This window comes from Lapidilactobacillus salsurivasis (genome assembly GCF_054785215.1).
On record NZ_BAAABI010000002.1, the window covers coordinates 1 to 57,018 of the forward strand.

The 57,018-nt window shown below is 50.2% G+C and carries 61 protein-coding genes and 1 tRNA gene (1 of these 62 only partly in view); 50 read left to right on the forward strand and 12 right to left on the reverse strand.

What is annotated here, in order from left to right; genetic code table 11:
• Positions 1–90: 90 nt before the first annotated feature.
• Positions 91–228 carry a hypothetical protein gene (locus tag ACYVSB_RS01950; RefSeq protein WP_461218220.1) on the reverse strand — a complete coding sequence of 46 codons (138 nt, stop codon included), beginning with the start codon at positions 226–228 and terminating at the stop codon, positions 91–93.
• Between the two features lie 281 nt (positions 229–509).
• Between ACYVSB_RS01950 and rimP the strand changes: the two genes are divergently transcribed.
• From rimP to hemW, 9 genes are all read left to right on the forward strand, one after another.
• Positions 510–983, forward strand: a complete 474-nt coding sequence (rimP, locus tag ACYVSB_RS01955; protein WP_125596209.1) for a ribosome maturation factor RimP — start codon at positions 510–512, stop codon at positions 981–983.
• 19 nt (positions 984–1,002) lie between these two features.
• Positions 1,003–2,133, forward strand: coding sequence for a transcription termination factor NusA (gene nusA / locus ACYVSB_RS01960; RefSeq protein ID WP_461218221.1), 1,131 nt, complete (start codon positions 1,003–1,005; stop codon positions 2,131–2,133).
• 11 nt (positions 2,134–2,144) lie between these two features.
• Positions 2,145–2,444, forward strand: coding sequence for an RNase P modulator RnpM (gene rnpM / locus ACYVSB_RS01965; RefSeq protein WP_461218222.1), 300 nt, complete (start codon positions 2,145–2,147; stop codon positions 2,442–2,444).
• Entirely contained in the window at positions 2,441–2,755 is a 315-nt protein-coding gene (locus tag ACYVSB_RS01970; RefSeq protein ID WP_461218223.1) for a YlxQ-related RNA-binding protein, read from the forward strand. The genes rnpM and ACYVSB_RS01970 overlap by 4 nt, the downstream gene beginning before the upstream one ends.
• A 16-nt stretch (positions 2,756–2,771) precedes the next feature.
• Positions 2,772–5,723 (forward strand): translation initiation factor IF-2, encoded by a 2,952-nt coding sequence (infB, locus tag ACYVSB_RS01975; protein ID WP_461218224.1) that lies wholly within the window; start codon positions 2,772–2,774, stop codon positions 5,721–5,723.
• Positions 5,724–5,888: 165 nt separating this feature from the next.
• Positions 5,889–6,248 (forward strand): 30S ribosome-binding factor RbfA, encoded by a 360-nt coding sequence (gene rbfA / locus ACYVSB_RS01980; protein ID WP_125596195.1) that lies wholly within the window; start codon positions 5,889–5,891, stop codon positions 6,246–6,248.
• A 225-nt stretch (positions 6,249–6,473) separates the two neighbouring features.
• Complete coding sequence (gene truB, locus ACYVSB_RS01985) at positions 6,474–7,379, forward strand: tRNA pseudouridine(55) synthase TruB (RefSeq protein ID WP_461218225.1); 906 nt, start codon at positions 6,474–6,476, stop codon at positions 7,377–7,379.
• Between the two features lie 167 nt (positions 7,380–7,546).
• Entirely contained in the window at positions 7,547–8,494 is a 948-nt protein-coding gene (ribF, locus tag ACYVSB_RS01990) for a riboflavin biosynthesis protein RibF (RefSeq protein ID WP_461218226.1), read from the forward strand.
• A 60-nt stretch (positions 8,495–8,554) separates the two neighbouring features.
• Positions 8,555–9,712 carry a radical SAM family heme chaperone HemW gene (gene hemW, locus ACYVSB_RS01995; RefSeq protein ID WP_461218227.1) on the forward strand — a complete coding sequence of 386 codons (1,158 nt, stop codon included), beginning with the start codon at positions 8,555–8,557 and terminating at the stop codon, positions 9,710–9,712.
• Positions 9,713–9,747: 35 nt separating this feature from the next.
• Here the strand turns inward: hemW and ACYVSB_RS02000 are convergent, their stop codons facing one another.
• Positions 9,748–9,930, reverse strand: a complete 183-nt coding sequence (locus tag ACYVSB_RS02000; RefSeq protein WP_461218228.1) for a hypothetical protein — start codon at positions 9,928–9,930, stop codon at positions 9,748–9,750.
• Positions 9,931–10,136: 206 nt separating this feature from the next.
• Here ACYVSB_RS02000 and ACYVSB_RS02005 point away from each other — a divergent pair, with 206 nt between their 5' ends.
• From ACYVSB_RS02005 to ACYVSB_RS02075, 15 genes are all read left to right on the forward strand, one after another.
• Entirely contained in the window at positions 10,137–10,274 is a 138-nt protein-coding gene (locus ACYVSB_RS02005; RefSeq protein ID WP_461218229.1) for a hypothetical protein, read from the forward strand.
• A complete protein-coding gene (locus ACYVSB_RS02010) occupies positions 10,255–10,443 on the forward strand; it encodes a hypothetical protein (protein ID WP_461218230.1) in 189 nt (62 codons plus the stop codon). Before ACYVSB_RS02005 ends, ACYVSB_RS02010 begins: the two co-directional genes overlap by 20 nt.
• Positions 10,418–10,540: a hypothetical protein gene (locus ACYVSB_RS02015; RefSeq protein WP_461218231.1), complete on the forward strand. Its 123-nt coding sequence runs from the start codon at positions 10,418–10,420 to the stop codon at positions 10,538–10,540. The genes ACYVSB_RS02010 and ACYVSB_RS02015 overlap by 26 nt, the downstream gene beginning before the upstream one ends.
• A gap of 144 nt (positions 10,541–10,684) precedes the next feature.
• Positions 10,685–10,891, forward strand: coding sequence for a hypothetical protein (locus ACYVSB_RS02020; protein WP_461218232.1), 207 nt, complete (start codon positions 10,685–10,687; stop codon positions 10,889–10,891).
• Between the two features lie 333 nt (positions 10,892–11,224).
• Positions 11,225–12,310, forward strand: a complete 1,086-nt coding sequence (gene hrcA, locus ACYVSB_RS02025) for a heat-inducible transcriptional repressor HrcA (RefSeq protein WP_461218233.1) — start codon at positions 11,225–11,227, stop codon at positions 12,308–12,310.
• Between the two features lie 23 nt (positions 12,311–12,333).
• Entirely contained in the window at positions 12,334–12,993 is a 660-nt protein-coding gene (gene grpE / locus ACYVSB_RS02030) for a nucleotide exchange factor GrpE (protein WP_461218234.1), read from the forward strand.
• Between the two features lie 67 nt (positions 12,994–13,060).
• Positions 13,061–14,923 (forward strand): molecular chaperone DnaK, encoded by a 1,863-nt coding sequence (dnaK, locus tag ACYVSB_RS02035; protein ID WP_461218235.1) that lies wholly within the window; start codon positions 13,061–13,063, stop codon positions 14,921–14,923.
• Positions 14,924–15,205: 282 nt separating this feature from the next.
• On the forward strand, positions 15,206–16,354 hold the full coding sequence (gene dnaJ / locus ACYVSB_RS02040; RefSeq protein ID WP_461218236.1) for a molecular chaperone DnaJ: 1,149 nt from the start codon (positions 15,206–15,208) through the stop codon (positions 16,352–16,354).
• A 114-nt stretch (positions 16,355–16,468) separates the two neighbouring features.
• Positions 16,469–16,969 carry an NUDIX hydrolase gene (locus ACYVSB_RS02045; protein ID WP_461218237.1) on the forward strand — a complete coding sequence of 167 codons (501 nt, stop codon included), beginning with the start codon at positions 16,469–16,471 and terminating at the stop codon, positions 16,967–16,969.
• 210 nt (positions 16,970–17,179) lie between these two features.
• Complete coding sequence (locus ACYVSB_RS02050) at positions 17,180–17,434, forward strand: hypothetical protein (RefSeq protein ID WP_461218238.1); 255 nt, start codon at positions 17,180–17,182, stop codon at positions 17,432–17,434.
• Between the two features lie 147 nt (positions 17,435–17,581).
• Complete coding sequence (locus ACYVSB_RS02055; RefSeq protein WP_461218239.1) at positions 17,582–17,845, forward strand: hypothetical protein; 264 nt, start codon at positions 17,582–17,584, stop codon at positions 17,843–17,845.
• 103 nt (positions 17,846–17,948) lie between these two features.
• Positions 17,949–19,787 (forward strand): translation elongation factor 4, encoded by a 1,839-nt coding sequence (gene lepA, locus ACYVSB_RS02060; protein WP_461218240.1) that lies wholly within the window; start codon positions 17,949–17,951, stop codon positions 19,785–19,787.
• Between the two features lie 35 nt (positions 19,788–19,822).
• Entirely contained in the window at positions 19,823–20,488 is a 666-nt protein-coding gene (locus ACYVSB_RS02065) for a class A sortase (RefSeq protein WP_461218241.1), read from the forward strand.
• Positions 20,489–20,679: 191 nt separating this feature from the next.
• Positions 20,680–23,211 (forward strand): single-stranded-DNA-specific exonuclease RecJ, encoded by a 2,532-nt coding sequence (gene recJ / locus ACYVSB_RS02070; protein WP_461218496.1) that lies wholly within the window; start codon positions 20,680–20,682, stop codon positions 23,209–23,211.
• Between the two features lie 49 nt (positions 23,212–23,260).
• A complete protein-coding gene (locus tag ACYVSB_RS02075; protein ID WP_125596152.1) occupies positions 23,261–23,797 on the forward strand; it encodes an adenine phosphoribosyltransferase in 537 nt (178 codons plus the stop codon).
• A 181-nt stretch (positions 23,798–23,978) separates the two neighbouring features.
• Here ACYVSB_RS02075 and ACYVSB_RS02080 read toward each other — a convergent pair whose 3' ends face one another.
• Positions 23,979–24,392, reverse strand: coding sequence for a hypothetical protein (locus ACYVSB_RS02080; RefSeq protein WP_461218242.1), 414 nt, complete (start codon positions 24,390–24,392; stop codon positions 23,979–23,981).
• A 230-nt stretch (positions 24,393–24,622) separates the two neighbouring features.
• On the opposite strand from ACYVSB_RS02080, the gene ACYVSB_RS02085 reads away from it, so the two are divergent.
• The 3 genes from ACYVSB_RS02085 (at position 24,623) to ACYVSB_RS02095 (ending at position 27,065) form a co-directional block, all read left to right on the forward strand.
• Complete coding sequence (locus tag ACYVSB_RS02085) at positions 24,623–25,528, forward strand: M15 family metallopeptidase (protein ID WP_461218243.1); 906 nt, start codon at positions 24,623–24,625, stop codon at positions 25,526–25,528.
• A gap of 148 nt (positions 25,529–25,676) precedes the next feature.
• Positions 25,677–26,369 (forward strand): Bax inhibitor-1/YccA family protein, encoded by a 693-nt coding sequence (locus tag ACYVSB_RS02090; RefSeq protein ID WP_461218244.1) that lies wholly within the window; start codon positions 25,677–25,679, stop codon positions 26,367–26,369.
• Between the two features lie 141 nt (positions 26,370–26,510).
• Positions 26,511–27,065, forward strand: coding sequence for a P-loop NTPase family protein (locus ACYVSB_RS02095; RefSeq protein WP_461218245.1), 555 nt, complete (start codon positions 26,511–26,513; stop codon positions 27,063–27,065).
• 26 nt (positions 27,066–27,091) lie between these two features.
• Here ACYVSB_RS02095 and ACYVSB_RS02100 read toward each other — a convergent pair whose 3' ends face one another.
• Positions 27,092–27,646: a chromate transporter gene (locus tag ACYVSB_RS02100; protein ID WP_461218246.1), complete on the reverse strand. Its 555-nt coding sequence runs from the start codon at positions 27,644–27,646 to the stop codon at positions 27,092–27,094.
• Complete coding sequence (locus ACYVSB_RS02105) at positions 27,647–28,192, reverse strand: chromate transporter (RefSeq protein ID WP_461218247.1); 546 nt, start codon at positions 28,190–28,192, stop codon at positions 27,647–27,649.
• Between the two features lie 97 nt (positions 28,193–28,289).
• Between ACYVSB_RS02105 and ACYVSB_RS02110 the strand changes: the two genes are divergently transcribed.
• The 8 genes from ACYVSB_RS02110 to ACYVSB_RS02145 all read left to right on the forward strand — a co-directional run bounded on the left by ACYVSB_RS02110 (position 28,290) and on the right by ACYVSB_RS02145 (position 38,360).
• Positions 28,290–29,171: a LysR family transcriptional regulator gene (locus ACYVSB_RS02110; protein WP_125596130.1), complete on the forward strand. Its 882-nt coding sequence runs from the start codon at positions 28,290–28,292 to the stop codon at positions 29,169–29,171.
• 208 nt (positions 29,172–29,379) lie between these two features.
• Positions 29,380–30,033: an MIP/aquaporin family protein gene (locus ACYVSB_RS02115; protein WP_461218248.1), complete on the forward strand. Its 654-nt coding sequence runs from the start codon at positions 29,380–29,382 to the stop codon at positions 30,031–30,033.
• Between the two features lie 483 nt (positions 30,034–30,516).
• On the forward strand, positions 30,517–31,482 hold the full coding sequence (locus ACYVSB_RS02120) for a DUF4373 domain-containing protein (RefSeq protein WP_461218249.1): 966 nt from the start codon (positions 30,517–30,519) through the stop codon (positions 31,480–31,482).
• Between the two features lie 166 nt (positions 31,483–31,648).
• A tRNA-Ser gene (locus tag ACYVSB_RS02125) sits at positions 31,649–31,734 on the forward strand.
• Positions 31,735–32,027: 293 nt separating this feature from the next.
• Positions 32,028–32,786: an SAM-dependent methyltransferase gene (locus ACYVSB_RS02130; RefSeq protein WP_461218250.1), complete on the forward strand. Its 759-nt coding sequence runs from the start codon at positions 32,028–32,030 to the stop codon at positions 32,784–32,786.
• Between the two features lie 734 nt (positions 32,787–33,520).
• Complete coding sequence (locus ACYVSB_RS02135; RefSeq protein WP_461218251.1) at positions 33,521–36,469, forward strand: DUF3800 domain-containing protein; 2,949 nt, start codon at positions 33,521–33,523, stop codon at positions 36,467–36,469.
• A gap of 818 nt (positions 36,470–37,287) precedes the next feature.
• Positions 37,288–37,644, forward strand: coding sequence for a hypothetical protein (locus ACYVSB_RS02140; protein WP_461218252.1), 357 nt, complete (start codon positions 37,288–37,290; stop codon positions 37,642–37,644).
• A 125-nt stretch (positions 37,645–37,769) separates the two neighbouring features.
• The gene (locus tag ACYVSB_RS02145; protein ID WP_461218253.1) at positions 37,770–38,360 is read left to right on the forward strand and encodes a DEAD/DEAH box helicase family protein; all 591 of its coding nucleotides are present in this window, start codon (positions 37,770–37,772) and stop codon (positions 38,358–38,360) included.
• 416 nt (positions 38,361–38,776) lie between these two features.
• Here ACYVSB_RS02145 and ACYVSB_RS02150 read toward each other — a convergent pair whose 3' ends face one another.
• Positions 38,777–39,094, reverse strand: coding sequence for a DUF960 domain-containing protein (locus ACYVSB_RS02150; protein WP_461218254.1), 318 nt, complete (start codon positions 39,092–39,094; stop codon positions 38,777–38,779).
• Positions 39,095–39,241: 147 nt separating this feature from the next.
• On the reverse strand, positions 39,242–39,721 hold the full coding sequence (locus tag ACYVSB_RS02155; RefSeq protein ID WP_125596104.1) for an aminoacyl-tRNA deacylase: 480 nt from the start codon (positions 39,719–39,721) through the stop codon (positions 39,242–39,244).
• 66 nt (positions 39,722–39,787) lie between these two features.
• On the opposite strand from ACYVSB_RS02155, the gene ACYVSB_RS02160 reads away from it, so the two are divergent.
• The gene (locus ACYVSB_RS02160; protein ID WP_125596102.1) at positions 39,788–39,979 is read left to right on the forward strand and encodes a hypothetical protein; all 192 of its coding nucleotides are present in this window, start codon (positions 39,788–39,790) and stop codon (positions 39,977–39,979) included.
• Positions 39,980–40,279: 300 nt separating this feature from the next.
• Here ACYVSB_RS02160 and ACYVSB_RS02165 read toward each other — a convergent pair whose 3' ends face one another.
• Together ACYVSB_RS02165 and ACYVSB_RS02170 are read right to left on the reverse strand one after the other, a co-directional pair.
• On the reverse strand, positions 40,280–40,936 hold the full coding sequence (locus ACYVSB_RS02165; RefSeq protein ID WP_461218255.1) for an SDR family oxidoreductase: 657 nt from the start codon (positions 40,934–40,936) through the stop codon (positions 40,280–40,282).
• Positions 40,937–40,993: 57 nt separating this feature from the next.
• Positions 40,994–41,251 carry a hypothetical protein gene (locus tag ACYVSB_RS02170; RefSeq protein ID WP_461218256.1) on the reverse strand — a complete coding sequence of 86 codons (258 nt, stop codon included), beginning with the start codon at positions 41,249–41,251 and terminating at the stop codon, positions 40,994–40,996.
• 341 nt (positions 41,252–41,592) lie between these two features.
• Between ACYVSB_RS02170 and ACYVSB_RS02175 the strand changes: the two genes are divergently transcribed.
• The 9 genes from ACYVSB_RS02175 to ACYVSB_RS02215 all read left to right on the forward strand — a co-directional run bounded on the left by ACYVSB_RS02175 (position 41,593) and on the right by ACYVSB_RS02215 (position 49,248).
• Positions 41,593–41,739 (forward strand): hypothetical protein, encoded by a 147-nt coding sequence (locus ACYVSB_RS02175; protein WP_461218257.1) that lies wholly within the window; start codon positions 41,593–41,595, stop codon positions 41,737–41,739.
• Between the two features lie 290 nt (positions 41,740–42,029).
• On the forward strand, positions 42,030–42,563 hold the full coding sequence (locus tag ACYVSB_RS02180; RefSeq protein WP_461218258.1) for a DUF3013 family protein: 534 nt from the start codon (positions 42,030–42,032) through the stop codon (positions 42,561–42,563).
• 11 nt (positions 42,564–42,574) lie between these two features.
• Positions 42,575–43,465: a 50S ribosomal protein L11 methyltransferase gene (locus ACYVSB_RS02185; protein WP_461218259.1), complete on the forward strand. Its 891-nt coding sequence runs from the start codon at positions 42,575–42,577 to the stop codon at positions 43,463–43,465.
• A complete protein-coding gene (locus tag ACYVSB_RS02190; protein ID WP_461218260.1) occupies positions 43,465–44,268 on the forward strand; it encodes an RsmE family RNA methyltransferase in 804 nt (267 codons plus the stop codon). The genes ACYVSB_RS02185 and ACYVSB_RS02190 overlap by 1 nt, the downstream gene beginning before the upstream one ends.
• A gap of 132 nt (positions 44,269–44,400) precedes the next feature.
• Positions 44,401–44,745 (forward strand): hypothetical protein, encoded by a 345-nt coding sequence (locus tag ACYVSB_RS02195; RefSeq protein ID WP_461218261.1) that lies wholly within the window; start codon positions 44,401–44,403, stop codon positions 44,743–44,745.
• A gap of 76 nt (positions 44,746–44,821) precedes the next feature.
• Positions 44,822–47,044 (forward strand): RelA/SpoT family protein, encoded by a 2,223-nt coding sequence (locus tag ACYVSB_RS02200; protein WP_461218262.1) that lies wholly within the window; start codon positions 44,822–44,824, stop codon positions 47,042–47,044.
• Between the two features lie 379 nt (positions 47,045–47,423).
• On the forward strand, positions 47,424–47,873 hold the full coding sequence (gene dtd, locus ACYVSB_RS02205; protein ID WP_461218263.1) for a D-aminoacyl-tRNA deacylase: 450 nt from the start codon (positions 47,424–47,426) through the stop codon (positions 47,871–47,873).
• Positions 47,866–48,516, forward strand: a complete 651-nt coding sequence (locus ACYVSB_RS02210) for an HAD hydrolase-like protein (RefSeq protein WP_461218264.1) — start codon at positions 47,866–47,868, stop codon at positions 48,514–48,516. The genes dtd and ACYVSB_RS02210 overlap by 8 nt, the downstream gene beginning before the upstream one ends.
• 129 nt (positions 48,517–48,645) lie before the next feature.
• The gene (locus tag ACYVSB_RS02215) at positions 48,646–49,248 is read left to right on the forward strand and encodes a hypothetical protein (RefSeq protein WP_461218265.1); all 603 of its coding nucleotides are present in this window, start codon (positions 48,646–48,648) and stop codon (positions 49,246–49,248) included.
• Between the two features lie 254 nt (positions 49,249–49,502).
• Here the strand turns inward: ACYVSB_RS02215 and ACYVSB_RS02220 are convergent, their stop codons facing one another.
• Positions 49,503–50,834 (reverse strand): N-acetylmuramoyl-L-alanine amidase, encoded by a 1,332-nt coding sequence (locus ACYVSB_RS02220; protein ID WP_461218266.1) that lies wholly within the window; start codon positions 50,832–50,834, stop codon positions 49,503–49,505.
• Positions 50,835–51,391: 557 nt separating this feature from the next.
• Between ACYVSB_RS02220 and ACYVSB_RS02225 the strand changes: the two genes are divergently transcribed.
• The 3 genes from ACYVSB_RS02225 to aspS all read left to right on the forward strand — a co-directional run bounded on the left by ACYVSB_RS02225 (position 51,392) and on the right by aspS (position 55,120).
• A complete protein-coding gene (locus ACYVSB_RS02225; RefSeq protein WP_461218267.1) occupies positions 51,392–51,685 on the forward strand; it encodes a hypothetical protein in 294 nt (97 codons plus the stop codon).
• 364 nt (positions 51,686–52,049) lie between these two features.
• A complete protein-coding gene (gene hisS, locus ACYVSB_RS02230) occupies positions 52,050–53,354 on the forward strand; it encodes a histidine--tRNA ligase (protein ID WP_461218268.1) in 1,305 nt (434 codons plus the stop codon).
• The gene (gene aspS, locus ACYVSB_RS02235; RefSeq protein WP_461218269.1) at positions 53,354–55,120 is read left to right on the forward strand and encodes an aspartate--tRNA ligase; all 1,767 of its coding nucleotides are present in this window, start codon (positions 53,354–53,356) and stop codon (positions 55,118–55,120) included. The genes hisS and aspS overlap by 1 nt, the downstream gene beginning before the upstream one ends.
• 38 nt (positions 55,121–55,158) lie before the next feature.
• Here the strand turns inward: aspS and ACYVSB_RS02240 are convergent, their stop codons facing one another.
• Both ACYVSB_RS02240 and ACYVSB_RS02245 read right to left on the reverse strand, forming a co-directional pair.
• Positions 55,159–55,305 carry a hypothetical protein gene (locus ACYVSB_RS02240; RefSeq protein ID WP_461218270.1) on the reverse strand — a complete coding sequence of 49 codons (147 nt, stop codon included), beginning with the start codon at positions 55,303–55,305 and terminating at the stop codon, positions 55,159–55,161.
• On the reverse strand, positions 55,268–55,573 hold the full coding sequence (locus tag ACYVSB_RS02245; RefSeq protein WP_461218271.1) for a hypothetical protein: 306 nt from the start codon (positions 55,571–55,573) through the stop codon (positions 55,268–55,270). The genes ACYVSB_RS02240 and ACYVSB_RS02245 overlap by 38 nt, the downstream gene beginning before the upstream one ends.
• Before the next feature lie 480 nt (positions 55,574–56,053).
• On the opposite strand from ACYVSB_RS02245, the gene msrA reads away from it, so the two are divergent.
• Together msrA and ACYVSB_RS02255 are read left to right on the forward strand one after the other, a co-directional pair.
• On the forward strand, positions 56,054–56,575 hold the full coding sequence (gene msrA, locus ACYVSB_RS02250; RefSeq protein ID WP_461218272.1) for a peptide-methionine (S)-S-oxide reductase MsrA: 522 nt from the start codon (positions 56,054–56,056) through the stop codon (positions 56,573–56,575).
• 220 nt (positions 56,576–56,795) lie between these two features.
• Positions 56,796–57,018, forward strand: partial view of a YitT family protein gene (locus ACYVSB_RS02255; RefSeq protein ID WP_461218273.1) — the 5' portion only. Its footprint extends 656 nt past the window's final position; the window shows 223 of its 879 coding nt (coding positions 1–223); its start codon is at positions 56,796–56,798; its stop codon lies off the right edge, out of view.

Sequence of the window (57,018 nt, forward strand, 5' to 3'; positions counted from 1 at the left end):
CAGTTATCAATGACTACGTTTGGTAAACCGTCAATTGTTTCGATGTTCAAAATATCACCTCAAATATTCACCACCATTATAATCCTGTGGTCAAATATTGCCATTCGCCAAACCATAGAAAGAACCGATTATTCTTAGCGATTTATCGCTTAGAATAAGGCTCGATTTGAAGACAAGCCGCTGGGCTTGCGGATTGGCTTCAAACGATGCCCACCGCGTTCCAGCCACGACAAACGTCCTGAGGCGGTTGCGTCACCACCTACACCCACTATTTCTGCAATCAAGTGTAAGTTCAAGATAGGATTCAAGCCTTCTAATGTTTTCAAACAACACCCAGCGCAACTAATGCGCTGAGTCATTTACACGAAGCGATGATCCATCACGTGAATTCACCCAACAGAATGCTTGTTGTTGCAAGCATTCTGTGTTATACTATGGTCATGAATTGGTTCGAGTGAGCAGAAATGCTCACTCTTTTTATTGACCGATTTCCGAAAGGAGGTTAAGTTTTGAGTTCAGTCATCGAAACCGTTCGCACGCTCGTTATGCCGATCCTCAACGCTAACCATTTTCAATTAGTCGATCTAGAATACCAAAAGGAAGGTAAAAGCTGGTATCTCCGGCTTTATATCGACAAACCTGGTGGTATTGATATTGAAGAATGCGCGCTCGTCAGTGAGTTAGTCAGTGAAAAATTAGATGGAATGGATCCTGATCCGATTCCCCAAGCTTATTTCTTAGAGGTGTCTTCGCCGGGTGCGGAGCGGCCATTGAAGAATGAGCGTGATTATCAGAACGCCGTTGATCAATATATTCATGTTTCTTTGTATCAAGCTATCAATAAAGCCAAAGTTTACGAAGGCTATTTGCGTGAGCTAAGTGACACGGAATTAACGCTTGAGTACAAGGACCGTGGCCGGCAAAAGTCTGTGGTCATTTCACGGGAAAACATTGCGCAAGCACGTTTGGCAATCGAATTTTAGACGGAGAAGGGAAGACATCATGAACGATGAGATGTTAGGTGCTTTAGACGCACTGGAAAAAGAAAAGGGCATCAAAAAAGAAGTCGTTGTTGAAGCGATTCAGGCGGCCTTGGTTTCTGCTTACAAACGGAATTATGGCCAAGCGCAAAATGTCGAAGTTGATTTTGATAACAACAGTGGTAATATCCATGTTTATGCCGTGAAAAAAGTGGTTGAAGAAGTCGCGGATGATCGGCTGGAAATCAGTTTGGACGATGCGCTGAAGATCAACCGGGCTTATGAAGTCGGGGATGAGATCAAGCGCGAAGTCACACCGAAGAATTTCGGGCGGATCTCAGCGCAAACAGCCAAGCAGGTCATTATGCAACGGTTGCGTGAAGCGGAACGGTCCCAGATCTATAATGAATATACGCAATATGAGCACGAAATTATTCAAGGGACTGTGTTGCGCCGGGACAATAAGTTCATTTACGTGGATCTTGGCGACATCGAAGCCGTGATGGGCAAACAAGATCAGATTCCCAATGAAGACTATCAAGTTCACGATCGGATCAAAGTTTTTGTCAGCAAGGTTGAGAATACGACCAAGGGCCCGCAAGTTTTCGTTTCGCGGACGAACCCAGAATTGGTCAAGCGGTTATTCGAACAGGAAATTCCTGAAGTTTATGATGGCACGGTAGAAATCGTTTCGATCGCCCGGGAAGCCGGCGATCGTTCGAAGGTCGCCGTTCGTTCGACCAACCCCAATGTGGATCCGGTCGGCACTTGTGTCGGTCCTAAAGGTCAGCGGGTGCAAACAATCGTCAATGAGCTGCACGGCGAAAACATGGACATTGTTAAATGGGAAGAAGATCCTTCCGATTACATTGCCAATGCCTTGAATCCAGCCGAAGTAATCGCCGTTCAATTCGACGAAGCCAAGCGGGAATGTATGGTGATCGTTCCGGATTATCAACTTTCCTTGGCCATTGGTAAACGGGGTCAAAACGCCCGTTTAGCGGCGAAGTTGACCGGGTACAAAATCGATATCAAGCCAGAGTCCGAAGTTGAATTCGTTGACGATGATGGTGATGATGTGGACGCGCCAACAGATGCGCCAGCGTCAACCGAACCGGCCACTGATTCTGATCAAACGGACTCAGAAGCATAATTGGTGAAGTGATGAAGAAAAGAAAGATTCCCATGCGGAAAGATGTTCTAACGAATGAAATGCAGCCTAAGAAAAGTTTAGTGCGGATTGTTCGCAGTAGTGAAGGCGAGATCAGCCTTGACCCCACTGGCAAGAAACCGGGACGGGGAGCGTATGTTTCCTTGGACCCAGCCGCGGTTCAACAAGCCAAGGCTAAGAAAACCTTGGATAAAGTTTTTGGCCAGCCGATTTCAGCGGCTTTCTATGATGATTTGTTTGCCTATGTGGATCATCAAAAAGCCCGTCAAGAATTATTCGGAGCCCAAGAATGAGTGCACAAAGCGAACAGCAAACGAAGACCTTGAATTTATTAGGTTTAGCGCGGCGGGCCCAGCAGTTGGTCATGGGTGAAGGTTTAGTGGTGGAAGCGGCGCGTCACGGCCAGCTTCGGCTGATTTTTGTCGCCAGTGATTTGGGACCAAATACAATGAAACGAATCAAGAATAAAGCAAATTTCTATCAGATTCCCATGATCGAAGTTTTCTCTGCAGCGCAACTCACACATGCGATCGGCGCGTCACGTAAAGTGATCGGTGTTAAAGACGCCGGCTTCGCCAAAGGAATGGTGAGCTTGATGCAGTAATTAAGGAGTGTGAAATATGGGGAAGAAACGAGTTTACGAATTAGCAAAAGAATTGAATGTCGCCAGCAAAGATGTGATCAATGAAGCCAAGACTATCGGCCTCGATCTCAAAAACCATATGTCAACTTTGGATGACCAGCAAGCCCAACAATTGAGCCAGAAGTTAGGTCACCAGAAGTCAGTTAGTCCAGCGGCAGCATCTGCCAAGGCGCTGGCTAAGGCGCGGATCACGGCAGCTAGTTCCGACACGCCAGCGCTTAAGCCGGCGTCACAGCCAGCCCAGGAGAAACCGCAAGCGAGCGCACCGAAACCGGTCGCCAAACCAGCAACGTCTGCAGCCCAGCCAAGCGCGCCTGCCAGTGAAGCTAAAGGTCAAGCTAAAGCTGAGACTAAGGGTCAAGCTAAGAACGATGGTAAAACCAAGATCAAGATCACCGCGATCCGCCGCAATCGTTCAACTAACAATAATCACGGGCAAAATGGGGAACAGCGGCCAGCAAACCGCGGCCAGAATGGTCAACGAAATCAACGCCAGAATGGCACAAATGGGGATCGCATGAATAACCGTAATAACGGCACAAACAATTCTACCAATAATCGCAATCGTAATAATAATGGTAGTAATAACGGTGGGAACAACCGTTTCAACAACAACCGTTCGGCTCAATCCGAGCGAACCGCGGGGAATAATGGTCAACGCCGCAATAACGGTCAAGGCCAGAACCGCAATAATCAAAATCGCGGGAACACCAGCAGTCCACGACCAGCGGCAAATGCGGGGCTGCGTCACTTGCAACAATACAAGGAGCAAGCGGCGCAAACCCAGGCTTCGATCCAACAGGAACGTGCTGACGAACAACGCCGCGCGGAAAAGCAACGCCGTGACCAAAAGGCTAAAGCTAAGCAGGCGCAAGAAGCTCAAGTGAAACAGCAAGCCCAAGCGCGCGCTGAAGCGGCCGCTGAGAAGAAGGTTGCGGCAACCAAGCCAACGCCAACCACAGAAGTGAAAGAATCAGCGCAAACGACAGCCAAGAAACGTCCGGAGAAGGTTTTCACGCGTAACGCGGCGCCAAAACGTGAAGGTGGCTTCAACGCCAATGATCGGGACGGCTACAAGCCAAATCCACGCAAGCGCAATAAACGTAAGCAACGGGCGCAACAACGCCATCAGGTTGCTAAAGTGATGCCGCAACGGAAAGATCGGCCATTGCCAGAAGTGCTGGTTTATACCGATGGCATGAACGCCCAAGATCTGGGTAAACTTTTGCACCGGGAACCAGCGGAAATCGTGAAGAAGCTCTTCATGCTGGGCGTGATGACCAACCAGAACCAATCTCTTGATGGGGATACAATCGAGTTATTGGCGACGGATTATGGCATTGAAGCGCAGAAGAAGGTCGAAGAAGATCTTTCCGATATTGAAAAGATCGTCAAAGCAGAAGTCGCGAATACTGATTATCAGGCGCCGCGGCCACCAGTGGTCACCATCATGGGTCACGTTGACCATGGTAAAACCACCTTGCTGGATCGTCTGCGGCACACCCACGTGACTGCTGGCGAAGCTGGCGGGATCACCCAGCATATTGGGGCTTACCAAGTTAAGCTGAATGACCGTTTGATCACGTTCTTGGATACGCCAGGACACGCGGCCTTCACGAATATGCGGGCGCGGGGCGCTGATGTGACGGATATTGTTGTTTTAGTTGTGGCGGCTGACGATGGTGTCATGCCACAAACGATCGAAGCGATCAATCATGCTAAGGCAGCGCACGATCCGATCATCGTGGCGGTCAACAAGATCGATAAGCCGGGCGCGAACCCGAACCACGTGATGGAACAATTGACGGAATATGAATTGATTCCTGAATCATGGGGCGGCGACACGATTTTCGTCGAGATTTCCGCGAAAAACGGCACCAATATCGACGAACTGTTGGAAATGATCTTGCTGGAAGCCGATATTTTGGAATTGAAGGCCAATCCTAAACAACGGGCAGTCGGAACTGTTCTGGAAGCACGTTTGGACAAGGGTAAAGGCCCCGTCGCTTCATTATTGATCCAACAAGGGACCATGCATGTCGGCGATCCAATCGTCGTTGGTAACACCTTTGGGCGGGTCCGGGTCATGACCAATGACCACGGCCGGCGGGTCAAGACAGCCTTGCCATCAGAACCAGTGGAGATTACTGGGCTGAATGACGTGCCTGACGCCGCTGATCACTTCGCCGTCTTTGAAGACGAGAAAACAGCGCGGTCAGCCGGTGAAGAACGGGCGAAGCGCGCTCAATTGGCGGAACGGAACAAGGCGCATCGCGTGACCTTGGATAACCTCTTTGAAACGATGAAAGAGGGCGAACTCAAGGAAGTCAACGTGATCATCAAGGCCGACGTCCAAGGTTCGGCTGAAGCGTTAGCTGGTAGTTTGCAGAAGATCGATGTTGAAGGCGTTCGGGTCAATATCATTCATCAAGCCGTTGGGGCGATCAATGAAAGTGATGTTACCTTAGCGTCCGCAAGTAACGCGATCATTATTGGCTTCAACGTGCGGCCAACACCGCAAGCCAAGTCTCAAGCTGAAAGCGAAGACGTGGAAATTCGGCTACACAACGTCATTTATCGGGCGATCGATGAAATCGAAGCGGCGATGAAGGGGATGCTGGAACCTGTTTATGAAGAACAAGTTACTGGTGATTTGACGATTCGCGAAACCTACAAGGTCACCAAGTTAGGCACGATCGCTGGTTGTATCGTAAATAACGGCCTGATTCAACGGAATTCAGGCGTCCGCTTGATCCGCAATGGCATCGTGATCTATGAAGGCAAACTTGCGTCATTGAAGCGTTTCAAAGATGACGTTAAAGAAGTCCGTCAAGGCTTCGAATGTGGCGTGATGATCGAGAATTACAACGATCTTAAAGTCGATGATCAGATCGAAGCTTACGTCATGAAAGAAGTTCCCGCAAAATAATTTAAATAACCGACCGCTAACAACTCAAGAGTGCGAGCCAGCCCGGGTAGCTTCTGAGCATTAACCTAGCTAGGATTTTGGAGGCGGGTCTTTGCCTCCGGAAGCCTAGCGTAGTTAAGCGGAAGAAGCTGGGCTGGCGAGCACGTTTCAAAAAGGAGACCATGGATGAAACATCGTATTGGTCGTGTTGAACAGGAGATCCAACGAGAAGTCAATGACATTTTGTTGAAGCGCGTCCGTGATCCGCGGGTCGATGGGGTGACCATCACCGGCGTTGAACTGACCGGCGACCTGCAACACGCGAAAATCTTTTATAGTATTCTCTCCAACAAAGCCAGTGATGTTGAGAAGGCTCAAGCCGGTTTGGATAAGGCAACTGGTTTAGTTCGTAAAGAACTAGGCGGACGTTTGTCTTTGTACAAAACACCGGATTTGACTTTCGTTCAAGATGAATCTGTTCGTTACGGCGAACGGATCGATCAATTGATTCGCCAACTGGATGCCGAGAAGAAAGATCAGGACTAACACCTGAAAACACTAAAACCCCACTTCAGCTTAGAAGTGGGGTTTTTGGTGCCGTTGATTCTAGTTTTTTACCTGAGACGCGCTAGATTTGCGCCAGCGCTAACCTTGACGCCGGCGTGATTTAAAAACCGTCAGCGCCAATCAAATAAGTATCCACAACAACACCGGCTTTTTCTGTTATAATAAATGCATTGTTTTCTAAGTCAAGTTATGAGGAGAATTCGAATGGATGGCGTGATTCCATTGTACAAACCGCGAGGAATGACCAGCGCGGACTGTGTTTATCGGTTAAGAAAAATCTTGCATGAGCGGCGCATTGGCCATACCGGCACGTTGGATCCCGATGTGGATGGCGTTTTGCCGATCTGTGTGGGGCAGGCGACTAAACTGGTCAATCGGCTGTTGTCTGGGGGGAAGGTTTATCAAGGTGAGATCACTCTGGGCTTTGCCACCACCACCGAGGATCTGAGCGGAGACGAGGTTGAACGGGTCTTTCTGACACAAGCGCCGACTGAGGCCGAAGTGGATGCGGCCTTGATGAAACTGACTGGCGATGTGGCGCAGATTCCCCCGATGTTTTCAGCGGTCAAGGTCAACGGGCGCCGACTTTATGAGTACGCTCGAGCTGGCGAAACAGTGGAGCGGCCAGTGCGGCAGATCCACGTTTTTAGCTTCCAGCGGACGGCGCCTCTTGAATATGACGCGACTACTGGGGTGACGCGCTTTCCATTTACAGTCAGTTGCTCCAAGGGGACCTATGTGCGGACCTTGGCCACGGATTGTGGGCAGTTATTAGGGGTGCCGGCGGTGATGTCGTCCTTGCAGCGGTTGGAAAGCGGCGGCATCACCTTGGCGGAAACGGTGACCTTGGCGCAGGTCGAAGCAGCGATGGCCCAAGCTGACCTGGGCCCGGTTTTACGCCCGATCGAAACAGTATTAGCGGCCTTACCAGCTGTGCGACTGGACGCGGCCCAATGGCAACTGGTCAAAAATGGCGGCGCGATCACCTTGGCAAGCTCGGCGCCGGAAGTTACCCTGTTTTACGAGGATAAAATCAAGGCGATCTATCGTTATCAACCTAGTCGTCTAGGCAATTACAGCGCCGAAACCATGCTATTGGCCAATCAGTAGGGCGGGTGTCCGCTGATGTTAAAAGTTGACCCAGATATTTTCAAAGCTTGATTCAGCGCTTTCAAAATCTTTTCAGAATTTTCGAAGTATTGGGGCACTGTCATTTTAAAGTATTGTCAGCGTATTGTTAATTTGTTTGGTCACTGTTCAAGGAAGAGGGAACAATTATGGAAGTCATTCATTTAAGCTATCCATTTCAGGCAACAAAAATCGATCTGCGCTCTAAAGTCATGGCCCTGGGGTTCTTTGACGGGGTCCATCGTGGCCATCAAGCGGTGATCAAGACCGCGTTAGCGGCGGGACAGGCGGCGGATTTGCCGGTAGCGGTGATGACTTTTGATAAGTATCCGGGGATCGTTTTTCAGAAAGTCGATGCGGCGGACTTCACGTATTTGTCGACCTTGGAGCGCAAAATCGAATTGATGGCGGGGCTAGGCGTCGATTATTTATATGTGGTCGATTTTACCTCACAAGTGGGCCATTTAACGCCACAGAAATTTGTCGATCAATTCCTGGTTGGTTTAGGCGTGCAGGTGGCGGTGGCTGGTTTTGACTATACCTATGGGCCGAAAACCATCGCTGATATGGCTCATTTACCGGCTTATGCCCAAGACCGTTTCGAAATCATTGAAGTGCCGCAACAGCAATTGTTGGCCCATAAGATCTCATCTAGCGCTATTCGCGACGCGTTGGCTAGCGGTCAAGTTGATGCGGCGAATCACTTGCTGGGTTATGTGTATCAAACCTCAGGCATCGTGGTCCATGGCGAGGCGCGCGGCCGGACCTTGGGCTACCCAACGGCGAATATTCGCACGACTCACGGGGAGCGCTTGCCCGGCGTGGGGATCTATACCACCGAAATCTTGGTTCAGGGGCGTTGGTACCCGTCAATGACTTCGATTGGCCGCAATGTCACGTTTGGCGCTGACCATCCGCTGACCGTGGAATGTAATATTTTTGATTTTGATCTGGATATTTATGGTGAGACGGTCAAATTGCGCTGGTATCACTATTTACGGGGTGAAGTCAAATTTACCGGCGCGGCAGGATTAGTCGCCCAGTTACAAAAAGATGCCCAACAGAGTCGCGCTTTTTTGGCCGCGGACAAGGCTTAAAATGTTCGTTAAAATCAGCGCGGCAGTCATTTTCAAAGTGTCCGAATAGGAGGAACGCACATGGTAGCACAGGTTAGTCGCCAACAGGCCGCTGTCTATATTCATATTCCTTTTTGTGATCATATTTGTTACTATTGCAATTTCAACAAGGTGCTGATCAATGGGCAACCGGTCCATGATTATTTGGTGGCGTTGCTGGCCGAGATCCGTTTGACCTTGGCTCAATATCCCGATGTGGCCATTGGCACCATTTATTTCGGCGGCGGCACCCCCAGCGCCTTACCTGCGGCGGAGCTGGACTTCCTCTTGACCGGTGTTCAGGAATTGTTGCCATTTCACGGTCAAGAAGTGACCTTTGAGGCCAATCCCAATGACCTCCTTGATGACACCAAACTCGCCTTGCTTCGGTCCCACGGCGTCAACCGGCTCAGCATCGGGGTCCAGTCATTCAATGACACCGTTTTGAAAAAAATCGGCCGTACCCATACGGCGCGTCAGGCGGTCCAGGCGGTGGAACAGGCCCAACAAGCTGGTTTTGACAACATTTCCATTGACCTGATCTATCGCTTGCCGGGTCAGGATCTGGTTGATTTTCAACGCAGTTTGCGTCAGGCCTTGGCGCTGGAAATTCCTCATTACGCGACCTATTCGCTGATTTTAGAACGCAAAACAGTTTTCTACAACTTGATGCGCCGGGGTAAATTACAGCTGCCCAGTCAAGATATGGAAGCGGATATGTATCAGCTGGCAATGGACACGTTGAACGCCCATGGCATCGAACAGTACGAGATCAGCAACTTTGCCCGACCGGGTTTTCAATCGCAACATAACCTGGTCTATTGGCATAATGAGCATTATTTTGGTTTTGGCGCCGGCGCGTCGGGCTACTTGGGGCAAACTCGGTATCAGAATTTCGGCGCGATCCAACAATACTTGCAGCCCTTGGCTCAGGAACGATTACCGATCCTAACGGCGGAGCAGATCACCACTGATCAACAAATCGAGGAGCAACTTTTCCTCGGTCTAAGGCTAAACGCCGGGGTGGAAAAAGCCCGCTTTCAGGAACGTTTCGGCCGTTCGATCTTGGCGGTTTATCCCCAGGTGATCCCCCGGTTGATCCAGCAGGGGTTGCTGGTCGATCTGGGGCCTGCTTATGCGCTGACTGAGCGCGGTCGGTTTGTTGGCAATGATGTTTTCGCTGATTTCATGTTGGTTTGATTTGCAGGTGTGGTTTTGGTTTTGAAAAGTGGCGGTCACGCCGCTTTTTTTGCTTTGATTGCAGATGTGGTTGGGTGTTGCGCGTGAGCGCAACCGGGTCGGGCCATTTGTGCGGCTGGAACGCAGTGGGCGTTGTTTTGAGCCAATCCGCAAAAACCGCGGCTTGTCTCAAAATCAAGCCTTATTCTAAGCGGCAAAGCCGCAAAGAATAATTTCACTGCTGAGCCGCATGGCCCGACCCGGTTGCTGAACAGAATTGAGCCTATCTACAATCGGATTTGAATATCTGACGAAGTACTTTTGCAAGTGTAGTGGTCAAAGCCATCACACTTTTTTCGTGGTACAGAATAACAACGGATTTTGAATCAGGCGGTCGGTATCTTTTGCGTAGGCTGAACAGTTCCGTTTGTTTCTTTAACAATTCATGGGTGGAAACCGACCGATTCAACGGACTGATCAAGAACTTGACTCAGTTTATCAAGCAGACTATCCTGGTGTCACCAATTTAAAGCTGGTAACTATTAACCATGGTCGTCAGTTGCGTGGCTCCCCATCAATTTAACAATAGCTTACAAGATGGCGTGAGCGCTCAAACGGCTGTTAAAACGTTGAGCGGCTGGAGCGGAGAAATTCGGGGTGAGATCGCCGTGAAATTGGTCTTAGTGGCTTTGCCACTTAGACCAAGGCTCAGCTTTGAGATTTTCGGTGGTTTTCCGAAAAGCTCAAAGTGACGCCCACAGCGAGCTCACCCCGAATTTCGCAGCGCAAGCCGCGGTCGAACAAATGACCTTTTTGGGTGATACGGCAATGCCAACGGATTTGGATTAGAAGGTCGGGACATTTTGCGTAAGTGGAACATCTTTATCCGCTCCATAAACAATCATTGGTTGGAAAAAAACCGATTCAGGTGATTCACTGAGAACTAGTCCGGTTTATCAAGCAGACTATCCTGGTGTCACCAATTTAAAACTTGTGACCACTAACCACGGTCGCCAATTGCGTGGCTCCTTATCAATTGACCATAGCTTGCCAATCGGCGTGAGCGCTCAAACGACTGTTATAACGTTGAGCGGCTGGAGCGGAGCGTGGCGTTGGTGGTTCGTTTGCTCGTTGGCGGAAGGTCGGGCTGGGGGTGAGTCAGCCGCGATATTATTGTTGGCGATTTATCGCCTACAATAAGGCCGAGCTTGAAGATTTTCGGTGCACTTCCGAAAAGCTTCAAGTCGTGCCCGCAGCGTTCCACCACCCCCAGCCCGACCTGGAGCCCTACCACATCTGCCCACCACCAACGCCACGCGCAGCGCAAGCCGCGGGCAAACTACTTTATCTAGTCTGAGCATGGGTTGAGTCCCATCGACAATCAGGGCGGAGAAGCTCATCGGTCCCCGGTCTGATTTCACGTTTTTTTAAAGAAAAATGGTGCGTTTCCTTGACTTTAAAAGCCGCGGTTGGTATATTTTATAGTGTTGTTAGCACTCATAACAATCAAGTGCTAAAAAAGAGGTGATAACTATGCCGACCAAACGTCAGGCACTGATTTTGGCAGAGATTGTTCGTATTTATAACGAAACAGGACAGCCTGTTGGTTCCAAGACATTGATGGGTCAATTGCCGTTCCACATCAGTTCCGCCACGATTCGTAATGAAATGGCGGCGCTGGAAGATGATGGGTTGATCATGAAAAATCACACATCATCGGGACGGATCCCATCAACGGCTGGTTATCGTTATTATCTCGATCATTTGCTGCAACCGACCGCGGTCTCGCCGCAGGTTTTTGATAAAATCGCGGCGAACTTTGACCACGATTATCATGAAATCGATGAGATCGTCAAGCAATCCGCGACGATTTTATCAAATTTGACCAATTACACCACGATTTCACTGGGACCGGAAAGCGCCAATGTGACGTTAACTGGGTTTCGGGTGATTCCGTTGGGTCATGATCAGATCATTGCCATTTTGGCGACCAGCGCTGGGACGGTGGAAAGTCGCGTTTATCGGTTGTTGCATTTGATCAGCTCCGACGATTTGGAGAAGGCCGTCCGGATCATTAATGATCAACTGGTCGGCTTGCCTCTGGCTGTCGTGAAACAAAAACTCGCCAGTGAAATTCCCCAATTGTTGACGAAATATTTGCATTCTTCGACTGGTTTTATCGATTTGTTTGGTGATGTGTTGAAGCGGGCGGCCTCGCAACATTTCTATGTGGGTGGTCGTTCCAATCTCCTGAGTTTCGCCCAACCGACCGATCTTGATCAGCTGAAGAGTGTGTATCAACTGCTTGACAAGGAATCGATCTTGCCATCGTTATTGGATCTGGATCAGTTGGCCGCGGCGAAAAATCCGCAAGATCCGCAACAAGTTCTAGGTCCGATTTCCGTCCGCTTAGGCGACGAATTCAATAATTCGCTGCTTAGTGACTATGGTTTGATCACGGCCAAGTATCATGTGGGTCAGCACGGGGATGGCGTGATCGCGATTCTCGGGCCCACCAGCATGCCCTATTCGCAACTGATTGGGTTGTTACAACTTTTCAGCGATGAATTGGTTAAGAAGCTAGTTGAGTATTACGGCTATTTTCACGATGATAGCTAGTTTAAATCAAAGGAGTGACGGATTTGTCCGCTAAGACAAACAAACAACCTGAGCAGCCAGTTGAATTTCCATCTGAAAAAGACGCGAAATTCGCAGAACAGGCGAAACAGGCTAAAGAAAGTAAGAAAGCCGCCAAAAAGGCGAAGCAGCAAGAATCAGTGAAGCAAGTAATCGAGGATCTGAATGATGAAGATCTGAAAGAGGTTATTGCCACTGATCCGGCTGTGTTAGAACAAAAAGTGGCGGATCTAACCGCGAAGAATGAGGATTTACAAGATCAATGGTTGCGTGCCCAGGCTGAAATCCAGAACATGCACGCGCGCCATGAGAAAGAACGCGAAACCCAAGCGAAATACGCGGCCCAAAAGTTAGGCACGGCGATTTTACCAGTGGTGGATAACTTGGAGCGGGCGTTAGCTGTTAAAGTGGAAGGCGAATCAGCGCAGCAACTGCACAAGGGTGTGGCGATGGTGCTGGATCACCTACAAGCAGCTTTGCAAGATAACGCCATTACCGCGGTTGGTCAGGTCGGCGAACCATTTGATCCTCATTATCATCAGGCCGTGCAAACGGCGCCAGCCGACGCTGAACATCCAGCGGACACGATCTATCAGGTCCTGCAAAAGGGCTATTGCCTGAAAGATCGCACGATCCGGCCAGCGATGGTCATCGTGGCCAAATAGCCGCGTTGAGCGAACTTGTTTCAATCAAAGTCAATTAATTTTTAAATAATAAGTGAGGTAATTCAATATGGCAAAAGTTATTGGGATCGACTTAGGGACAACCAACTCTGCAGTTGCAGTCCTTGAAGGCGGCAAACCAAAAATCATTACAAACCCAGAAGGCAATCGGACGACTCCATCTGTCGTGGCTTTCAAAGACGGTGAAATCCAAGTTGGTGAAGTTGCCAAGCGGCAAGCGATCACCAACCCTGATACAATTTCTTCGATCAAACGTCATATGGGCGAGGCTGGCTACAAAGTCTCAGCTAATGGCAAGGAATACACCCCACAAGAAATTTCCGCGATGATCTTGCAGTACATCAAGAAATTCTCTGAGGACTATCTTGGCGAAACTGTGACAGACGCGGTCATTACGGTGCCTGCTTACTTCAACGACAGCCAACGTCAGGCCACTAAAGACGCTGGGAAGATCGCCGGCTTGAATGTGCAACGGATCATCAACGAACCAACGGCCAGCGCTTTGGCTTATGGCCTTGATAAAGGCGACGCTGACGAGAAAGTTTTAGTTTATGACCTTGGTGGTGGGACTTTTGACGTGTCCATCTTGGAATTAGGCGACGGTGTTTTCCAAGTTCTGTCCACGAACGGTGACACTCGTTTAGGTGGCGATGACTTTGATAACAAGATCATCGACTGGCTTGTCGCCCAATTCAAAAAGGCGAATGGCATCGACTTGTCTCAAGACAAGATGGCGATGCAACGCTTGAAGGACGCTGCTGAAAAGGCCAAGAAAGACTTGTCTGGCGTTAGCCAAACCTCGATCAGCTTGCCATTTATTTCTGCCGGCGCTAATGGACCTTTACACTTGGAAGAAACTTTGACCCGGGCACAATTCGACCAATTGACCGCTGATTTAGTTGAAAAAACTCGGATCCCCGTTGAAAACGCCATGCGTGACGCTGGTTTAAGCAACGCGGATATTGATAAAGTTATTTTAAATGGTGGCTCAACTCGGATCCCAGCTGTTCAAGATGCCGTTAAGAGCTGGACAGGCAAGGAACCAGACCATTCGATCAACCCTGACGAAGCCGTTGCCATTGGCGCGGCGATCCAAGGTGGCGTGATCGCTGGTGATGTGAAGGACGTTGTCTTGCTTGACGTCACGCCATTATCATTGGGGATCGAAACTATGGGTGGTGTCTTCACCAAGTTGATCGATCGGAACACGACGATCCCAACTTCCAAGTCACAAACCTTCTCCACGGCCGCTGATAATCAACCTGCTGTTGACATCCACGTGCTCCAAGGCGAACGGCCAATGGCAGCTGACGACAAGACTTTGGGTCGTTTCCAATTAACGGATATTCCAGCTGCACCTCGGGGCGTCCCACAAATCCAAGTGACTTTCGATATCGACCGTAACGGGATCGTTAACGTTTCCGCGAAGGATATGGGCACTGGCAAGGAACAAAAGATCACCATCAAGAGTTCATCAGGCTTGTCCGACGAAGAAATCGAGCGGATGAAGAAAGAAGCCGACGAGAACGCTGAAGAAGATAAGAAGCGTAAGGAAGAAGTTGACTTGAAGAACGATGTTGACCAATTACTCTTCCAAACTGAAAAGACTTTAGGCGAACTCAAAGGCAAGGTTTCTGACGAAGAAATCAAGCAAGCTGAAGACGCTCGTGACGCTTTGAAGAAGGCGCAAGAAGCCAATGACACTGAAGCGATGAAGACTAAGCGTGACGAATTAAGCAAGGTCGTTCAAGACTTAACGGTCAAACTTTACCAACAAGCTCAAGAAGCGCAGCAAGCACAAGGCGACGCTGCCAAGGGTGACGAAGGTAAAGGCGCTGACGATCAAGGCAAGGGCGACGACAACGGCACAGTTGACGGTGACTTTGAAGAAGTCGATAAAGACAAGAAATAAGCAACCAGCGCAACCAACAGCGTGATGAGTAAAAAAGTGGCAAAGAGCACCAGTCTGTTTGCTACCAAGGGAGATTGGGTCGTTGATCCAATCTCTTTTTGATGGCAGGCGGCGGTGGTGGCAAAATCTGTGTCCCGACGCTGCCAGTGAAGTGGCGGATCAACGCAGGAAGCAATTACCGGGCATGGTCTGATCACCTCAAGCTGCTTGTCGCGCTCTCTTGTTTATGCTACAATTTTTGATGTGTATTAATTCGACGAATGGTCGATAAGGAGGAAAATAATGGCAGACGATCAGGACTTTTATGATGTTCTTGGTTTGCAGAAAGACGCATCCGACGCAGATATCAAAAAAGCTTATCGACAATTATCCAAAAAGTATCATCCCGATATCAACAAGGCTCCAGATGCCGAAGCGAAGTTTAAAAAAATCAATGAGGCCTATGAAACCCTTTCCGATCCCCAACAGCGGTCGGCCTACGATCAATACGGTAAAGCCGGGATGGATGGGGCATTTCAAGGCGGCGGCAATCCTTTCGGTGGTGGCGGTTATGGCCAAGCTAGCGGCGGCTTTGGTGATTTCGGGGACATCTTCAGTCAGTTCTTCGGTGGCGGCGGCTCCCGCGCCAATAGCGCCACCGCTCCGCGTCAAGGCGCCGATTTGCAATATCGGATGGATCTGAAATTTGAAGAAGCGATTTTTGGCAAAGAAACGGATATTAGCTATAATCGTGAGGCCAATTGTCACACCTGTAACGGGAGTGGCGCTAAGCCTGGTACTCAGCCGATCACTTGTCCCAAGTGTCATGGCACTGGCTTTATGGAAGTTGAGCAGCAATCACCGCTGGGTCGCATTCGGACACGGGTCAACTGTGATCGTTGCGGCGGCAAAGGTAAGATCGTTGAGAACCCTTGCCCAACTTGTCACGGCACCGGCAAAGAGAAACAAAGTCATCAGGTCAAAGTCACGATTCCCGCCGGCATCGAGGACGGCCAACAAATGCGCTTGGAAGGTCAAGGTGAGGCTGGCGAGAACGGTGGCCCTTATGGCGATCTTTACATTGTCTTCCGCGTGGCGCCAAGTGATAAATTTGAACGTGACGGCGCGGAGATCTTCGTGACGATTCCGATCAGTTTTCCCCAGGCGGCTTTAGGCGATGAACTCGAGGTGGACACGGTTCACGGACCCGTCAAGCTGAAGGTGCCAGCAGGAACCCAATCCGGCACGAAATTCCGGTTGAAAGGCAAGGGCGCGCCACGTTTGCACAGCAAGACCAACGGCGATGAAACCGTCACCCTTAACGTGGTGACCCCGAAACGCTTGAATGACAAGCAGAAGAACGCGTTGAAAGATTTCGTGATTGCCAGTGGTGACAAGATCGATCCGCAAAAAGGCGATTTTTTCAGCCGCTTTAAAGAGAAGTTTCAATAACATTTGGCGCGGTCGGCGTTGGTCAAATCGACGAACCATCATTGAGTGAAGCGAGCTGTCTAGCTCAAGCTCCATAAGCTTCCTTGAAAAATAAGTAGGAGGCGGCTGTTGATCATGGCAGTAAATTATCATCTTGCGTTTGGTGTTTATGGCATCATTGGCGATCAAACGTCGCTGGTCGTGATCAAGAAAAATGGGGGACCTTACATCAACCGTTTTGATCTCCCCGGTGGTAGTCTGGAAGATGGCGAGTCATTGGACCACGCGATTCTCCGCGAGATCACTGAAGAAACGGCGCTCCAGCCCTTGAGTCTGAACCAACTGGGCGTGACTTCCTTCAAATATCCTTGGGACTATCAAGATTTTCACTGGAATCAGCACATTTGTGTCTTTTATCGGATCAATGAAGTGACCGGTCAAGTCGCGGCGAAGGTCGATCAGTTTATCGGACAGGATTCTTTGGGAGCCGTGCGGGTCAACTTGGCCGCTTTGAACTTAGCAAATGCGTCACCATTGGTTTTAAAAGCCAAAGACTATTTACAAAATGGCCAAAAGTTTACGCCAGCCGATACTAGCTATGCTACTTGGCAAGTTCTCAGCCAGCCAGTATTCTAGCGCGAACGCCAAGGCCAAGGGCTAATACCAATCATAAAATCAAAAACAAGTGGGTCGCAATGGCGTCCAGAGGCAACTTGTCCATTAACAAGCTGATCCCCGGGCCAGTGTCCCGCTTTTTTTGGTTGGAGTTTAGTTGGTGACGTTGGTTTGGGCGGGGACGCAACCGGCTGGGACTGCTGTTGCGGACTGGAACGTGGTGGGCATCGTTTGAAGCCAATTCCAAAAGCGGGAATTGTCTTCAAATCGAGCCTTGTCCTAAGCGGCAAAGCCGCCAAGGACAATTTCACCACTGAGCCGCGCAGTCCCAGCCGGTTGCTGAACAGAATTGAGCCTATCTGCAATCGAAGTGGGGAATCTGACGAAGTGCTTTTGCAAGCAAGCTGTCAAAACGATCGCCCCTTTTTTGGTGGTACGGCAACAGCAACTGATGCGGATTATAGCTGGTTGGTACAGCTTGCGTAGGCTAGAAATCTTTACCAGTTCCGTCAACAATCGTTGGTAGGAAACCGACCGAATTAGCCGATTCATCCAGAACTTGCCTCAGTTCATCAGGCAAATTGTACTGGTGTCACCAATTCAAAACTGGTAACCACTAGCCATGGTCGTCAAGTGCGTGATTCCCCATCAATTGGCGATAGCTCGCCAGATGGCGTGAGCGCTCAAACGGCTGTTATAACGTTGAGCAGCTGGAGCGGAGAAATTCGGGGTGAGATCGCCGTGAGATTGTCCTTGGCGGCTCTGCCGCTTAGGACAAGGCCTGATTTTGAGACAAGCCGCGCACTTTGCGGATTGGCTCAAAACAGCGCCCACAGCGAGCTCACCCCGAATTTCGCAGCGCAAGCCGCGGACATGATACTTGACATGACCAAATGAAGCTTCAAACAGCAAGCAGGCAAGTAGTGAGTGACGACTAGTCGCACTCGCGGGCAATTTTTGTTATAATTTACTGAGAAGAAACGAGTTAGGTGCGAAGAAAATGACACGAGAAGAAATGTTAGAACGACAAAAGCATATCCGCAATTTTTCGATTGTAGCTCATATCGATCATGGTAAATCAACGATTGCGGATCGAATCCTTGAGCTGACGGATACGGTGGCGCCGCGGGAAATGCAGGCTCAACTCCTAGACAATATGGACCTAGAACGGGAGCGGGGCATTACCATCAAGCTCAACGCCGTGGAACTCCATTATCAGGCGCAAGATGGTCAAACGTATATTTTCCACTTGATCGATACGCCAGGACACGTGGATTTCTCCTATGAGGTTTCCCGGTCGCTGGCGGCCTGTGAAGGGGCGGTTCTGGTGGTTGACGCTGCGCAAGGTGTGGAAGCCCAAACCTTGGCCAACGTTTATTTGGCGCTGGATAACGATCTGGAGATTTTACCGGTCATCAATAAGATCGATTTGCCTTCTGCCGATCCTGATCGGGTCAAAGAAGAAATCGAGGACATGATCGGGATCGATGCCAGCGAGGCGGTTTTGACCAGCGCGAAAGTTGGTACTGGGATTCCCGAATTGTTGGAGCGGATCGTGACCGATATTCCAGCGCCGACTGGTGATCCGGAAGCGCCACTGAAGGCCCTGATCTTCGATTCTGTCTATGACAGTTATCGGGGCGTGGTGCTGAGTGTGCGGGTGGTTGATGGCACCGTCAAGCCCGGTGACAAAATCAAGCTGATGAGCCATGGCCATGAGTATGAGGTGACCGAGGTTGGCGTGATGTCACCGAAAGCCGTCCAACGCGATGTGCTGTTGGCGGGGGATGTGGGTTATTTGACCGCCGCGATCAAATCTGTTCAGGAAACTGATGTGGGTGATACGATCACCTCCGCGGCGCGACCGGCGGCCAAGGCATTGCCAGGCTACCGCAAGATCCAACCGATGGTGTATTCGGGGATGTATCCAGTGGATAACGCCAAATACAACGATCTCCGCGAAGCCTTGGAAAAGTTGCGCTTGAATGATGCCGCCTTGGATTTCGAGCCTGAAACGTCACAAGCGTTAGGGTTCGGTTTTCGCTGTGGCTTCTTAGGCTTGCTGCACATGGATGTGGTTCAGGAGCGGTTGGAGCGGGAATTCAATTTGGATTTGATCATGACCGCGCCTTCTGTGGATTACCATGTGGTGTTGACGGATGGGACCGAGCAGGTGATCGACAACCCGGCAGCGTTGCCAGAAGTTTCTGAAATCAAGGAAGTGCGCGAACCTTATGTGAAGGCGGAAATCATGGTGCCCAACGAATATGTTGGCGCGGTGATGGAACTCTGTCAGCGTAAGCGTGGCGAATTTGTCACGATGGACTACTTGGACACATATCGGGTCAATGTCATCTATCAAATGCCACTTTCCGAGATCATTTACGATTTCTTTGATGACCTGAAGTCCAACACCAAGGGTTACGCCTCGCTGGATTATGAAATCAGTGGCTATCGCGCCAGTGATCTGGTCAAAATGGACATCCTCTTGAATGGCGAAGGCGTCGACGCGTTAAGCTTCATTGTTCACCGTGATTTCGCCTTCGAACGGGGCCGTTTGATCGTCACCCGGCTCAAAGAGGTGATTCCGCGGCAACAATTCGAGGTGCCAATCCAAGCGGCCATTGGCAATAAAATCATTGCCCGCGCGACGATCAAGGCCTATCGGAAGAACGTTTTGGCGAAATGTTACGGTGGTGACATCACGCGGAAGCGGAAATTGTTAGAGAAGCAAAAAGCCGGTAAGAAACGGATGAAGGCGATTGGGAATGTGGAAGTGCCGCAGGAAGCCTTTATGACGATCTTGCAGCTTAATGATGACGATATCAAAGGTAAGTAGGGTCCAAGTTTTTTGACAGGTGGGGGGTCCAACCAGTGAAAAAGAAATTTAAAGTTGTTGGTCTGATTTTGTTGTTGCTGGTGTCCTTGACGCTGATTTTTAACCAACAGATCAAAGACCAGGCCATCAAATGGATGTCCAATAATCGCACGGAACAAGTGACCAAGAAATCGATCAAGCAAGCCAAGAATGTTAAGGGTGAGTTCGATTTCTCCAAGGTGAAAAGCATTGATACGACTCAAGTGGCCAAAGCGGCGATCGATCCCGACCCCGTTGGCGCCTTGGGCAAAATCGCGATTCCCAGCGTGAATTTGTACTTGCCGATTTTCAAGGGGCTTAGTGACACCGCGCTATCCTCTGGCGCGGGGACGATGAAGGCGGATCAGGAGATGGGGCAGGGCAATTACGCCTTGGCTGGTCACTATATGACGAATAAAGGTATTCTCTTCTCGCCGATCGCCCAAACGCAAGTGGGTCAGTTGATTTATTTGACCGATCTGGAGAATGTCTACACTTATAAGATCACCAGCAAAGCGGTGATCAAGCCTGAAGCGGTCACGGTCATTGATGATCGCGCTGGGGAGAAGATCGTCACCTTGATTACCTGCGCGGATGGCGGCGCTAATCGTTGGGCGGTCCAAGGCGCGTTGCAGAGTGTAAAGGCCGCAACTAAAACAGCCATGCAAGTCTTCGCCCACTAGGATAGCGTTGGGGTGAGCGAACTGGATATTCTAGCCGGATGTTCAGAAGAATAGCGCTAAGAATGACCGTTAAGTTTGTGCTCAGAGACTTTGGCTGGCTGGTTTTCTAGCCGGACATCCATCGGCTGGTCAGCAGGGAATGGGTCCGAGCGAAGCCGCGGTAACGGTGCGCTGGAAAAATGTCGAAAGTGATGGGGTTTGATTTTTTGCAAGATAAGTGGACAGCACCAAAAAAACTGGATCAAGCTGAGGTGGCCAATTTAGCAGCAGCCTTAAACTTACCGCCTTTGATCGTGGCAATCATAATGAGTCGGGGTCTAACCGATGCGGCTGGGATTCGGGCGTTTTTGAACGTGGATCTGAGTCAATTGACCACACCAGATCATTTTCATGACTTGGACCGGGCGGTGGTGCGGATCGAGCAGGCACTGGATAATAACGAGAAAATCACGGTTTACGGAGATTACGACGCGGATGGGGTTACCAGTGTGGCCATCCTTGTCGACACGTTTAGCGCGTTGGGCGTGGATGTGGACTATTATGTGCCCAGTCGCTTCAGCGATGGCTATGGCCCTAATCTGGCGCGTTATCAGGAGCTGGTTGCTCAAGGAACCAAGTTATTGATTACCGTGGACAATGGTATTACGGGTCTTGATGAAGTGGCTTATGCGCAAGCTCATGGTATGGACGTGATCATTACGGATCACCATGATTTGCCGGCTCAACTGCCAGAGGCCTATGCCATTGTGCATCCGCGACATCCGCAGTCAACCTGTGACTTTGGTTATTTTGCTGGTGCTGGGGTCGCTTTTTATTTGGCTTGGGGTCTATTAGGGGATATGCCAGTAGAGTTGCTGGATCTGGCTACGATCGGCACTATTGGTGATGTCATGCCGTTGGTCGCGGATAATCGTCTATTGGTGGCCGCAGGGATCAAACAGATCCAAGCGGATCCACGATTAGGACTGACCGCTTTGGCGGAACTTGCCAAGATCGATCTGACCCAGATCGACGCTCGTCAGATTGCCTTCGGAATCGTTCCGCGGCTGAATTCACTGGGGCGCGTGGGGAGCGCACGACCAGCCGTCGCCTTATTAACAACGTTCGATGATCAAGAAGCTGCTAAAATCGCCCAAGATGTTGAACAAACGAATCGGCAACGCCAAGATCTTGTGACGGAGGTTCTGGCTCAGGCCCAGGCGCAATTGGCCAATGAGCCAACACCTAAGGCAATCGTTGTCGCCGGCTCAGATTGGGCCGAGGGGGTCTTGGGAATCGTCGCCAGTCGGTTGGTCGATCAGTACCAGTGTCCCACTCTGGTTTTAAGCATCGCCGGAGAAACCGGCGTGGCCAAAGGTTCGGGTCGGTCAGTGGGGGAGTTCGACCTGTTTCAGGCCTTGGCTGACTACCAAACCCATTTTCAGAAGTTTGGAGGACATGCCGGGGCGGTGGGCTTATCGCTCGCTGCGACGGAAATCGCTGGATTACGGGAGCATTTGCAAAGCGCTGCCCAGTCGCAGACAACGGCCATTACGGCCACGAGCGGCTTGTCAGCTGATTATGCCTTGACCCCCACCGAGGCGGCCAGCTTAACACCAGAACTGATTGACCAACTGGCAACCATCCTCGGTCCCTTTGGTGAAAAAAATCCGGAACCCAATTTCATGTTTGATCAATTACCTTGGCAACAATGGCAGGCAATCGGTAAGGATCAACAAACCTTGAAAGGTATCTTGACACCGCAGATTGAGGCGTTGGCTTTTCGCGCAGGCAACTTAGCGCCCCGTTTACGCCAGGCAGGTAGTCAGGTCGCGCTGCTCGGTTCATTGGGTACGAATACGTGGCAAGGTCAAACCAAAGTTCAAATCATGATCAATGGGGTTCAGTTCCTGACCCCGGCGCCAGCGCCAAAACCAGCGCCAAAACCAGCGTCAGTTCAGCCGCAAGACTCACCTCAGCCGGCGAATCCAACAACGCCAACACCGACCACCACCAGATCGGCAGAGCCTTCAGCCATGTCAAGTCGCACCAGTGAGTCCCCAGCAGCCACTAGCGCCAAAACGCCCGGTCAGACCGACGCTTTGGCCAAGTACCAGACGGACCGCTGGCAATGGCCGCAGCAACAGTTTGAAGTTGTCGATTGTCGCCGCTTACAATTAGGGGCACAGATGCTTCAGCACCCTTGGACCTATATTTGCTTCGACGGCCGGCTTAGTCAGCGTCTTGGCCAACGTTATCAGCAGGTCAATTTCATTTCTCATCCAGACCAACTGACCACGCCTACCGCGGCGACGGTTTTCATCGATTTGCCCCGGCAAGTCAGCCAACTACAAGCCTATTTGCAGATTTTGCAAACGCCGCGGCTATATCTGCTGTTCTACACGGCACCCAAACGCCGCGAACAGTTGAAATTACAGATTCCCCAGCTGCGCGCCTTGTTGAAGGAAATCTATCAACAGCCCGCAATCGAGCAGCAACAACTACCCCAATTCGCCAAACACTGCCGTTTAACACCGGCGCAACTAGATTTTGGAATTAGGGTGTTTTCTGAGCTGAATTTTGTTAAAATGGATAAGGATCGCTTGGTGGCAAACCGACAAGCGGTCAAACAACCGTTGACCGCTTCGGCGACCTTCAGGCAACAACAAGCAATGCAACAGGCTTATCAGCAATTGGCGTTAGGCAGTTTACAACAAGTAGCCCGATTTCTTAAACAAGCCTGACCTGGTGAGCACGTTTTTCAAAAAGTACAGATAGATAAGGATGTAGAACATGACAGAGAAAGAAATCGATTTTCACGATTATATTGCCTCAGTTCCAGACTTTCCGGAGCCAGGAATCATCTTTCGCGATATTTCACCACTGATGGAAAATGGCCCTGCTTATGCGGCTGCCACAGCTAAAATTACCGCTTTTGCGAAAGAACACGGTGCAGAAATGATTTGTGGTCCTGAAGCACGGGGCTTTATCGTGGGGTGCCCAGTCGCGGATCGCCTGGGTATCGGCTTTGCGCCAGCTCGGAAGAAAGGTAAATTGCCCCGGGAAACCATTTCGGTGACCTATGATTTGGAATACGGGCAAGCCGAGTTGTTCATGCACAAAGACGCCGTGAAACCAGGCCAAAAAGTGCTGGTCGTAGACGACTTACTGGCGACCGGTGGGACCATCAAGGCGACCATCGATTTGGTTGAGCGTTTAGGTGGAATCGTTGTAGGGACAGCTTTCCTGATCGAATTGGTTGACTTAAAAGGCCGCGAGAAGATCAAAGATTACGATTTATTCACTTTGTTGCAATACGAGGGTAGCTAGATCGGTTCAACTTGGCCAATTTACCACAGGTTTAATGTTAGATCAGGCTGATCAACGCCAAAAATAGACGTGAATCTGATTAAAATCAGACGCACGTCTATTTGTTTTCAGAAAAATTTCTAAAAGCCGCTAAATAGTGCCAACTTTCTTGGCCAATGACAGCTTGATCACGGACCTAGTCTTAAGACCAAGGCTTAAAGCTACGGTCGGTATCACGATCCAGGGCGTAGGGTTGACGTTGTAAGCGGGCCTGGCGAATCTTCGCCAAACTCGGTGCCGGTTTGTGCCGATAGAGTAGCCAAACCAGCAAGGGCTCCAACAATAGAATGGCCAAACTAAGACCAACGACCCAATGGGCAGCATCACGCATTTGCTTGACTGTGAAATGAAGTGATAGTTGTTTTTCCAGGAATCGTTCAAAGCTTGTTAACTTGTTTTCATTTTTTTCATGGCGAACGAGTTGGTGCTGGTGGCTAGAAACGGTGACTAATGGCGTCTCCTCAGCCTGATGGTTGACGAAGTAGCCACCGACCAGGCAAAGCAGGATTGTTAGTACGAAAATGAGATAACTATTTTTCTTAAAGAAGGTTGACATTTGATTTGCACTCACTTACACAAAAAGTAATTTTCATTCTAGTATAACACTTATCTCAACAAAATGTATGCGCTTTTAGAAAAAGATGAACAAATTTGAAAAGGTCATTGCTTTTGATGGAAATATTTTCCTTGTGGTGACCAGAGTCGGTTGTCACCATACGCTTGGCAAGTTATAATAAGTGTCATAACATTCTGGACATGACTTGTCGCAAGCGGAGGCGAAGATCAGTGCATTCAAGGTATCGACAAAATAAATTGATTGTTTCATTCTGCACGGTTTTGCTCGGGCTCTTCGTGTTGCTGGGGATTGGGCTTTTGTTACACGATCATCAGCAACATCAAGTTTTCGCGTCCTTGGACATTCAGTTTTCTGCACGCGAGACCGTCCCTTATGGCGCCAAGATGACCAGTGCTGATTTGATTAATAAAATGACACCAGGGGCTCATTTGAAACAGGCGTCAAAGTTGAATACGAAGCGACCCGGTCGGCAAGAATTGACCTTTGTCATCAGTAAAAATGGGGTCGACAAGCAGGTCGCTCATCGCGTTGAAGTTCAAGCACCCGTGAAGCTTCGGCGTGTCAAGCCTTATCAACTGCCTAAGTCTGGTTCAGTCAAGGCCAGCTACTATCGCGATATTTTATTGGTCAATAAGACGCATCCGGTTCCGGAAACCTTTGGTGGTCCCAACGCTACTGCAGAGCAGGCTTTGTTGCATTTGCAAGATGCCGCGCGAAAAGCTGGATATCCAATGCCGCAATTATCTGGGTACCGAAGTTATGCCACGCAACAGCAACTCTATCAGGATTATGTCCAGCGAGATGGTGTTGCGGCGGCGGACCGCTATTCGTCGCGGCCAGGTTTCTCCGAGCACCAGACTGGCTTGGCTTATGATGTAGGCGAAATTGATGATCAGTATGGTCAGACCCCAGCTGGTCAATGGCTGGCCCAGCATTGTGCGGAATTCGGGTTCATTATTCGTTTTCCACAAGGTAAGGAAGCGGAGACCGGTTATCAATACGAACCTTGGCATATTCGTTATCTCGGCGCGACGGTTGCGCAGCAGATCATGACCAAGCAGATCACGCTGGAGGCTTACTTGGATCAAGTTGAGTTGCTGACGACAGGGTCGTGAGCTCGTTGACGGCCCCTTTGCTGGCGCAACGCGGGGCAATTTGCTGAAGTCGTTGGCACTAAAGACTGATTACTTTGACGGTGGCTATGTTATAATGTAAGCAACCGTTTTTATTTGGAATTTTTTATTTAATGTTGGAGGTAATGGTATGCAACAACCTGAAATCGTGAAAGACGATGGTCTGAAACGTTTCTTCAATCAAGTTTATGGTTATATGGCACTGGGCGTCGGCGTGACTGCAGGCGTGGCGTTCGTCTTAAATATGTTCTTTAAAAGCACCGTCATCACGATTTTAAATAATTATAGTTGGCTGATGTGGGTGGTTTTCGCCGGCGAGTTGTTGATGGTGATTTCCTTAAGCCGCGCGGCACTGAAATCCAAGGCGCAGACCATGGCCTATTTTGTCCTTTACTCGGTTTTGCAAGGCCTGACCTTTACGATCATTCCGTGGGTTTATGACCTTGGCGCGATCACGGCGGCCTTCTTGACTGCCTTGGTGGTCTTCATCACCATGTCCCTGTACGGTCGTTTGACCACCAAACCGTTACACAAAATGGGGCGGATTGCCTTCATGGGTCTGATCGGGGTCTTGGCGGCGACGGTGATCAATATTTTCTTAGGCTCATCACAAATGGAATTCGTCTTGTCTTACGCCACCTTGATTGTTTTCATTATTTTGACGGCTTGGGACAACCAGAAACTAACCTTGATGTACCAGAACGCCACCGAAACGGGCAGTATTCCTGTGGAGAACTTGGCGATTTACGGTGCCTTGGAACTTTATCTGGACTTCATCAACTTGTTCTTGTCAATTTTACGGATCTTTTCACGAAACGATTGATCGTAGTGAAAACGTCCTCAACAAGAAAGCTGCAGTTGTCTGCGGCTTTTTTCTTGCAAATTAGTAGAAACAAGCTTGAAAATAGCTGAGTGTCATGGGATTTCCTGGCCCATCTGGGTACAGAAAAATGAGGAGAAATGAATGAAACTAATGTTGATCGGGTCACCTGGCAGTGGGAAGTCGACCTTGGCGCGCCAAATTCAGCGCGCGACTGGCTGGCCCTTAATGAATCTAGATTACTATTGGCATCAAACGGACTATTCGATGGTCGCGAAGAAGCACTTCGATTTTCAGCAAAATGAGTTCATGTTGACTCATCCTCATCACTGGATCATTGATGGCAATTATCGCGCCACCATGGGCACACGGATGCGCCACGCGGATGTGATCGTCTGGTTGCAGGTCCCGCGGGCGGTCGCCGTGCAGCGAGTCTTGGCGCGTTCCTATCAGACGCGGGTTCAGCACGAACAGCGCGCTGACATGGCGCCGGATTTCTCCGAGCACCTGGACCGAGAATATTGGGATTTTATCAAGTTTGTTTGGGGCTTTCCTCAACGCAATCGTCAGGCAATTCCTGAATTGGCCCACCGTTACGCGCCGCAAACGCCATTACTGCTGGTCAGTCAACGGGATAAGGCGGCGCTGCTGGCCAAAATTCAGGCGGGCACCTTGCTGGATTTTCCCGATCGCATTTAGCGCCGCCGCGGTTGCTGAGTCGCAAATCACCAATAATAGCTGAGCCAACCCACGACACCTGCTCCCAGCGTTAACCAAATTGGATTGATTTTGTAGTGGGCGTTGAGCCACAGGGCGGCTGCCATGATCAATAGATTCAAGGGATCCAGATGGAGTTGCCGCCATTGGCTGAGGTCGTCGATCCCCATGGTGGTACTGAGTAATAGGGAGAAGGCCACCGCGAAAATCAAACCGACGGAAACTTTTTTGACCGCTGTCAGCATTTGTGCCAAATAAGGGTTGCGGCGGATCAGCGCTTCACGGCGCATGAAGAGTGGCACCAGCACCATTGAGGGGACACAAACCGCCAAGGTTGCGACCAAGGCGCCCGGAAAGCCGGCGGTAATCTGCCCCAAATAAGTGGCGGAATTGATGGCAATCGGGCCGGGAATCAGGAGATCCAGCGCGTTCAAATCGGCATATTGCGCCATACTGAGCCCTAACTGGCGCATTTCGTTGAGCAGTAGGGATAACATGGCATAACCGCCGCCAAAGCCAAGCCAGCCGATTTTCAGAAACGTCCACCACAACCGTGTCAGCATTTACTTGGCCTCCTGTTGTTGCCGTCCGGCTTGGAGCAGCCCGCAAGCTAGCGCGCCTAGAATCAAGAGTGGGGCGCCCACCAAGTTGGTGATCGTCAGGGAAAATGCCGCAATGGCCAGCAACCAAGAGTACCGGTCGGTCAAATTATGCCGGGCCAGATCAAAGGCGGCCACGAAGAGAAACGAGGCGGAGGTGGCTCGGATGCCGGCCAAGGCGGTCATGACCGGTCCGGAGTTAGGCAAGACTTGATAAAGGATGGTTGCCGCTGACATCAGCACATAAGCGGGTAGAACCGCGCCCAGACCCGCTGCTAGCATGCCGCGGCGGCCGTTGATCTTGCGGCCGACGAAACAGGCGTTGGTCAGCGCGATCACACCAGGAAAGGTTTGAGCCAGGGTGCTGTATTCTAGCAAGGTCGCGCGACTGATGACCGAATGTTTCGTGCATAATTCTCGTTCGACCAAGGGCAGCATCGCCATCCCACCTGAAAAAGTCAGGCTCCCCGCCAGTAAATAAGTTTTGAATAAAAGCCAATTTTTTGACATCTGATCACTCCTTAAGTCCAGTGTAGCAGGTGGAAATGATAACCAAAAATACATCTTTAGTCATTCGGTCATATCAAAAAAGTTATGAGGTGCGTTAATGAATTTGCGTCAATTGCGTCTTTTTCTCAGTGTGTGCGAAACCAAATCCGTAACCCAAACGGGACACCGCTATTATCTGTCGCAACCGGCCGTCTCCAAGACAATCAGTCAGTTGGAGCAGGAACTGGGGTTGAACTTGTTTGATCGCGTTCGGGGTCAACTGGTCTTAAATCGCGACGGCCAAGCCTTCCGCCAGCAAGCCCAACAGTTGGTTCAGGCGCATCAAGACTTGGCTGATTTCAAGCAAACACGCCACCAACAAGCGCCGATCGCCTTGGGGCTGAGCTTGACCATTGGCACGCAAGCCCTGACACCAGCGCTGCAAAACTTCCAGCTCCAATATCCCCACACCCCTGTGAAAATATACGCGGAAAACGTGGATCAGATTCAGCAGCGACTACTCAACGGCGAGATCGACGTCGCTTTGATCGAGGGCTTCCGGACGAACGCCGCCATTGTGCGCCAGCCCTTGTCAAAATACCGCTTATTCTGTGTGGCCAGCCCACAGGCAACCTTTTGGCGGGAAACTTCTTGGACACCGGCCGAACTGGTGCAGGTGCCCTTATTGTTGCGCGAGCGGGGCAGTTCACTGCGGGATAGCTTCGACGCGCTGATGTGGCAGGCACATTTAGCCGTCACACCCATGATTGAAAGCGTCAATACCGAAGTGTTGATCAACGCGGCCTGTGGCGGGCTAGGCTTGACCGTGCTCCCAGAACCATTGTGTCAGCCTTACTTCGCCACTAACCAGTTGCAACGCCTGCAAGTCAACGCCCCGCAAATGAGCACGCAGAATTATGCGGTGACATTGAAGGACCGCTCTCAAACCGCCGCGGTTCAAGCTTTGATTGCTTGCTTTGCGGAACTGATGTTAGCTTGACCGGTGCACGCAAGCCGGCTTGATCAGATTGATCAAGTTGGTTTGACCGATTCTTGGACGTTTGGTCAGCGTCACAGGTGCTAATTGGTTGGCAAAAACTATTTATCATTCGAATAAGAAAATAGAAATGATTTTTCCAAGCGTTTTCTGGTCACTCTGGCTTCGGATACAGTATAATATAGCTATCTAAACGAAGAGGGTGTTGATCATGAAGAAATATTTGGCAGAGTTTATTGGGACGTTTATGCTGGTCTTCGTCGGAACTGGTTCGGTGGTTCTAGCGAAAGGCGATGCTTTGACGATTGGGTTGGCGTTTGGGCTGACGGTGACGGTGATGGCCTATTCCGTTGGCGCGATTTCCGGCGGGAATTTCAATCCCGCGATTTCCACGGCCTTGATGGTCAATGGGCGCTTATCGATCAAGGACGGCTGTAGTTACATTGTCGCGCAGTTTCTTGGCGCCACCGCCGCGTCAGGCATTGTCAAATGGTGGACGATTGGATTAGGCCAACCGGGAAATTCCTTGGGGCAGACCGATTTTCCTAAAGTCAACGCGGCCACGGCCTTTGTTGCCGAGACTTTGATTACATTTATTTTCGTCTTGGTGATCTTATTGGTGACCAGCCAAAAGTATAGCGCCGGTCAAATGGCGCCAGTGGCGATCGGGTTGACGCTGGGCTTGCTGATCATCACCGTGCTAAATGTCACCGGGGGCTCCTTGAATCCTGCGCGGAGTTTCGGCCCCGCGATCTTCGCTGGCGGTACTGCTCTGGCTCATTATTGGGTTTATCTGCTAGCGCCATTACTAGGTGGGGTGCTGGCGGCCTTTGCCGGACGAGCCTTAGGAACAGAAGAGGATTAAACTTCGCCTGCACGCGGGAGCGCTTAGCACTTGGCAGGTGACTGGGATGAGCATCAGAATTTGAGAACATTAAACACAATTTCAACGACTTGTACCGTCTGGCGTCATCAACGTTTTGGTGACGAGTCAGGATGGTACCGGTCGTTTTTTGTGGGTTTGGGTTCTGGGAAATTAGCCCATCTGCCTGAGAAACCCGATATTTGCTACGCTCCAAGGATTGATCGCGCATTAAATTTAATTTCGATTGCCGGAAACGTGCCGCTCAAACGTTACTAATAGTAGAGGAACCATTCCTCGAAAAACAGAGTGTATATCGACCTGCATAGCTTCTGAGCATTAGCCTAGCAATGGTTATGAAAGCTTGGTTGTGCTTTCGGAACCATTGTGTAGCTAAGCGGAGGGAGCTAGGTCGATGCACACGTTTCAAAATAATGAACGCGGGCTGAATTGAACCGTGTTTTGGCGAAGAAGGCAGGGAGAATCATGGCGCGACCGATTAAGAAGGGAATCGATTATTTCCCGTTAGATGTAAATTTCTTGCAAGATTTGAAGGTGCGTAAAGTTCGTCGGAGTTGTGGCGATCAGGCGCCGTTGATCCTGCTTTGCGTGCTGGCCCATGTGTATCAAGATGAGGGCTACTATTTGGCTTGGGATGAGGATGTTTGCTTTATGATCGCCGAAGATACGGGGGTCAGCGAGGAGCTGGTTTTGCATACGGTGGCACGCGCCGCGGCGGTGGGCTTCTTTGCCCAGCAGTTGTGGCAAGATCAAAGAATTCTGACATCCCATGGCATTCAGGCGCGCTATGCCAAGGCCGCCTATCAAAAAATGGACCATTCGCTGAGAGCCGACTTGGTTTTATTACCGGGAAACGTGCCGGCGGAGGCTGCCAATGTGCTAGCTCCTGACGAGAACAAGGTAAATCAGGTGATCAATCCCCAAAGTAAAGAAATAGCAAACCAGACCAAAAGAGAGTATCAGAAAAGTACTCGCGAAAGCAGCCCATCCGTTCCTAAAGTTGCTGATGATCAATCCAGTGCCGTGCTTGCCGTTTCCAGCTTTAGCGGCAATCGCCAAGGCGCGGCTCAGCCCCAAACGGCCACCGCCCCAAGCTCACCTTTAGCGCAAGCGTTGGCCAAGGAACTGTTAGTGGCAATTCGCCAACATTTGCCGCGCTTACGTCAACCTGATCTCGGTACCTGGGCCGAAGTTTTCCAACAAATGTTGACGGTGGACCAACGTGCGGTTTCAGAATTGCGACAGCTGATTGCCTGGTCGCAGCAAGATTCCTTTTGGCAAAGCGTGATCTTGGATGCCAAAAAATTCCGCCAACATTTCGACCAAATGGCGGCCCAACAGCAGCGCCCCGCGCGATCGCAAGTGCCAACGAAGGCTCAGGTCATCATTCCCTCTTGGTTGCGGGAGCAGGAAGCGCAGGAAGCTCAGTAGAATCAATGAGATAATGAAGGTGCGCTTGATTTTTGGCGCGGGGTCCAGGGATTACCACAATGACGTTTCAGCCTGCGTGGACTTTTTCAGAAATTGCCGCCGAAGGATTTTTTTAAAAAACTGACTTGAATTTAGCGGCAACTCTTTGGTATACTAATTGAGTTGTGGAGAGTTGGCAGAGTGGTAATGCACCGGACTCGAAATCCGGCGAACCGGTAACACGGCGCGCAGGTTCAATTCCTGTACTCTCCTTTCATAGTACTTCATTGCTTGTTGATGGACCCCGGAAATGCTGATATAAAGGCATTGCGGGGTTTTCTTTTTGGTTGCTTTTTGTACGACTCGGACAAACTAGGGTAAGTAGCACACTCGCTATAATGCCTGAAGTGCAGTCACAGAGGTCTCTACTAAATCACGTTCAAGGATTTTTAAAGGTGCGGTCCACGGATGGCGATCATTGTACCATTGTGGCAATGATGGAAAAGGATTACTATTTTGACCAGGGTCTATCAAAACAAAATCACCAGAACACGGAGGATCAGCAAATGGATCAAGTTGAACAATGGCAGGCGGAAAGTCAGTTAGCGATGCACGGGTGGGATTTCAGCCATCTTGACGGCCGCTGGACAAATGAGCCTTTACCTTGGGATTATCAGGCTGTGGTCAAGGCTAATCTTAAGGATGAGCTGATGTGGCTTGATGTTGATACTGGAGGCGGTGAACTAATGGACAGCTTTGGGCATCCCACGAATAAGACGGTGGTTACGGAAGGCTGGGGGCCAAATTTACAGCTCTTGCGCGCGAAATATGCCACTTCCGGTGTGACCGTGATTCCCGATCCAAACGAAGACTTGGCCCAGGTGCCAGCTGATTACTTTGATATCATCACCAACAGTCATGGGGCGTTGCCAGTCCGGGAAACGGCCCACAAGTTACGCGCCGGTGGGATTTTCATTACCCAGCAGGTGGGCGCGACCAATAATTTCGCCTTGTCGCGCTTCCTCGACCCCAATTACAGCCCGGCGTATCCCGACAATACCCTGATCGACGCCTGCGCGCGCTTGCAGCAAGCCGGTCTGCAGATTGAGCAACAGAATTCGGCCTATAGCAAAATGAGTTTCTTCGATGTGGGCGCGATCGTCTATTATGCCACCGTGATTCCTTGGGAATTTCCAAATTTCTCGGTAGCGACTTGCCTGCCTCGACTGAAGCAACTTAGTCAGCTGATCGAAGCGCATGGGAGCGTCTCAACTTTCGAAGATCGGTTTATGATCGTGGCGCGCAAGCCCACCGAAAACAGATAGGGCGCGCCGAATCCAGAAAAAGCGATTCGCGCTAGTGTCTGGTGTTGTGCCTCTTGATCTCCTGAGTGATTTAAGAGTCCAAGTGTTCTGTTCATTCTGACAAGTGAGAAATAGGGCGCTAGCGGCTTAAACCATCGTCCTGCGACTTCAAAAACGCATGACTTTCCTGAAACCAACTGGCGCTCTTCTCACCGCGCTCAATCTGGTGGCTAGCTTGTTTACCGGCGTTGTTTACCAGTAAAAATTCCTTTTTACCTGAACTTGGGGTATCATATTATTAGAAACTAAATTAAGCTAGCCAGGTTCCCAATAGCGGCGCCTAGCTTGAGCAACTGAACCTGAAGCGGGTCAAGCTGACTGGTCTGAGCGATGCTGGCGGGATTCCGTCACATGATTTCGTTGATGGATCGTTTGCGCCCTGACGAACTTTCCAGGAATCAGCGTTTGTTCCCTGATCAGTGGGGATGATCGCGCGATTTGCCGGCGCTGTTTTAACCTGACCCCGATATATTGCCGGCGTAATTTGGCGGCGCGATTTGATCGTACACCGGGTGCCCGCGGTCAAAATCGCCGCTTGCCAGGATTGGCTAAGCCCCGGGAATCAAGCTGACTCCTGCCGGCATGATTTTGACTTGCTAACCGCGAACTGACAGGGCAGGGGACAACCAACGGCACATCTGAACGCCACAACTGAACAGCACAACTAATGAGATGAATTGAGTGAGATGAACATCATGACAACAGAAACTTTAACGGTATACATCGATGAGTCCGGCAATCTGGGCCAAGATCAGGGCCGTTATTTTACCTTGGCCGCCGTTGTTGGCACGACCGAGGCGATGAAAGGCTTGCGCCGCCGTCAAAAGAACGCGGCCGAGCGCTTTCGTCGTAGCAGCCCAACGAAAAAATGGCCCAACAACGAGGTCAAGGCCGCGGCGCTGAACCAAAAAGAGCGAGCAACCATGTTACGGCAGGTACTCACGCCAGAAATCCAAATCTATGCGTTGATTTTGGATAAGCGGCATTTACCGGTGACCGATTTCGCCAGCAAAAACAGTTCTTACGATTACTGGGTCCAGTTGTTGCTGGATCAAATCGTTGCGACACAACCGCGGATCACTGAGCTCTTGACCCAATTGGATCAACGGGCCTTGAAAGATGGTAGTCAGAATTCCTTGGCGGATCATTTGCGGATCCATTTCAACTTTGAGATGCAGCGTCCTGATCTAACCGTGACGATCAGTTATTACGAGTCCCAACTTAATTATGGAATCCAGGCCGCCGATTTCGTGGCGAACGCGATCAATAATTTTTATGAGACGCAGAAAAAAGGGGCCTACACGGCGTTGCATAAGAATCTGCGCCAAACGGTCACGCTGCCACAGGACGTTTTCGGCGAGAACGGGAGCCAGTCAGCTAAGCCGCGGCGGAAACGTCACCGTGCCGCTCGCAAAAACACAGCCAAGCTCACCGCCAAGACCACAGACGCAAACGGCCAGGCGAATCAAAAAGTTGGTCGTAAACCAGTGGGCGCGCCAACCAGCGCCACATCAACCGGCAAGCGGGCGCGGTCCCAAGCAACGGCTAATCGGAAAGTCACGGGCGCAAAAAAGACGAAAGCGACCGCAATGTCAACGACTCAGACTCAACCAACCGGAAAAAAGTGGACAGCCAGGGCCGCGCTGGTTCCGGAAGCGCAATCGCAGCCAAGCAAGTTGGCGGACTCAGCATCGGCCACGGCGGCAACCACGTCAAGTTTGGCATCAAAGCTTACCGCTCAACCAAACCCAACAGCGCGTAAACGCCGGCATAAACGGGGCGGTCGGAATCACCCTAAGCGTCAAGCATCAGCTGCGCAACTTCAGCCGCAAGCAACAGTGGCCACCTCGCTTGCGCAGACAGACACTCCGGCCAAAACCGCACCCGTTGCGCCACCATTACCGACCAGTAAGCAGCGGCAGCGCAAACACCGGCAGCGCCAGAAGCGACACACAGCGACGCCGCCGACATCAACGATTTTGATCAAGAAAAAGACCAATGAGAAACAAACCAACAACAAACAGGCTAACCCGAAACAGGCTAATAAGAAACAGGCCAACAAGAAGCAGACCAACGAGAAAATGAGGAAGCAAGCAGTGAAAGCAGATCAAACCAAGACCGGTCAGCTCCACGACGTGGCCAACGAGAGCAATTCCCAGCCGCGAGCAAAAACGACAGCCAGGACAGGGCGGAAATTAGGCGCTAAAGCCAGTTCAGCTCAGGCAAAAACTAAATCAGGCCAGGCCGCCCAGAAGCAAGTTAGGTCCGGGGCCGAGACCCAAATGACCAAACAGCCGAAACCAACCGGTAGCAAACAAGGACAGGGTCAGCCCCACAAGCGTGCGGTGCAACAAGGCGGTGCTCAATCCGGTGGCCAGCCAGCAGCAAAACGTGGCCAGTCCGCCGCCACACCGTTGCAGGATCAGTTACCAAGCCAATCCCAAGTTCGGTCAACAGCGGCGGGCAGCCAGCCTAATCGCCGTAGCAAGCCTAAATCCCAACCACGAAAACCGGCAACCACGTCAGTCAAATCCGCTGTGACGAAGCAGATTCAGCCGCATCGGTGGACGATTCGTCCGATTACGCCAGCCGTTTCCACGCAAGAACAATTGATCCATATCAAGATGACCTCGCAACAAACGGTAACTTCTGGGCCAGCGCGGCCGACCCAAGCAGTCCCACCCAAACAGCAACCATCCGTCAAACAAGCCCGCAAACGCCAACGCTCGGCGGCGCCAGCGTCAACGGCCAAATCAACCGACGCCTCAATCACCAACTTGAAGCAGCATCAAGCGAGTAAGGCGGCCGCGCCTGGCGCCAAATCAACATCTGCTCGCCAGACAGCTAACAACCGCAACTCAAAAGCAAAAGTGACTGGCAAGGCGGTCGTCAACCAGGCCAATGCTCAACCAGCAGCTAAGGTTCGACCTGCCGTCAAGGGTCAACCTGCCATCAAAGCACAGCCTCACAAACCGGCTCCCGCTAAGTCTGGCCAGACAACAGGGCAACAACCACTTCAGCAGGAGACTAAGACACAAGCGCCCCGACCAGGCGCGTCGCGTACCAGCGCCACCAAGCAACCTTCACCAGCAACTCAACGGCGCGCTCGCTTGGCCAGCAAGCCTGCGACTAAAAAAGTTGGCCAACCGGCTCCCCGCCAGGTCGCAACGCCGTCAGGTCAAAATCCAGCCAAGCGGCCAGCGCGTCAAGCGGGACAATCCTCGCCTCAGGTAACTGCGCGAAAATCAGGAACCAAGGCGCAAACGGTAGCTAAAGCAAAGGGCTTGTCCGCCTCGACTCAGACCGAAAAAGCCAAGAATCAGGGTCAGCAGAAGGCAACCCCTGACACAGTGGCGGTCTCACAAGCAAAGAAAGCGCAACGGTCCGCTAAGAACGCCCAGCGCACTCAGCCGGAACAACCGCGTCATGCCCAGAAACAACCAGTCAAAGTCCGGAACGTGAGTCCATCAACGCCGCAACAATCCTCATTTACCACCCAATCACGGTCCGTGGCTCAGCCGCGGAAACAGCCGACACACCGCCAGCAAGTTAAAAAGCCGGACCAATCGGTAAAACCAACGCCGGCAGGTGATTCAGAAACCACCGCGCGCCGTCATCCGTGGACAATCCGCCAAATTGATTAGGGACATGAAATTTTGTTAAACTAGTTTTAAGCCAACCGTGACCGACCTGCAGTCACGGTTTTGTTAGCAAGGGGAATAGGTTGACGTGCGGCCAACTCGTTCAAAGGGGGCTCATCTATTTTCACCATATTTTTAGACCTGAATAATCTACACAACAGTGGCAACCAACTACGAACACCGAGCTAACAATATTTTTTCCTTGTCCGCTTTATATCCAATGGGTGAAAAAAGAAACTCAATCTAGGCCGGTTAGCCACACAAGCAACCACTGAAAAGGGATTCCTTCAATTGCTGATTGACACGAAAGAAAGAAATCCAACTCAAGTTTGACGTTTTCAAACACAGGTGATCATCGTTCAAATGGCTGTGGACTGGTCCTCGTTAAAGCGCTGGTGGACTTCCGCAATTTTCCGCGTTTCCAAGCAATACTTGACGATGGAAGACGCGCATGTTTCAAAAAAAGCCAACAACACCCATTGCCACGATGTGTGGCGAGTTATGATTAAATAAAATGGTGCACCAGGGACACGGTTGCCTAAAACTGAGTAAACATCGGGATGGCGCCACGATTTGCCAGACTTTTTACTTTAAAAAATGAATTCTTGTTCAAATTATCGCGATATGCTGACGGAATTTTGAAAATCAGAGTCCGTTAGAAAAAGTATGAATCATTCGGGATAAAACCTGCTTGAATTAGAAGGGGGGACGGTAGATTCAACTTTTTGAATCTACTGAGAGCTATTCAAAAATCAAAACGGAAAGTATTGGTAATTATTCTTTCCTGTACAGTCTTGATTCTACTTGGGACATTATTTTCTTTGAAAAATAAAGAAAAAACAGGTATTTTTATTGAAAATAATGAAGGGACGATAGAAGTTCCCCTAATAATATCCAGAAATTATTTGAATGAATCCGAAACTCTTTATGAAAGCGATTCGCTAACGTCCACAAGTAAACCAATCAAGAAAGCTGGTATTGACGGTGAGAGCTCTATTTCATTGACCATTAATGGGGCAGAGCAAACGGTCACCGGCTATGTTGATAGTCATCCTAAAACCTTCTTTTTAAAGGTAAATGTAGCTAGTTATGATGAATCAACGGGTAAAATAGTATTAGATTGCAGGTATGATGATGGCATGAATAAAACAGAAAAACAATTGATTTTTCAAAAATAAAGAATGAGATCAATAAGTTTAAAGTCTAATAGTTTTAGACAAATTGTTTTAACGTCTATAGTTTTGATTTTTAGCAATTCTGACTAGCGATATCTCGTTATCTTTCACATCTAGGAGGGAAATTGATGAGTTTAGTTGTTCTAATTGGCGCCCAAGCGGTCGGAAAAATGACGGTTGGCGAGGCCTTGGCGCCGGCGCTAAATGGCCGTCTGTTGTTCAATCACCAAACACTTGATCTTTTCGCCAATTACCTGGGTTATGATCGGCGCACTTTCCAGTTGTCGGATCAAACGCGGAAGGCACTCTTTCGAGCTTTTGTCGCCGATCCAGCGGCCAATCCAGTTGACACCATTATTTTCACGGTGATGATCGATTTCAATAGTCAGGCTGATTTGGATTTCCTACAAGAAATCAGCTCGATTTTCTTGACTGCCGCCGAGCCGGTTTATTTCGTGGAGTTACAGGCAGACTTGTTGGTCCGGCTCCAGCGTAATCGCAGCGAGCATCGGCTGGCGGCCAAGCCTTCTAAGCGGGATTTGGCTGCGTCGGAGCAAGATTTGCGCGAAAGTGTGACCCAATATCGCTTGACCAGTCAGCCAGGAGAGTTGGCGCGCTTGTTTCCCCAAGTAAACTGCTTGGTGCTGGACAACACAGGCTTAGCGCCAACCATCGCTGCGCAGCAGATCTGCCGACACTTTTCAATTGGCCAACTTTAAGTATCTGATAATATTCATTGCATCCCGCATATTAATCGTTGTATAATACAAAATGCTTCCAGATGGCGTTTAAGCCCTCGCGTTATTTAGGGCCGAGATTAATTATATGCGTATTATTCTGTATACTTTTGGCTAAATCCGCTGAGGCTTAGCGCGCCAACGACAAAAAGAAGCTTACCTAATCAGACATTGGGTAAGCTTCTTCTTTTTTGATTTAGGCGGTGGTTCGGATATATCCACCAATTAACCTCATTGCTGATTGGAATTGGCGATCACGGCCAACCTCGATTTATCTGTCTGGTCATTCATTGATTGAACGGGTTTAAGCATCTAGGCTCTGACCTGGTTGCGGAACACGGATTGACGGATTCCTGCTTCACACTTGTTGGTGTGTCCCAACGCATTCACTCCATACGTCAGTCCTGGTCAACATCGGAGGGCAACAGAATCGTTTGGGAGTGGCCATCATCGTAGGCCAGCACCGTTTCAGGGTAACTGGTGTGATAGGCGGCCTGGGTATCGATCGCAATTTGGTCGCCAGTGGTTTCAGAGTCGAAGCTGATTTGGACGTTGTTCTGGTCATTTGCGGCAATGGAAAATTGGAGCAGATTTTTCAGCGGGAAAACACCTTGAAGATCGTGATCGATAATCAGCCAGAGCGCGTCGATCAGGGCATCAGGTAGTTGACTGGCCACAGCGATGGTGGCAAAACGATTATCTGTTGCTTGAAACATGGACAAAACCTCTTTTCAGTGGTGGACATTCAGTCGTAAAAAAGCAGGCGGAACAGGGAGTTGGCAATAATAGCCGTGAAAGAACAGTCACGCCCAAGCCGTCGAAAAAAATATACAGGAGCAAAGTCGTCAGCTGAAAATTGCCGGTTATTCAGGAGCAACCGTCAAATCGGTGACGGTTGCTTCGACGAAATCAATCAAATCTTGCGGAGCCAGCTGGACGGAACGCCCTAGTTTACCGGCGGAAACGGTCATCGTTGGGTGCGCCAGCGCCGCTTGATCAATGTAAATCGGGAAGTGGTGCTGTTCATGGATCCCGATCGGGGTGTTGGCCCCGTGGACATAACCGGTTGTCTGTTCTAGTTCTTTTTGCGGTAACATGCGCACCCGTTTATTGCCGGAAGCGGCAGCCAGCTTGCGTTCGTCCAAGTGGGCATTGATCGGGATCACACCGACCAACGGCCCCGTTTTCTCTCCGTGGAGCACCAGTGTTTTGTAAATCAGCTGCTGCTCATCGGCTTCGTGGGACTGGCCTAGCGTGAATTCCAGTTGTTCATAGGGAATCTTGGCCCGATCGAGAATCTTTTCCACCAAGGTCTTTGGTAATTTATTCTTACGTTTACTCATTTAGACACCTTAATTCTAGCATTTTTTCGGCGCGCTCACTATAATAATGGGCAAGAGGTGAGGAACATGTTCGCTTTCAGAAAGAAAAAATCGACTGACGAAGCTGAGTTCGATTTCACTAAAATGATGCGTCAGGTGCGGCAAGATCCCCAGCACTTGGAGCAAGTCCAGCAAGATTTCAAGAAGTACACACGCAGCTATCCCCGGCCGAATCAACCTGTTTCTCACGGGTCAGGCAAAGATCGGCAGGAAACCTAGGAGAGACTGGGGCAAAACATTGTTTTGCGCCCGGTCTCTTTTTGCATGTTTGTTCTTTCGCTGGATCGGTTCACTTTGTTTGCTTAGGCGTGCCGGTCAACGATCTGTCGCTCAAGCCTGATCCCATCAATAGAAAAGCGTCACATCCATTGTTTTATTCTTGTTGCGCCTTGTCGTTCAGGTCTTTATTTTAGCTTGTTCCAGGTGGAGACGCAACCGCACCAAATTCGTCGCTGGGCCAGCGTTGATACTGCCCGGAATTTGCTGTCTAGTTAGCGTGACGTGAAATCTGTCGCTGACCTAGAGATCCCAAGCGGCCGAGCTTAATTCATCAATCGCCCGATCCAGTGATTTACTCCCATCGGAAACCGTGATTTCCAGGCGTTTCAACTCCGGACGGTGGGTCAATTTGACTAACAGGTCGGCGACATTATCTCGGCTCACGCTGGCGGACAAATCGCTACCTTTGTCAAGGTTAACGTCACCAGAACCAGCATCGTTGGTCAAGGCAACTGGCCGAATAATGACATAATCCAAATCGGTCCGATGAGTCAACCATTCATCCGCGTAGTGCTTGGCGATAAAGTAATTGTGCAGGCTACCTGACCACTTCTCGGCATGGTTGGCATCAACAGAGCTAACGAGAAAATAGCGTTTGACTCCGGCCTTTTCGGTGGCAGTCATGGTTTTGATCGCGCCATCAAGATCGATCTTCAACAACTCCTGACCAGCTGATCCTGCCGTGAAAATCACCACATCCTGATGCTCGAGGACAGGCGTCATTTTCGCGACTGGCCAGTCTAGGTCAAAGGCAACATAACTAACATTTTTGGCGGTTGAAACGGCTTGGGTTGCCGGTTTGCGCACACCTGCTGTGACTTGATCACCTTGAGCCGCTAATTTCTCAACTGTTCTTTGGCCAATTTGACCATGGGCACCGATTACAAATACTTTCATATTCAAAGTCCTCCTATCACTTACTAATTCTAGTCTAAGCTAAAAGAACGAAATTGTTTAGTGATTACACTTTCGAGCGCCACTGACAGGTGGCAAAAGTAGTTTGGCCGCGGCTTGCGCTGCGAAATTCGGGGTGAGCTCGCTGTGGGCGCTGTTTTGAGCCAATCCGCAAAGGACGCGGCTTGTCTCAAAATCAGGCCTTGTCCTAAGCGGCACAGCCGCCAAGGACAATTTCACGGCGATCTCACCCCGAATTTCTCCGCTCCAGCCGCTCAACGTTATAGCAGTCGTTTGAGCACTCACGCCGATTGGCAAGCTATGGCCAATTGATGGGAGCCACGCAATTGACGGCCGTGGTTGGTGGTCACCAGCTTTGAATTGGTGACACCAGGACAGTCTGTCTGATGAACAGAGGCAAGTTCTTGACTAATCAGCTGAATCGGTTGGTTTCCAACCAGTGATTGTTAAGGAAATAAGTAGAAATGTTCGGCCTACGCAAAATATCCCGACCTCCTAATCCAAATCAGTTGGCATTGCCGTACCACCCTCCCCCAAAAAAGGGATAATTGTTTGATCTCTAGCTTGCCAAACACTTCGTCAAATCCTTCGTCTTGATTGCAGATAAGCTCTATTCTGCCTAGCAACCGCCTCAGGGCGTGTGGCTCAGCGGTGAGATTATTCTTAGCGATTTATCGCTTAGAATAAGGCTCGATTTGAAGACAAGCCGCTGGGCTTGCGGATTGGCTTCAAACGACGCCCACCGCGTTCGAAACAGAGTGCGAACCGACCCGAGCAGCTCCTGAGCATTAGCCTAGCAATTGTTTTGAAAGCCGCACTTTGCTTTCGGAACAATTGCGTAGCTAAGCGCAGGGAGCTGGGTCGGTGAACACGGTTCCAGCCACGACAAACGTCCTGAGGCGGTTGCGTCCCCACCAAACCCACCACATCTGCAATCAGACGAAAAATCTGAATCGGCAACCGTACTTTTCCAGTTTGCCTTCAAACGATCATCACGGATTATCGACTTGTTTTTTGTGGTGAGAAGGGCGGTTCTGTGTCATAATAGGAACAGCAGCACAAGCAACGTTGAACAGTGACATTCTCGAATGCGGAGATCCGCGCGGAGCGGAAAAAGGAGCGCAATAATATGGATATTCTAAGCTATCTAGATGAGCAGATCGAACAAAGTGATTTTCCTGGGGATTTGAATATTAATTGGGACAAGAAGATTCGTTCATTTGAAATCGAAATTCTGATGACGGGCCAGACCAATGAACTGGAGATTGAAGACCAAGAGGGAGACACTCAGGCTGAGGAAGTCAGTTATGATGACGCGATCCTGATTTATGACGACCAAAAAATAGACGGCGCGGACTATGCTGAGAATTACTTGGCGACGGTGCCGTTTTCCGGGCGGCAGGGGATCGAGAAGGCTGTTTTGCAAGGGCTGATGGCTTACTTAGGCGATGTGCTTGACGATGGGATGAATGATTTTCTGGATTTCTTGGACCCGGATCTGGAAGTGGCGACTTTCCAATTAGCTTGGTCACAACCAGCTTTTGAAGCGGCGGTAGCGGCGGCGCGGGAGAACGGCGCCAGTGGCTTCTACGCTTATCCTAAATATTAGGCGGTGGCAAGATGAACTGGGAACAAATTCGGATTGATTGTCCTGCGGCGGCAGTGGATTTGATCGCCAACCAATTGATTGAGTTGGGGACTGGTGGCGTGCAGATTTTGGATCAAGAAACCGCGGCGACCACCACGGCGGTGTTGGCCTACTTGCCGGCGGATGAAGAATTGAATAAGTTTGTTGCGGCGGTGACGGCGCGGTTAGGAAACTTGCAAGCGGAAGGCTTTCTCCAGGGGCCCTGGCATTTATCAACGCGACAGATCGATAGTCAGGCCAGCGCAACGGCCTGGGAAGCTTACTATCATGTGCAGCATTTGACCCGATTTATTACGGTGGTGCCACAGTGGGAAGTTTATCAGCCCACTGCTAGCGGCGAAATCGTGATTCGCCTGGATCCAGGTCGTTCTTTTGGAACGGGGATGCACCCGACGACCCAGCTGGCGGTGGCGGCGTTGGAATTGGCCATGCGTCCGCAAATGCGGGTTTTCGATGTGGGGACGGGGTCAGGAATCTTAAGTTTGGTGGCTAAGTCGCTGGGTGCGGCTAAGATTCAGGCCACGGAACTGGACGAAGCCGCTTTGGCCTTCACCCGCAAGAATCTTGAGCTGAACCAAGCGGTGGATCAGATTCAACTGTACGCGGGAAGCTTACTAACGCCGATCGTGGGTCAGGCGGACTTGATCATCGCCAATATGTTGCCTGAAGCGCTGTTGCCGTTGATTCCGCAACTTGATCATCATTTGGCGGCTGGTGGTCAGGTGATTTTGACGGGGATCATCGCCGAACAGTTACCGAAAATCACAGCGGCCCTGACCGCGGCAGGCTTCGTCAGTTCGCTGACCTTGAGTCAGGGACCGTGGTCTTGCCTAAATTGTCGCCGCAAAACGGAGGTGGCCTAATGCAGCTTTTGTTTGTGGAACGACCATTGATGCCGGCGGCGCAGTTGGCCTTAACTGGCGCGGCTTATCAACACGTGATTCGCGTCTTGCGTTTGGAAATCGGCGCGGCGCTGGAGCTCGTCGGATCGGATCAGGTGGGCTTCGCGGCGACGATCACCGCGATTGACCCAACCAACCGCAGTTTTAGTGTTCAGCTGGCCGCAGCGGCTTTGCCGAACACGGAATTATCAGTTCAGGCGACCATCATTTGTGGGTTACCCAAAGGCGAGAAAACCAAGTTGATCGTCCAAAAAGCGACCGAGTTAGGCGTGGCGCGGATCATTTTCTGCCCGATGCAGCGGTCGATCATGCGGTGGCGTCCGGAACAAGTGACCAAGAAAGTCGCTCATTTACAACAGATCGCCGCGAGTGCCGCCGAGCAATCTCATCGCCGCCTGATTCCTCAGGTCGAATATTGGCCAACGTTGGTGCCTTTGCCCAGCGTTGGGCTGAATTTGGTCGCGTACGAGGAAGTTGTGAAAAACGGCCAACAGGATCTCGCGCTGGCTCAAGCGTTTCAGACGCTACGCCAACAGCTGCTGGCGCTGCCCCAGGAAGCTGCGGCTCAGCCGGCTGATCGGCCAGAAGTGCGGATGATCTTCGGTCCCGAGGGTGGCTTGGCGCCGGCGGAAGTGGCCGATTTAACCGGCCACGGCGTGCAAAGCGTGGGTTTGGGCCCGCGGATTTTGCGAACAGAGACGGCGCCTCTTTATTTTCTCAGCAGTTTAAGCTATGCTATTGAGGTCGAGACTTCACCAAGGTAGGTCTGTCTGCTGCCGACCGGTGGTGATTCGTTGGTCAGGTGGTTAGACTACTTGGCCATTGACGCGCTGCCGGTGAGCGCGCGAATAATGATCGTGTATCGATCAAGATGAATAGGAATGAATGTTGAACCGATGACAAAAATTAAAAAAATCTTGCCTTTGCCCATGCTGATCTTCTTAGCGCTGGCCTTGATCGTGTGTTTCCCATTACCGCTCTTGACGAGCTGGCTTCATGTCTCCACGGTGCACCGCATTATCAGTTTGTTTTTGATCGTGGATCCCTTGCTGGTGATCGTCAGCGCGGTGGTGATCAAGCGGGCGCACTTTGCGAAATGGTGGTTGTTGGCTTTTCCCGCGATCTTTGCTTTGAGTGTGTGGTGGCGGTTTGCGAAATATAATTATTGGTTAGTGGGGATGTACCTGTTGCTGGCGATCATCATCTATGTGGTGACGCCCCAGCCTAATGCCCAAGCGTGATCTTGGCGATGGCAGGCGCGTTTGACGCTTGCGGTAGACGGCAACAACGATTGATTAAAGATTAAGGATGATGGCGATGTCCAAGGAACGTGTCTTGACTCAAGATGAAGTCATGGAACTTTGCCGAGAATATATGAATCAGGATCATTTGGCTTTCGTGCAGAAAGCCTATGACTTCGCGGCGTATGTTCATCGGGAACAAAAGCGACAATCGGGGGAACCTTATATTATTCACCCGGTGCAAGTCGCGGGAATTTTAGCGGAATTACATATGGATCCAGAGACGGTGGCCTCTGGCTATTTGCATGATGTGGTGGAAGATACCAATGTAACCTTGGGTGATGTGGAAGAGTTGTTTGGCAAAGACGTGGCGATCATCGTTGATGGCGTGACCAAGCTGGGCAAGATCAAATACAAGTCGCACCAAGAACAACTGGCGGAAAATCACCGGAAAATGTTGCTGGCCATGGCCAAAGACTTGCGCGTGATCATGGTTAAATTGGCGGATCGGTTGAATAATATGCGGACCTTGCAGCATTTACGCCCGGATAAGCAACGCCGGATCGCCGATGAAACTTTGGAAATCTACGCGCCCCTGGCGGATCGATTAGGGATCAGTCGGATCAAATGGGAGCTTGAAGATATTTCGCTGCATTATTTAAATCCGCAACAATATTATCGGATCGTCCATTTAATGAACTCCAAGCGTGGCGAACGGGAAAGCTATATTTCCGAAGCCATTGGTGAAATCAAGGCGGCTTTGAGCGAGCTGAACGTGAAGTATGAGATTTATGGCCGGCCCAAGCACATCTACTCGATTTACAAAAAGATGCGCGACCAACATAAACAATTCAACGAACTCTATGATCTGTTGGCGATTCGGGTCGTGGTGGATTCGATCAAAGATTGCTACGCTGTTTTAGGCGCGATCCATACTAAGTGGAAACCATTACCAGGTCGGTTCAAGGATTATATCGCCATGCCCAAGGCCAATGGGTACCAATCACTCCATACCACGGTGATTGGGCCGCAAGGTAAGCCGCTGGAAGTGCAGATCCGCACTCAAGAAATGCACCAAGTGGCCGAGTATGGGGTCGCGGCGCATTGGGCTTACAAAGAAGGCGTTAAAGATGAGATCCATCTAGACGCCACTGGCCAGAAATTGGATATTTTCCGGGAGATTTTGGAAATTCAGGATGAATCCGAAGACGCCAAGGACTTCATGGAAAGTGTCAAAGGCGATATTTTCAGCGATCGGGTTTACGTCTTCACGCCGCGAGGGGATGTTTACGAGCTACCGAAAGGCTCGGTGCCGATCGATTTCGCTTATTTAGTGCACACGGAGGTCGGCAATCATACTGTCGGCGCCAAGGTCAATGGCAAAATCGTGCCACTGAACTACCAAATGAAAAATGGCGACATTGTCGAAATGTTGACCTCAACTTCGGCGTCACCAAGCAAAGACTGGGCGACGATTGCTTTTACCAGTCGCGCCCGCAACAAGATTCGGCGTTTCTATAAGCAAAAGGAAAAAGATGTCAACGTTGATCGTGGTCGCGAATTGCTGGAGAAGCAGCTCCAAGAATTAGGCTACCCAGCCAAGCAATTCATGGATAAAGATCACATGGGCCAGGCGCTGGGTCGCTTTAATTTCAATACTGACGAGGAATTGCTGGGCGCCGTGGGTTACGGCGAGATCTCGGCGCAAGTCGTCGCCAACCGCCTAACCGAAAAGGCACGCAAGGAAAAAGAAGAAGAGCTACAGAAGCAACAAGCGGAAGAAATCTTGACCACGCCAAAGACGCCGACTAAACCGAAGGATAGCAACGAAAAGCTGAAGATCCAACACGAAGGCGGTGTGGTGATCCAAGGGGTCAATAATCTGTTGATTCGTTTGGCTAAATGTTGCAATCCCGTTCCGGGTGATGCCATTGTTGGTTATGTGACAAAGGGCCGCGGGGTAACGATCCACCGCGCCGATTGTCCCAATATTTTGAATGAAAAGGACGCGATGCGACTGATCGAAGTCGAGTGGGATGAAGTTGACGACACCACCCAATCCTACTTGGCCAATTTGGAGATCTTCGGATACAACCGCAGCGGTTTGCTCAACGAAGTCTTGCAGACCCTGAATTCGCAAAGCAAGAATCTGAATAACGTTAATGGCCGCGTTGATCACAACAAAATGGCCAATATCTACGTTACCGTCGGCGTGCGCAACGCCCAACATTTGGAACGGATCATTGATAGCCTGAAGAACATTCCCGATGTTTATGAAGTCAAGCGCGCCAAAGGCTAGACTGACCGCGAAAGCTAGGGTCTGAATTTGCCAACATTTGCCAACAGTCACGAACAAAGTCGCCAACCGATGAGTTCTCATCTGGCCAGGCGCTTTTTTCGTGGGCAGAACGGTAGCGACACAAGACGGACAGCGGTCAACAGATAGAATTTCAAGCTGTCGATTTTCAGGATGAAGAATTTAACGAGATGTAGTATCTCAACCAGATTTAGTATTTCACCAAGGTGTAGTATTACAAGATATCGAATTTCAAGATATTGAATCTCAAGAGATCGAATCTTGAGATATTGTACTTCAAGAGATCGAATCTCAAGATATTGAATTCTAAGATATCAACGATATTCTAAGATATCAACGATATAGATGGGAGTTTTTAGATATGCGGGTGACGTTACAACGGGTCAAATCAGCAAATGTCAGTGTTGCTGGCGCCGTGATCGGTCAAATTCAGCAGGGGTTAGTGTTGTTTGTGGGCATCGCGCCAACGGATACCACGGCTGAGTTCACCAAAATGGCCAATAAGATCGCGAAGTTACGGATTTTCGAAGACGATCAGGCGAAAATGAATTTGAACGTGCAACAGGTTGGCGGCCAAATTCTCTCGATTTCCCAATTCACGCTGTACGCGGACACGCGCAAAGGGAACCGGCCGAGTTTCACCGCCGCCGCTAAACCGGCCCAGGCTGAGGCCGGCTACTTAGCGTTCAATGATCTTCTGGCGAACCTGCTGGACCAGCCGATCCCCACCGGCGAATTTGGCGCGGACATGACGGTGACAGCGGTGAATGATGGCCCGGTGACGATCAATCTGGAGGTGGCTCATGATTAAGAACCTGATTTGGGATTATGATGGTACCTTGTATGATACCTATCCGAAAATGTTACATTGCCTGCACCAGGCTTTGGCTGATTTTGGCCAAACAAGCTTGAATCGTGACGAATTGTATCGGCTGATCAAAATCAAATCGATCCGCTTCGCTTTGAACTATTACCAGCGAGTTTATGGAATACCGGCGGATCAGGTCAATCAACGTCTGCATGATTACATGCGGGCGCCAGACGCGCTGGTCGTGAAACCATTTGCAGGGGTGGCGGCCGTGTTGCGCCAAGTCGTGGCGGCCGGTGGCGTTAACCTGCTGGAAACCCACAACAATCATGAAGCGATTGCCCAAATGGAACAGGATGGTCTCTGGCAGTATTTCGCTGGCGGGATCACCGCCGATGACGATTTCCCCCGCAAGCCAGATCCGACGGGGCTGAACGCGCTGGTGGCGCAACATCAGCTCCAATCAGCGCAAACGGCGATGGTCGGTGATCGGCGGTTGGATATTGAAGCTGGGACAGCGGCCACGTTGCCAACCATTTATTTCGATCCTGATCATTTCACCGATGCACCCATGGCAACTTATACTGTCGATCAAATTGCGGCGATCGCGCCGTTGTTGACCGCGGCCGAGCCGGGAATTTTTTGAGTTAGGCAGAAAATAATGTCTGGCTCCATTTTGGAATCTTTGGTGCGTTTAGATTTTTTGCGAGCGTGATTTTGAAGTTTTGCATTTGCCGCCATGAGTTGGTTCCGTGTTATATGGGAGGTCTGGCTGTTGAAATTTTCAAAAGAAATGGAACAATATCTGGTTCAGAAGCGACCAACACCGGCCAGATCATCTGTTCATTATGGGGATTTGACGCGGCTGGCAATGGCAAAGGCACAGGCGCGCTTAACCCCTGTTCCGGTTGATGTGATTGTTGCGTTAATCAATGAGTTCTTGGTAAAAATCGATCTGCCAGAAGTCGCACACCCCATCATGACTGATTTCAAAGTTGATCCAGCTACCAAAAATGTTGTAATGGATTACAGCGCAATAAAGCGGGACAATAATTTGAATGCTGTCAATCACATCGTCTGGCTTAAATTCACGATGGATCACTTTCTTGGCGTTGTCGCTTCGGGAAATGATTGTAATTTCGACATCCCACCTGATGCTGCTAATTACAATGATCCCGGTCGTCAATCAAGATGGCAATACAACACTTCGGGCATCCTGATCAATCAGCTAGGAAAGAAGTGGGATGAGCGTCTACTTGTGGTCATTCCCTTGCCTGGAATCACCAATAAATTGAAATCCGATATCGAGTGCGGGATTGGCCAGTACTTACTACAACAGGATGTCCCAATCTTAGATTATTATTCACATCTTTTTTGATTGAAGTCATAAGAATCGAAATCATTAGATACAGACTGACGACTGACTTTTATCTCGTTTTTTCTGTTTTTTTCTGCACCAGGCTTGATTCTTTGAACGTGCGTGGATTTGAATTTCTTAATCGTTAAAACAAAGGTGCCCATCGATTTGATGGACACCTTTGTTATTTGACGTTCAAAAATGATTTTTCTGGTCAAGCGGCCAACGTGAGGCTTCAAAACCTGGCCTTTACCATGACCATGGAAATTGTGGAATTATTTGAAGTAATTGGTCAAAGCAATCACGATGTCGTTGGCGACTTTGTTGTAATAGCTACTCTTGGTGATATAGCGGAAGTCCTTGCTGTTGTTGATGTAACCCAGTTCTAGTAGGACGGCCGGCCGTTGATTGTCGCGCAAGACTTGGAAGTTGCCGAACTCAAAACCACGATTGGTCAGTGGTAGATTGCCTAGTTGCGAGCTGAGAAGTTGCGCCAATTTCTTATCGCGATTATCGTGATAGTAATAGGTGGTGATCCCAGTGGCCGAATTGGCGGCGTCACTGGAGTCGAAGTGCAAGCTGATGAAAGCGTCCGCCTTCAATTCGTTGGCCGCCTGGGCGCGGGGCGCTAGGTCTAAATAGCTGTCGTCGGTCCGGGTCAGCACCACATTGGCGCCGGCAGACTTCAATTTGGATTCGATCACATTGGCGATGGCCAAGGTGTAGCTCTTCTCGTATTTGGCATTTTGGGAAAGGGCGCCAACATCATTGCCGCCATGACCGGGATCCAACACGATCGTCGCTTCCGCTAAGTTTGAGGCGATTTTTGGCATGGTGTCCTCCAAGGTTTTGCGGTTGGCCATGGAGACGACCCAGCTAGCCACATAACCGGTTTTACCTGCTTTGGTTTTGACTTCATACCATTGATCGATGGTTTTGACGTAGGTCAAAATCGTCTTAGCCGGAAAATGTTCTAGCACATTGGCGTTGGTATTCGGTTGCGCCCGCAACGCCGTGTTATCCGTGTCAACGACAACGACCTGATCTTCGGCCTTGGTCGGTAGGACGCTGGTGTCGCCGATGTTGGTGGTTTTGGCATTACTCTCGACTTGGTCAGTAATCTTGACCTTGGTCTTCTGGACCCAAGCGACTGAATCTTGATATTTCACCTCGAGCCAATCACCCTCTTGATAGAGGATCGTGACCTTGTCGCCAGCGTTGAGCTGCTTCAGTGGCTGCGTGTTGAGATTATTGCTGGCGTAAATCGGGGTGTCACCCTGATCGATCAATCCGATTCGATTGGCCGTGGCGCTGACTTCGGTGTTCTTGATCAGCCAACTGGCGACCCAACCGACCGAAGTTTCGCTCAGGCGCACTTGGTACCATTCATTGCGTTCGCTGATGACGGTCAAGCGTTGCCCTTTTTTGACTTGGGCGGTGACATCATAAGCCAGCCCTGGGCCCTTGCGCACATTCAGCACGTTAGCCTGAACCACGACTTGTTGCGAGTTGGCCATGACGATCGAAGTGCCGATCGAACCGATGATCGCCAAAGCCACGATCAAAGTGAGCCGCCACTGCCACAGTTTATGTAAGAAATTTTTCATTTGCGCCATTCCTTTACGCCTTATTCAGGGAACCGTCCGCTGTTCGCGTTATCTAATTTGATTTTACCATGATTGAGGCCGTTTTGCGCCAGTTGACCCCGTTTTTAATAAAAATGGTTGGAATTGTTTGATGTGACGGATGAAAAGTAAATTCTGGTGGAAAGTAAACTTGGATGAGAAGCGAATTTGGATGAGAAGCGAATTCGGATGCGACGAGAATTCGGATGAGAAGCGAATTCGGATGAAAAGTAAACTTGGTTGAGAAGCGAATTTGGATGGAAAGTAAATTCGGATGAGAAGAAAATGGTGAGTCGCCCGGCTGCGCTGGCGACCTGCGCTTGCCTGACTGACGCTCAGCGTGCCGCCGGTTGAGCTGGAGTCGCCTGCCGACAGCTGGTTGACATTCGTGCAATTACTACTAACATTAAAGGTGAAATCAGCTGTGGATGCGCCAACGCCTTTAAGGCTAGCGAACGGTATCAGCAGCCAAAAAGCAAACGAGCAGAACCAGCAACGGGCGCCGCAGTCAGCATAGGACGAGAATAGGAGCGGATCACATGACAAAACCAAATGAGGATCAGCGCAAGGAAGAACGTCGGGTAGAAAACCAGCCTGAAGTCTGTCAGCACGCAGAAAAACAACCTGAAGCCAATCCAACAGCCGAGCACCTTTACGTGCCAACCAACGGCGAGGAAAATCTTATCTTAGGGATGTTGGCCTTATCTAAGCGCATGTCAGGCACCCTGCCGACTAAAGCCGACTTTTACGATAGCTTGGACCAATTCGGGGTTGAACCGACCGAAGAATTCCTGGCGAAAGTTCACGCATCGTTCCCAGAATTGGAGATCTGACAATTTCCTTTGGCGATAAAGGCGTGAGTAGGTGTGGTGGGGCTCCAGAAGCCTAGTGTAGTTAAGCGCAAAATTCAGATGATTTATCACCGTGAAAACGTTGCCAGTCTTGACTTTCGCTGACTAGACGTGTAAATTAGTAAGCGAATATCAAACCGATGAAAAATGAAAAGTAGTTCAACCACAGAGACTGCGGTAGGTGAGAAAGCAGAACGAACGAAACGACCATTTTGAGGTTGAGCCTGGGCTCCGTCTGCAACGACGTTATCCAATTAGACCAAATTAAGGTGGTACCGTGCAAAAAGCACCCTTATCAAACAAGATAGGGGTGCTTTTTGTCTTTTTTCATCAAGGAGGAATAACCATGCGCTATCAAAAACCGAAAGGCACTGCGGATATTACCCCAGCAGAGTCACGAAAATGGCAATTTGTGGAACAAAAGGCGGCGGAAGTCTTCGGCACTTATGACTTCCAAGAAATTCGGACGCCGATCTTCGAATCCTATGATGTTTTCGAACGTTCATCCGGTGAGAGTTCTGACGTTGTTTCTAAGGAAATGTATGATTTCTTTGACAAGGGCGAGCGTCATATTGCCTTGCGCCCGGAAGGCACCGCTGGCGTGGTTCGCGCTTATGTGGAAAACAAGCTTTTTGGACCGGAATATGTCAAACCTTACAAAGTTTATTATCATGGGCCGATGTTTCGTTATGAACGGCCCCAATCCGGCCGCCAGCGGCAATTCCACCAAATCGGGGTTGAGGCGTTCGGCGCCAGTTCGCCAGCCCTAGATGTGGAAATTATTGCGATGGCGGAGGAATTGTTGCATCAGTTGCAACTCAATGATTTGAAGTTAGAAATCAATAGTTTAGGCGATGCGGCGACGCGGCAAGCTTATCACGAAGCCTTGGTCAATTATCTGACCCCCTTGCAGGATCAACTTTCCGCTGATTCCCAACGACGCTTGACGACGAACCCCTTGCGTATTCTTGACAGCAAGGACGCTCATGACCAAGAGTTAGTCGCCGACGCGCCAAGTATCTTGGATTACTTGACCCCAGATTCCGCGGCTCATTTCGCGGCGGTCAAGACGGGCTTGACTGCTTTAGGCATCGACTACACGGTCAATCAAACCATGGTGCGCGGTTTGGATTATTATACGGATACGATTTTTGAAATCATGGTCAGCGCGCCGGCTTTTAACAACACGGAAATGACCGTGATCGCAGGCGGTCGTTATGATGGCCTGGTTCAAGAATTCGGTGGACCTGACGAACCAGGGATCGGCTTTGGCGTCGGTCTTGAACGACTGTTATTGCTGCTGGATGAGACGAAATTGGGCTTAGCCGCGCCAGGATTGGACTTCTATCTGGTCAAGGCGGGCGACCAATTAGATAGTCCGGCCCTGCAGAGTCTAAACGCGATTCGTCACGCCGGATTTTCCGCCGATCAGGATTACCTTGATCGTAAGGTCAAAGGCCAATTCAAAAACGCCACGCGGCTGAACAGTCGTTTCGTGATCACGTTAGGTGACAGCGAGTTAGCCAGTGGGCAAGTGCCAGTCAAGGACTTGGCTACCGGCGAGCAGATTGCCGTCAGTCTCAGCGCGATCCAGACTGATTTTAACAAGGTTTATCAGGATTTGATGCAACAATTTGGAGGCAAAGCGTAATGGTAGAACGAACAACATATTGTGGTTTAGTTGATGAACAGTATTTAGGTCAAACCGTTGATTTGGCGGGCTGGGTCCAAAAGCGCCGTAGCTTAGGTAACTTGGTTTTCATTGATCTGCGTGATCGAGAAGGCATCGTCCAATTGGTTTTCAGTAATGAAATCGATGCGGCTGCGTTAGCGCTTGCGGAAACATTGCGTTCTGAATACGTGATCGCGATCCAAGGCCGGGTGCGCGCTCGTGGGGAGCACGCGGTCAATCCGAAAATGAAAACAGGAAAGATCGAAGTTGAAGTGACCAAATTGACGGTTTTGAATAAGTCAAAAACACCACCTTTCGATATCGCCGACAATGTGACCGCCTCCGAAGATACTAAATTGAAGTATCGTTATTTGGATCTGCGCCGGCCGGAAATGATGAAAGGCTTGCGGACGCGGGCTCAAATCGTGAAATCAGTCCATCATTATTTAGATGATCATGGCTTTATCGAAATCGAAACACCTGATCTGACCAAGTCGACTCCCGAAGGCGCTCGGGATTATTTGGTGCCATCACGGGTCTATCCGGGCAGCTTCTTCGCCTTGCCGCAATCGCCGCAATTATTCAAGGAATTGTTGATGGGCGCGTGTTTTGACCGTTACTATCAGATCGCCCGTTGCTTCCGGGACGAAGATTTGCGGGGCGACCGCCAACCAGAATTCACCCAAATCGATTTGGAAACAAGTTTCTTGTCCGCCGAAGAGATCCAAGCCATCACCGAGGGCGTCATCGCCCAAGTCATGCACGATGAGAAGGGAATCGACGTCAAATTGCCGTTCCCACGGATCACTTGGAATGAGGCCATGGCCCGCTATGGCTCTGATAAACCAGACTTGCGTTACGGCATGGAACTCCAAGATTTGAGCGACTATTTCAAGGAGAGCAGCTTCAAGGTCTTCACTGACGCCATCGCCAATGATGGTCAAGTCAAGGCAATTGTCGCGCCGCAAGCAGCGGCCCAATACTCACGGAAAAAAATCGACGGCATCCAAGATTATCTCAAACGTTTTGGCGCAAAAGGATTGGCTTGGGTCAAAGTCGAAGCCGGCACTGTTGCTGGTCCGATCGCGAAATTCTTGAAAGATGACGCGGCCAATTTGTTGGACCGGCTGGGCGCGCAAGATGGCGACTTGATTCTTTTCGTCGCTGCCAGCCAAAAGGTTGTCGCAGATAGTCTGGGCTATTTGCGGACCTTCTTCGCCAAGGAATTGAACCTCATTCCGAAAAATCAATTTGCGTTCACCTGGGTGGTTGATTGGCCTTTGTTCGAATATGACGAGGGTGACCAGCGCTGGATCGCGGCGCACCATCCCTTCACAATGCCTAATGAAGAAGATGTTCATTTGTTGGACACTGATCCGCACGCCGCCCACGCGCAAAGTTACGACATTGTTTTGAACGGCTACGAATTAGGCGGCGGTTCGATCCGTATCCATCAACGTGAAATTCAAGAGAAAATGTTGAAAGCCTTGGAAATCAGCCCGGAAACTGCCCAAAAGCAATTCGGCTTCTTGCTGGACGCGATGGACTACGGGTTCCCACCTCTAGGCGGCTTAGCGATCGGGTTGGATCGCTTTGCGATGCTGCTGGCGGATCGGGACAATATTCGCGATGTGATCGCCTTTCCGAAGAACTCCAACGCGACTGAACCAATGACCGCCGCGCCAACGCCTGTGGCGCCAGCGCAATTGGATGAACTTGGTATCGAGGTTGAGAAACAGGATTAAGATTTGGTGGCTTGAACGCCAGCAAGCGCACTTCGCACTTAATGAAAAGTCATGTCTGTGGACATGGCTTTTTTGCATGGATTTGGATGATATAGTAAGTTGGCCGCAGCTTGCGCTGCGAAATTCGGGGTGAGCTCGCTGTGGGCGTCACTTTGAGCTTTTCGGAAGGGCGCCGAAAATCTCAAAGCTGAGCCTTATTCTAAGCGGCAAAGCCGCTAAGAATAACGACACGGCGATCTCACCCCGAATTTCTCCGCTCCAGCCGCTCAACGTTTTAACAGCCGTTTGAGCGCTCACGCGATTTTGCAAGCTATTGTCAATTAATGGGGAACCACGCAATTGACGGCCGTGGTTAGTGGTCACCAGCTTTGAATTGGTGACACTAGGACAGTCTGTTTGATGAACTTGGGCACGTTCTTGATGAATCAGCTGAGTCGGTCGGTTTCCAACCAAGGATTGTTACGGAAACAAGTAAAGATGTTCAGTCTGCGCAAAATGTCTCGACCTCCTAATCCGAATCGGTTGGCATTGCCGTACCATCAAAAAGTGGGCAATTGTTTGACCTCCTACTTGCAAAAGAGCTTTGTCAGATACTTAACTTCGATTGCAGATAAGCTCAATTCTGCCTAGCAACCGCCTCAGGACGTGTGGCTCAGCGGTGAGATTATTCTTAGCGATTTATCGCTTAGAATAAGGCTCGATTTGAAGACAATTCCCGCTTTTGGAATTGGCTTCAAACGATGCCCACCGCGTTCCAGCCACGATAAACGGCCTGAGGCGGTTGCGTTTCCACCAAACCCACCAACACTTGCAATCAGGCAAATAATCCCGAACAGGCAGGTCATCAAATCAAATTGCGCCCAATTTGTTTCGTTGCATTTTCAGCGGATAAAACAGATAATAGGGGTAACGATAGAGAAAGAAGTGAGTTTGATGACACAAGCAAGCGCGATTTTTGCCGGTGGCTGTTTCTGGTGTATGGTGCAGCCTTTTGACCAACATCCAGGAATTTTGAAAGTAACTTCGGGGTATACCGGCGGTCATGTGGTCGATCCAACTTACGCACAGGTTTGTAGTGGCACGACTGGTCACACGGAGGCGGTCAAGATTGATTTCGATCCAGCGGTGATTTCGTATCAGGAGTTGGTCGATATTTATTGGCAGGTGACCGATCCGACTGACGCGTCGGGTCAATTTCAGGATCGGGGCGATAATTATCGGCCGGTGATTTATGTGGCCAATGAAGACCAACAACAGATCGCCACGGCTTCACGTGCGGCGTTGGCGGCTTCAGGTGTGTTTAAGGAGCCGATCGTGACGACGATCGAACCAGTGCAGCCGTTTTATCCGGCGGAAGATTATCATCAGGATTTCTACAAGAAGGATCCGGCGCGGATGGCGCTTGAAGAAGCGGGCGGGCGCGCGCGCTTTATCAAGTCGCACTGGTCGAAGTAACGCGGTAACGCGCACCCTGGTGGCACGGCACCTAGCGTGATGAGTTCGCTCGCGACCGCGATCGGAGCATTCATTGAGGCGATTACAGTGCCTGCTGTGACAGGCTGGCCCAGGTGCTCAAGCGCTTTTTTCAAAAAAATGCTGGGGCAGGACTAACTCCCAATGGTGACAGTGTGTTACAATAATGGCACATTAGCTTGTAGAGAGGATCCTTACGACCATGTTTAACGATTTAGAGAAAATGAGGAAGCGACATTCTAACTTGTCTAAGTTATCAATGGCGTTTTTTTATGCAATTGCGGTTTCAATCGCCTTGAACTTCTTCTGGCAACCCGGGAAAATTTATTCATCAGGTGTCACGGGGGCGGCCCAAGTGATCGCCAGTCTTTCTGAGAAAATCCATATTCCCTTGACCACGCCGGTTCTGTATTTTGCCTTGAATA

What these genes read in the sequence shown, in the direction of transcription:
- ACYVSB_RS01970 (WP_461218223.1), top strand. Translation starts at nt 2,441, where the DNA reads ATGAGTGCACAAAGCGAACAGCAAACGAAGACCTTGAATTTATTAGGT.
- ACYVSB_RS02075 (WP_125596152.1), top strand. Translation starts at nt 23,261, where the DNA reads ATGACAGAGAAAGAAATCGATTTTCACGATTATATTGCCTCAGTTCCA.
- infB (WP_461218224.1), top strand. Translation starts at nt 2,772, where the DNA reads ATGGGGAAGAAACGAGTTTACGAATTAGCAAAAGAATTGAATGTCGCC.
- ACYVSB_RS02150 (WP_461218254.1), bottom strand. Translation starts at nt 39,094, where the DNA reads ATGTTTCAAGCAACAGATAATCGTTTTGCCACCATCGCTGTGGCCAGT.
- ribF (WP_461218226.1), top strand. Translation starts at nt 7,547, where the DNA reads ATGGAAGTCATTCATTTAAGCTATCCATTTCAGGCAACAAAAATCGAT.
- hemW (WP_461218227.1), top strand. Translation starts at nt 8,555, where the DNA reads ATGGTAGCACAGGTTAGTCGCCAACAGGCCGCTGTCTATATTCATATT.
- lepA (WP_461218240.1), top strand. Translation starts at nt 17,949, where the DNA reads ATGACACGAGAAGAAATGTTAGAACGACAAAAGCATATCCGCAATTTT.
- ACYVSB_RS02115 (WP_461218248.1), top strand. Translation starts at nt 29,380, where the DNA reads ATGAAGAAATATTTGGCAGAGTTTATTGGGACGTTTATGCTGGTCTTC.
- ACYVSB_RS02195 (WP_461218261.1), top strand. Translation starts at nt 44,401, where the DNA reads ATGACAAAAATTAAAAAAATCTTGCCTTTGCCCATGCTGATCTTCTTA.
- ACYVSB_RS02105 (WP_461218247.1), bottom strand. Translation starts at nt 28,192, where the DNA reads ATGTCAAAAAATTGGCTTTTATTCAAAACTTATTTACTGGCGGGGAGC.
- dnaK (WP_461218235.1), top strand. Translation starts at nt 13,061, where the DNA reads ATGGCAAAAGTTATTGGGATCGACTTAGGGACAACCAACTCTGCAGTT.
- nusA (WP_461218221.1), top strand. Translation starts at nt 1,003, where the DNA reads ATGAACGATGAGATGTTAGGTGCTTTAGACGCACTGGAAAAAGAAAAG.
- rnpM (WP_461218222.1), top strand. Translation starts at nt 2,145, where the DNA reads ATGAAGAAAAGAAAGATTCCCATGCGGAAAGATGTTCTAACGAATGAA.
- ACYVSB_RS02090 (WP_461218244.1), top strand. Translation starts at nt 25,677, where the DNA reads ATGCAACAACCTGAAATCGTGAAAGACGATGGTCTGAAACGTTTCTTC.
- ACYVSB_RS02160 (WP_125596102.1), top strand. Translation starts at nt 39,788, where the DNA reads ATGTTCGCTTTCAGAAAGAAAAAATCGACTGACGAAGCTGAGTTCGAT.
- ACYVSB_RS02200 (WP_461218262.1), top strand. Translation starts at nt 44,822, where the DNA reads ATGTCCAAGGAACGTGTCTTGACTCAAGATGAAGTCATGGAACTTTGC.
- dnaJ (WP_461218236.1), top strand. Translation starts at nt 15,206, where the DNA reads ATGGCAGACGATCAGGACTTTTATGATGTTCTTGGTTTGCAGAAAGAC.
- ACYVSB_RS02120 (WP_461218249.1), top strand. Translation starts at nt 30,517, where the DNA reads ATGGCGCGACCGATTAAGAAGGGAATCGATTATTTCCCGTTAGATGTA.
- ACYVSB_RS02005 (WP_461218229.1), top strand. Translation starts at nt 10,137, where the DNA reads ATGGGTGGAAACCGACCGATTCAACGGACTGATCAAGAACTTGACTCA.
- ACYVSB_RS02110 (WP_125596130.1), top strand. Translation starts at nt 28,290, where the DNA reads ATGAATTTGCGTCAATTGCGTCTTTTTCTCAGTGTGTGCGAAACCAAA.
- ACYVSB_RS02165 (WP_461218255.1), bottom strand. Translation starts at nt 40,936, where the DNA reads ATGAAAGTATTTGTAATCGGTGCCCATGGTCAAATTGGCCAAAGAACA.
- ACYVSB_RS02080 (WP_461218242.1), bottom strand. Translation starts at nt 24,392, where the DNA reads ATGTCAACCTTCTTTAAGAAAAATAGTTATCTCATTTTCGTACTAACA.
- dtd (WP_461218263.1), top strand. Translation starts at nt 47,424, where the DNA reads ATGCGGGTGACGTTACAACGGGTCAAATCAGCAAATGTCAGTGTTGCT.
- ACYVSB_RS02100 (WP_461218246.1), bottom strand. Translation starts at nt 27,646, where the DNA reads ATGCTGACACGGTTGTGGTGGACGTTTCTGAAAATCGGCTGGCTTGGC.
- aspS (WP_461218269.1), top strand. Translation starts at nt 53,354, where the DNA reads ATGGTAGAACGAACAACATATTGTGGTTTAGTTGATGAACAGTATTTA.
- recJ (WP_461218496.1), top strand. Translation starts at nt 20,680, where the DNA reads ATGGGGTTTGATTTTTTGCAAGATAAGTGGACAGCACCAAAAAAACTG.
- ACYVSB_RS02210 (WP_461218264.1), top strand. Translation starts at nt 47,866, where the DNA reads ATGATTAAGAACCTGATTTGGGATTATGATGGTACCTTGTATGATACC.
- ACYVSB_RS02220 (WP_461218266.1), bottom strand. Translation starts at nt 50,834, where the DNA reads ATGAAAAATTTCTTACATAAACTGTGGCAGTGGCGGCTCACTTTGATC.
- ACYVSB_RS02185 (WP_461218259.1), top strand. Translation starts at nt 42,575, where the DNA reads ATGAACTGGGAACAAATTCGGATTGATTGTCCTGCGGCGGCAGTGGAT.
- msrA (WP_461218272.1), top strand. Translation starts at nt 56,054, where the DNA reads ATGACACAAGCAAGCGCGATTTTTGCCGGTGGCTGTTTCTGGTGTATG.
- ACYVSB_RS02135 (WP_461218251.1), top strand. Translation starts at nt 33,521, where the DNA reads ATGACAACAGAAACTTTAACGGTATACATCGATGAGTCCGGCAATCTG.
- hrcA (WP_461218233.1), top strand. Translation starts at nt 11,225, where the DNA reads ATGCCGACCAAACGTCAGGCACTGATTTTGGCAGAGATTGTTCGTATT.
- ACYVSB_RS02045 (WP_461218237.1), top strand. Translation starts at nt 16,469, where the DNA reads ATGGCAGTAAATTATCATCTTGCGTTTGGTGTTTATGGCATCATTGGC.
- ACYVSB_RS02095 (WP_461218245.1), top strand. Translation starts at nt 26,511, where the DNA reads ATGAAACTAATGTTGATCGGGTCACCTGGCAGTGGGAAGTCGACCTTG.
- ACYVSB_RS02130 (WP_461218250.1), top strand. Translation starts at nt 32,028, where the DNA reads ATGGATCAAGTTGAACAATGGCAGGCGGAAAGTCAGTTAGCGATGCAC.
- ACYVSB_RS02155 (WP_125596104.1), bottom strand. Translation starts at nt 39,721, where the DNA reads ATGAGTAAACGTAAGAATAAATTACCAAAGACCTTGGTGGAAAAGATT.
- ACYVSB_RS02225 (WP_461218267.1), top strand. Translation starts at nt 51,392, where the DNA reads ATGACAAAACCAAATGAGGATCAGCGCAAGGAAGAACGTCGGGTAGAA.
- hisS (WP_461218268.1), top strand. Translation starts at nt 52,050, where the DNA reads ATGCGCTATCAAAAACCGAAAGGCACTGCGGATATTACCCCAGCAGAG.
- rbfA (WP_125596195.1), top strand. Translation starts at nt 5,889, where the DNA reads ATGAAACATCGTATTGGTCGTGTTGAACAGGAGATCCAACGAGAAGTC.
- truB (WP_461218225.1), top strand. Translation starts at nt 6,474, where the DNA reads ATGGATGGCGTGATTCCATTGTACAAACCGCGAGGAATGACCAGCGCG.
- ACYVSB_RS02190 (WP_461218260.1), top strand. Translation starts at nt 43,465, where the DNA reads ATGCAGCTTTTGTTTGTGGAACGACCATTGATGCCGGCGGCGCAGTTG.
- ACYVSB_RS02145 (WP_461218253.1), top strand. Translation starts at nt 37,770, where the DNA reads ATGAGTTTAGTTGTTCTAATTGGCGCCCAAGCGGTCGGAAAAATGACG.